This window comes from Bradyrhizobium sp. Ghvi, assembly GCF_900115265.1.
GTDB lineage: Bacteria > Pseudomonadota > Alphaproteobacteria > Rhizobiales > Xanthobacteraceae > Bradyrhizobium.
Map to the genome: position 1 here is coordinate 172,839 of NZ_FOVU01000006.1, position 57,671 is coordinate 230,509.

Sequence of the window (57,671 nt, forward strand, 5' to 3'; positions counted from 1 at the left end):
CCGAGGTACACCGGCAGATCACCGGGGACGAAATCGCCCATACCTTCGAGGAGGAGGGAACGCCGAAGATCGATCTCGGCGTCTACGCTTTCGAGGATTGGGTGGCGCTGGCGATCTTCTGGGTGATGGCGCTCGCCGTCTTCCTGCAGTTCTTCACCCGCTATGTGCTCAACGACAGCTATGCCTGGACCGAGGAGATCGCGACCTACTGCCTGATCGGCGTGGTCTTCATCGGCGCCTCCATGTGCGTGCGGCTGTCGCGTCACATCCAGGTCGACCTGATCTACCGCTATCTGCCTGGTGCCGTCGCGCGGACGCTGTCTACGGTGATCGACCTGATCCGGATCGTCTTCTTCGGCTACGCCATCAAGCTGGTCTGGGTTTACATCCAGATCATCGGCGACGAGGCCATGACCACGATCAACTTTCCCAAGAACTACGTCTATTACGCGGTGCTGGCAGGTTTCGTGCTGATGTTCGCGCGCTCGTTGCAGGTCGCTCTGCAGCATTTGCGACAGGGCTATTCGATCCTCGAACGTCCCGGTGCCTACGACGGTTTTGAAGGGTAGTCTCATGCTGCTGTTGCTTGGCGGTTTTCTCGTCCTGATGTTGCTCGGCGTTCCCGTGGCGATTGCCATGGCCGCCTCGTCGCTGCTCTACATCCTCGTCAGCGGTGTAACGCCCGACGTCACACTGGCGCAGCGCATGATCGCGGGCGTCGAGAGCTTTCCGCTGCTCGCCGTGCCGTTCTTCATCCTGGCCGGCAATCTCATGAACATCGCGGGCGTTACGGGGCGTATCTACAAATTCGCGGTCGCGCTGGTGGGGTGGATGCGCGGCGGCCTCGGTCACGTCAACATCATCGGCTCGGTGATCTTCTCCGGCATGTCGGGCACCGCCATCGCGGATGCCGCCGGTCTCGGTACCATCGAGATCAAGGCGATGAAGGACCACGGCTACACCACCGAGTTCTCGGTCGGCGTCACCGCGGCCTCCGCGACGCTTGGGCCCATCATTCCGCCATCGCTGCCCTTCGTCATCTACGGCATGATGGCGAACGTCTCGATCGGCGCGCTGTTCCTGGGCGGCGTCATTCCCGGTGTCGTCCTGACGCTGCTGATGATGGCGACCGTCACCTACTTCGCGTACCGGAACAAATGGGGCAGCGACACGCCGTTCTCCTGGCCGCAGCTCGGCTCGGCCGGGCTCGAGATCGTCGTGGTGCTCGCATTCCCGCTCGCGATCTGGCTGATGGTGATGGCCGGCCTGTCGACCAATCTTGCGGTCGTCATCGGTCTCGGCACGCTGCTCGCGATCGACTGGTACTTCGACTTCTCGGCGGTGATGGCGCTGATGGCGCCCGTGATCCTGATCGGCGGCATGACGCTGGGCTGGTTCACGCCGACCGAAGCCGCCGTTGCCGCGGTGATCTGGTCGCTGTTCCTCGGCCTCGTGCGCTATCGCACCATGACCCTGAAGACGGTGGCGAAGGCGACTTTCGACACCATCGAGACCACGGCCTCGGTGCTGTTCATCGTCACGGCAGCCTCGATCTTCGCCTGGCTGCTGACGGTGTCGCAGGCTGCCCAGCTGCTCTCGGACTGGATGCTCAGCATCACCCACAACAAATGGGCATTCCTGGCGCTCGCCAACGTCCTGATCCTGTTCGTCGGCTGCTTCATCGACACCACGGCGGCGATCACCATCCTGGTGCCGATCCTGCTGCCGATCGTGCTCAAGCTGGGGATCGACCCGATTCATTTCGGCCTGATCATGACGCTGAACCTGATGATCGGCCTGTTGCATCCGCCGCTCGGCATGGTGCTGTTCGTGCTCGCCCGCGTCGCCAAGCTCTCGGTCGAGCGCACGACTGTGGCGATCCTGCCCTGGCTGGTGCCGTTGCTGCTCGCGTTGATCGCGATCACCTACATTCCTGAACTGACCCTCTGGCTGCCGAAATACATGGGACTCTCCAAATGACCTCGACCTCTCTCGCTGCGACACTGTTCGGACCCGAAGACCTGCGCATGATCGAGCATCCGCTCGGCAACCTTGCCGAGGGCATGGTGCGCATCCGCTTCGGCGCCGGCGGCATCTGCGGCTCGGACATGCATTACTTCCGCCACGCCCGGACCGGCGATTTCGTGGTGACGTCGCCGCTGGTGCTCGGTCACGAGATCTCCGGCGAGATCGTGGAGATCGCGGGCGCGGCGGCCAATCTGAAGGTCGGCGACCGCGTCGCGGTCAACCCCTCGCGCTGGTGCGGCCATTGCGGCGCCTGCCGCGAGGGCCGACAGAACCTCTGCGAGAACATCTACTTCATGGGCTCGGCGTCGAAGACGCCGCACATGCAGGGCGGCTTCGCCAATTACTTCGACGCGGTCCCCGCGCAGTGCGTGAAGATCCCTGACCACGTCTCCTATCAGGCGGCGGTGCTGGCCGAGCCGCTGGCGGTCTGCCTGCACGCCGTCGCGCGCGCCGGCAACATCCAGGGAAAGCGCGGCATCATCTTCGGCGCGGGCCCGATCGGGCTTCTGACCATGCTCGCCGCGCGCCGCGCCGGCCTGGCCGACGTCACCGTGGCCGATATCGCACCGGCGCCGCTGGCCTTCGCGACCAAGCTCGGTGCATCCCACGTCGAGAACGTCTCGGGCGGGGAAGAAGGCCTGAAGGCGCAGGCGGCATCGCGTCCCTATGACGTCGCGTTCGAAGTCTCCGGCACGGCCGCAGGGCTTGCCAGCGCGATCGGCATCATCAGGCGCGGCGGCGTGGTGGTGCAGATCGGCAATCTGCCGGGCGGCCAGATCCCGACGCCGTCGAATGCGGTGATGGCCAAGGAAATCGACCTGCGCGGCTCGTTCCGCTTCGGGCTCGAATTCATGACCGCGGTGGAACTGATCGGGGACGGCAGCGTCGACGTGCTGTCGCTGGTCACCGCCGAGCGGCCGCTCTCGACCGCGCCCGACGCGCTGCGCCTGGCGCTCGATCGCTCGCAGAGCGTCAAGGTCGTGCTGACCGCGAACTGATCGGAGAGGACCATGCTCGAGGGATGGCGCTGGTACGGGCCGGATGATCCGGTCTCGCTCGATGATGTCAGGCAGGCCGGGGCGAGCGATATCGTCTCGGCGCTGCATCAGGTCCCGATTGGGGAGGCCTGGACGCGCAAGGCGGTGGAGGAGCGCAAGAATTTCATCGAGAACGGCCAGCCGGGTCGCTCGCAGCTGACCTGGTCGGTCGTGGAATCGATTCCGATCCCCGACGACGTCAAGCGGCTCGGAGCCAAGGCGACCAAATCCATCGACGCCTGGATCGCGAGCCTGGAAGCCGTCGCAGCCTCGGGCATCAAGATCATCTGCTACAATTTCATGCCCGTGGTCGACTGGTGCCGCACCGATCTGGAATGGGAGCTGCCGAACGGCGCTCGCGCCATGCGCTTCGACCAGGATCGCTTTGCCGCCTTCGAGCTGCATATCCTGAAGCGGCCCGCCGCCGTCCAGGAGTATTCGCCGCAAGCGCAGGCGCGCGCCAAAGCGCTGTTCGAGAAGATGAGCGAGGCCGACATCGACTATCTCGTCAAGGTCATCGCCAGCGCGCTGCCCGGCTCGACCACCGAGCCGATGACCATCCCGCAATTCCGTGACCGGCTGGAGACCTATCGCGACATCACGCCAGGGGGGCTGCGGCAGCATCTCGCCGAGTTCCTCGCGCGCGTCACGCCGGTCGCCGAGCAGCTTGGCGTGTCGCTGACGCTGCATCCGGATGACCCGCCGCGGCCACTGTTCGGCCTGCCGCGCATTGCCTCTTCCGCCGATGACTATCAGGCGCTGTTCGATGCCGTGCCGTCGAAGGCGAACGGCATCTGCCTGTGCACGGGCTCGCTGGGGGTGCGGCCCGAGAACAATCTGCCTGAAATGGCCGAACGGTTCGGCCCGCGCATCGCCTTTGCCCATCTGCGCGCCACCAAGCGCGAGGCCGACGGCCTGTCGTTCTACGAATCCGATCATCTCGACGGCGACGTCGATATGGTCGCGGTGCTCAAGGCGTTGTTGAAGGAGAACGCGCGGCGGTCGCCGGACAAACAAATCGTGTTTCGTCCCGATCACGGCCACCGCATGCTCGACGATCTCGCCGCCACCAAGCGCACCAATCCCGGCTACACCGCAATCGGCCGCCTGCGCGGCCTCGCCGAGCTGCGCGGCGCGATCCGTGCGATCGGACATCGGTAGAGGACGAAGCTCGATCAACTGGTCTTTGCGAGCGCAGCGAAGCAATCCAGAATCCCTCCGCGGAACGACTCTGGATTGCTTCGCTACGCTCGCAACGACGGTGTGTGGAGATGTGATCCGGTCGACCGACGGCCAGCCGCACCTGTAATCTGCTTCACAGGCGGACGCGCCGATCTGCGTTAGATGAAGTCAGGCCCCGCGACTGCGCGGGCGGCTTCGGAGCTGGCGATGATTGCTGCACTGGCAAGAGCAATATCCCGCGCGACGGGAACCAACGTCGATATCGAGACCCTGAAGATCCTCGTGATCTTCTCTGGCGCTGGCCTCCTGGTCTCGCTCGTCGCCGCGATGATCTACGGACAGGCCCTCAACGCGGCTCTGTTCTGAGCTCGTTGGATCGGTCAGGCCACCGGATCCCTGGAACGGCTCCGCTCACGCGGCGCCAGCGGCGGTGCTTGCTTCAGGGGAGCGGCTTCCCGTGGTGCGGCATCGCCGCTCGATGCGTGCTCGGCCAGCGCGGGGCCGGTGTCGCGATAGGCGACGATCCAGATCAGAAAGCCCAGGACTGCCAGAGCAGCGCCGACCGGACCGGTGGAGGTCCAGCCCAGCCCCTGGCGAATGGCGAGGCCGCCGAGGAAGGGGCCGAGCGCATTGGCGGTGTTGAACGCCGAATGGTTGAGCGCGGCCGCGAGCGCCTGTGCATCTCCCGCAACGTCCATCAGCCGCGTTTGCAAGATGGCGCCGAGCGCGACGCTGGCGCCGATGGCGAAGATATCGATCGCGAGCAGCCAGGGATTGCCGGCAACGAGCGGAAAGACCAGCAGCGCCACGGCGGCAAAGATCAGGATGCCACCCGCCGTCGGCATCAGTGCCCGGTCGGCGAAGGGCGGCACGAACAGATTGCCGAGCGTGGCGCCGATGCCGAAGATTGCCAGGAAGAACGGGATGACCCCGGTGCTGACCTTGGTCACCTCGATCAATGTCGTCGCCAGATAGGTGTAGACGGCGAACATGCCGCCGAAGCCGATGGCGCTGATCGCGAGCGTCGTCCAGACGCGGCGGCTTCTGAGTGCACCGAGCTCGCGCAGCGGATTCGACCGGCCGGCCTGGTCGCGCGGCGCGAACAGCGCACAGAGCAGGACGGTGAGCAAGGCGAGCAGCGACACGAGGCCAAAGCTCGCGCGCCAGCCGACCATTTGGCCGATCAGGTTGGCCAGCGGCACGCCGATGATGGTGGCGACGGTCAGGCCCAGCATGACCTGACCGACCGCCTGTGAGCGCCGATGTTGCGGAACGAGCGAGGCCGCAACCAGCGCGGCGATGCCGAAATAGGCGCCGTGAGGCAGGCCTGAGAGGAAGCGGGCCGCGACCATCGAGCCAAAGCCGGGTGCCAGCGCGGTGAGGGCGTTGCCGATCGCGAACACGGCCATCAGCGCCAGCAGCTGGGTGCGCCGGGCGAACTTTGCGCCGAGCACGGCAATCAGCGGTGCGCCGAGCACCACGCCGAGGGCGTAGGCGCTGATCGCATATCCGGCGGTCGGCTCGTCGATATGAAGATCGGCCGCGAAGAACGGCAGCAGGCTCATTGATGCGAATTCGGTGGTTCCGATCGCAAAGCCGCCCATCGCGAGCGAGAACAGGACGATGGCGAGATGAGGGGGCGCTGAAGCCGATTTCGATGTCGTGCTTGGCGAAGTCGCGTGAGGCGAGGGCGTCATGGGTCCTGCATGGGGCAAGGGAAGTCAGCCCAGCGAACGTCGCCACCCCCTGCATTATCTGTCTCACCTACTTAAACCGGCGTCGGTCTGCGTCAACGGCGGAAGCGCTGCAAAGGCCAGCTGCATATCAGCGTCCCGGTTTGGTCAGGGCATGCGAAGCCTGCAACCGCATGGACGCCGTGCAGAACGATGCGGGGCAGCCGTGCAGCTGTTTCGGCTTGCACCTTATTTCCGCTTGTCTTACGCCACCTCGGAACAAATTTGCGCGAGGCCCTCGAGCGCATCGCCAAGCCTGCAGGGAGCTGTCATGACCATCAGAAACACCCGCACCGGGGGCCAGATCCTGATCGACCAGCTCGTCGCGCAGGGCGTCGAACGCGTCACCTGCGTGCCGGGCGAAAGCTATCTGGCGGCACTCGATGCGCTGCATGACAGCCCGATCGATGTGGTGATCTGCCGCGCCGAAGGCGGCGCCGCGATGATGGCGGAGGCCTATGGCAAGCTCACGGGACGGCCCGGCGTCTGCTTCGTCACGCGCGGTCCCGGCGCCACCAATGCCAGCCATGGCGTTCACATCGCAATGCAGGATTCCACCCCGATGATCCTGTTCGTCGGCCAGGTCGATACCGGCATGCGCGAGCGCGAAGCGTTCCAGGAGCTCGACTACAAGGCCGTGTTCGGCTCGATGGCGAAATGGGCCGTGGAGATCGATCGTCCCGATCGTATTCCGGAGCTGGTTGCGCGTGCCTTCCGCGTCGCCATGCAGGGCCGTCCGGGCCCTGTCGTGATCGCGTTGCCGGAGAACATGCTGACCGAGACCGCTGCTGTTGCCGACGCCATGCGTATCGAGCCTGCGGTGAGCTGGCCCGCACCTGCCGATATCGAGCGCCTCACTGCGATGCTTGCGAGCGCCAAGGCGCCGCTCGTCATCCTCGGGGGCTCGCGCTGGACCGATGACGCCACCAAGGGCATCGCGCGCTTTGCCGAGCGCTTCGACCTGCCGGTCGCCACCTCGTTCCGCCGGGCCTCGCTGATCGACGCCGATCATTCGCATTACGCCGGCGATCTCGGCATCGGACCGAGCCCCGGCCTGAAGGCGCGCGTCGAGGGCGCCGATGTCATTCTCCTCATCGGCGGCCGCATGTCGGAGATGCCGTCCTCGTCCTACACGCTGTTCGACATTCCCTCGCCGAAGCAGAAGCTGATCCACGTGCATCCGGGCTCGGAAGAACTCGGCCGCGTCTATCAGCCTGAGCTCGCGATCCAGGCGACGCCGGCCGCGTTCGCCGCCGCGGTCGAGACGCTGAAACCCTCTGGCGCCGTCGCCTGGAAGGGCGAAGCGGCCAAGGCGCATGCGGACTACCTCGCCTGGACCGACAAGGCGCGCGAGCTGCCGGGCACGTTCCAGTATGGCCAGGTCATGACCTGGCTGCGTGACCGCCTGCCGAAGGATGCGATCGTCTGCAACGGCGCCGGCAATTATGCCGGCTGGATCCATCGCCATCACCGCTTCCACAGTTTTGCCTCGCAGCTCGCGCCGACCTCGGGCTCGATGGGCTACGGCGTGCCGGCGGGCGTGCTGGCCAAGCGGCAATTTCCGGATCGAGTCGTGGTGGCTTTCGCCGGTGATGGCTGCTTCCTGATGAACGGCCAGGAGTTCGCGACCGCCGTGCAATACGACGCGCCGCTGATCGTCATCGTCGTCGACAATTCGCAATACGGCACCATCCGGATGCACCAGGAGCGTGATTATCCCGGCCGCGTCGTCGGCACCCAGCTCAAGAATCCAGATTTCGCGATGTATGCGAAGGCGTTCGGCGGCCATGGCGAGCGCGTCGAGCGCACCGAGGAATTCGCGCCGGCGTTCGAGCGTGCGCTCGCCTCCGGCAAGCCGTCGATCCTCCACTGCATCATCGATCCCAGAGCGATCTCGGTCGGTAAGGATTTTACGCCGGCGGCAAAGGCGTAAGCGATGTCGGGGGGCCGCCACGTCGCCATCATCGGAGCCGGCGCGATCGGCGTGATCAGCGCCATCGAGGCGCTGCGCGAGGGACATCGTGTCACGCTGATCGATGCGGGCGAGCCCGGTGGCGAACAGGCGGCGAGCTACGGCAATGCCGGCTGGCTGTCATCGCACTCGGTGATCCCGCCGGCGGAGCCGGGCGTCTGGAAGAAGGTGCCGGGCTATCTGATGGACCCGCTCGGCCCGCTGGCGATCCGCTGGTCGTACTTGCCGAAAGCGCTGCCCTGGCTGGTCAAGTACCTGCTCTCCGGCTGGACCGCGGCGCGGGTCGAGAAGACCGCGTTCGCGCTGCGCGACCTGCTCAAGGACGCACCGCTCTTGCATCGGAAGCTTGCGGAAGAAGCCGGCGTGCCCGAGCTGATCGAGCGCAACGGCGTCATGCACGTGTTCACCTCGCGCGGCAATTTCGACACCGATCTCGGCTGGCGCCTGCGCAGGAAGGTCGGCGTCGAGTGGCTCGAGCTTTCCGCCGACGAGATGCGCCAGCGCGAGCCGGAGCTGCATCCGCGCTATACCTTTGGCGTGGTGGTGGAGGAGGCCGGCCGCTGCCGCGATCCCGGCGCTTATGTCACTGCGCTTGCCCGGCATGCGCAGGCGAGCGGTGCAAAGCTCGTACGCGCCAAGGCGACGGGCCTGAAGCTGTCCGGCAACAAGCTCGTCGCCGTTCTCACCGAGACCGGCGAGATTGCTTGCGACGCCGCGGTGGTGGCCGCCGGCGCGCGATCGAGGCAGCTGACAGCATCGGTCGGCGATCCACTGCCGCTCGAGACCGAGCGCGGCTATCACGTCATGATCGAGAACCCTGAAACAGGTCCGCGCAGCTCGATGATGGCGTCCGACGCCAAGATGGTGGTGAACTGGACCGACAAGGGCCTGCGCGCCGCAGGCACGGTCGAGATCGCCGGCCTCGAGGCCGCGCCGAACTGGAAGCGCGCCGAGATCCTGCGCAACCACCTGCTCAGCATGTTTCCGAAACTGCCGAAGGACATTCCGGCCTCGCGGGTCAAGACATGGTTTGGGCATCGGCCGAGCATGCCGGACGGACGTCCCTGCATCGGCTATGCGCGCGCCTCGCGCGACATCGTCTATGCTTTCGGTCACGGCCATGTCGGCCTGGTCGGCTCGGCCCGCACCGGCCGGCTCGTCGCGCAGCTTTTGAGCGGCAAGGAGCCTGAAATTCCGCTCGCGCCGTTTTCGCCCAACCGCTTTCTCTGAGATCGCACCATGAGCAACGCAGCCAACTCGACCTCTCGCATCGCCCGCGGCGGCAAGGCGATCTACGGCGCGCCGCTCGGCATTTTGATGCTGGAAGCGCGCTTCCCCCGTATCCCCGGCGACATGGGCAACGGCACGACCTGGCCATTCCCCGTGCTCTATCGCGTGGTGAGCGGCGCCTCGCCGGAGAAGGTGGTGCTGAAAGGCGCGGCGGGCCTGCTGCCCGACTTCATCGACGCGGCGAAGGATCTGGTGCGGCTCGGGGCCGAGGCCATCACCACCAATTGCGGCTTCCTCTCGCTGTTTCAGAAGGAGATCGCCTCCGCGGTCGGCGTTCCCGTCGCGACCTCGTCGCTGATGCAGGTGCCGTGGGTGCAGGCAACCTTGCCTCCGGGCAAGCGCGTCGGTCTCGTCACAGTATCAGGATCGACCCTGACGCCGGCCCATCTCGAAGGCGCCGGCGTGCCGCTCGATACGCCTGTCGCCGGCACCGAGCACGGCAAGGAATTCTTTCGCGTCCTGATCAAGGCCGAGAAGGAAGACATGGACGTCGCGCAGGCCGAGCGTGATGTGGTCGAGGCCGGCAAGGAGCTCGTCGCTAAAAATCCTGACGTCGGTGCGATTGTGCTCGAATGCACCAACATGCCGCCGTATGCAGCGGCCTTGCAGGCCGAGGTCGGCTTGCCCGTCTACGACATCTATTCCATGATCACCTGGTTTCACGCCGGACTGCGCCCGCGCGTGTTTGGCTGATGCGAATTGACGTCCGGCAGGGCGTACTTGTTGTGAGGCGACCGGTTCGCGCTTCACTCCGCCGCCACCGTGATCCCGTGGCCCAGCCGCTTCGAAATCCCGCCGGCGCAATCCCGCAAGGCATGCGCGATCGGGCTGTCCCAGCGCGCGTCAAAAGTGCCTTCCGGTCCCATCGCGGTGATGACCAGCGCGACGTGGCCGGCATGGTCGAACACGGGTGCGGAGAATGCGTTGACGCCGGGCAGGGGATCGCCGAGGGCGCGGGCGAGACCGTGCTTGCGGACTTCGGTGAGCATCTCGGCGACCTTTGGGCCTTTCACGGCGCGCTTCGGATTGTAACCGACGCCCTGGCGATCGAGCCCGCTTTCGAGTGCGGCGTTGATGGTCTGCTCCGGCAAGAACGCCGCGAAGGCGCGCCCGGTGGCCGTCTCCAGCAACGCCATCACCGAGCCCGGTCGCATCACGATGTGGACGGGCTGGGCCGGCTCTTCGATCTGCACCACGGTCGGTCCATGCGTGCCCCAGACCGCGAGCGAGACCGCATGTCCGATCTGGCTCGCGAGCGCGGCGATTTTCGGTCCGGCGATGCGCACGCCCGAGAGACGACGCAGGCTGATCAGGCCGAGTTCGAGCGCCAGCGCGCCGATCTCGTAGCGGCCGGTGGTCTCGTCCTGCTCGATCAGGCCGATGCGGGAGAAGCTGGCGAGATAAGGATGCGCCTTGGCCGGCGTCATGCCGGCCTCGCGGGCGAGATCGCGCAGCATCATCGGCTCGCCGCATCTGGCGAGCGCACGGAGCAATTCTCCGCCGACCTCGATCGACTGGATGCCGCGGCTTTCTCTCTTCATGCGCCTCCGATGCGCTCGAGTTCTCGCTTGAGCATGATCTTTTCGGAAAACCGCCGCACACTTTGCGCTAACGCGGCCCTTCGGGTCCGGATCATGCCCTACGCCGCGTCGCGCTTGGCGGCGCTGTCGGCGAGATGACGGCCGGCAATGTAGCCGAAGGTCAGCGCCGGCCCAAGCGTGATGCCGGCGCCGGGATAATTGCCGCCCATGATGCTCGCCATGTCGTTGCCGGCGGCATAGAGCCCCGGAATCACCCGGCCCTCGGCGTCGAGCGCGCGGGCGTTCTCGTCGGTGACGATGCCGGCATAGGTGCCGAGATCGCCGATCACCATCTTGATGGCGTAGAATGGCCCATTCTCGATCGGCGCAACGCAGGGGTTGGGCCCGTGCAGCGCATCGCCCTGGTAGCGGTTATAGGCTTTCGAGCCCTTGCCGAAGGCGGCATCAAAGCCCAGCGGCGCGGTCGCATTGAATTGCCTGACGGTCTCGACGAAGGCCTTGGCATCGATGCCCGCCTTCGCGGCGAGCGCCTCCAGCGTATCTCCGCGCATGAGATAACCGGTATCGAGGTGATGACCCAGCGGCATCGGAAAGGGCGGCACGCAGCCGAGGCCGTATTTCCGCAGCGTCTTGTGATCGCAAACGAGGTAGGCCGCGATCTCCTCGCCGGGCTTGGAGGCCTTGACCATGGCCTGGACGAAGTCGTGATAGGAATTGCCTTCATTGGCAAAGCGCTTGCCGTCGCGCATCACTGCGATCACACCGGGCTTGGCGCGGTCGATGAAATGCGGCATCACGCCCTTCGAGCCGTCCTTGCGCGTGGTCAGCGACACCGGCACCCACGCCGCCGCGTTCGGCAGCCGATTCTCGATGCGTCCGCCGGCGCTCTCGGCGAGGCGCAAGCCGTCCCCGGTATTGCCGGTCGGCCCAGGCGAAAAATGCTCGTTTCCGGTCGGCGCATGCGGGAACATCTTCTTGCGCCGCGCGACATCATGCGGGAAGCCGCCGCAGGCGAGCACGACGCCTTGCCGTGCGCGGACGCGCACGTCGCGTCCCTCGCGCGAGACGATCGCACCGGTGACCGCGCCATTCTCGACCGTGAGCTCGCGCAGCGGCGAGGACAGCCACATGGGTATGTTCAGATCCTGCGCGGATTTCGCGAGGCGCCCGGCCAGCGCGTTGCCGTTGGTGAGCGTCATGCCGCGGCCGTAACGCAGCACGTCCATCAAATGCCGCGACAATCGCTTGGCGACGTACACCGCTGATGTCAGCGACTTCGTCACCCGCATGAAGTGGATGATCTCCTTGCCTGACCCCAGCATCATGCCGAACACGGTGAGCTCGGGCAGCGGCATGCCGAGCGACTTGATGAGCTCGCCGAGCTCGCGACCGTCGAATGGACGGGTCACCATGGAGCGGCCGCCCTGCGCGCCGCCGGGCGCTTCCGCGTGGTAGTCCGGAAACACCAGCGGCATGTCGAAGCGGAGCGCCGTCTTGGTGGTGAAGAAATCGACGGCCTCGGGGCCGGCGGACAGAAACGCATCGACGCGCGCGGCGTCGAAATTGTTGCCGGCCTCGTGCCGCAGGTAGGTGCGGGCCTGCTCCGGCGTCTCCTCGATGCCATAGGCCTTCGCCAGCGACGTGCCGGGAATCCAGAGCCAGCCGCCGGAGCGGGCGGTGGTGCCGCCGAACCGCGGCTCCTTCTCGGCGATCAGCACGTCGAGGCCGCGATATCTCGCAGTGATCGCGGCCGACATGCCGGAGCAGCCCGATCCGGCGACGAGCACGTCGCATTCGTAAGTCTCAATTGCGCTCTGCTCGCTGCCGCTCATGTCTCACCTCACTTCTTCAAGAGTGGGCATTTGGATTCGGAGACCGGGCGGAAGGCGTCCTCGCCCTTCACGGACTTGATGATCTCCAGATAGTCCCAGGGCTCCTTGGACTGCTCGGGCGCCTTCACCCTGGCCAGATACATGTCGCGGATGACACGGCCGTCTTCGCGCAACTTGCCGCCATGGACGAATGTATCCTCGATCGGCAGCTCGCGCATCTTCGCCATCACCTTGGCCGGATCGTCGGTGCCGGCTGCCTTGATGGCCTTGAGATAATGCAGCACCGAGCCGTAGACGCCGGTGTGGATCATGGTCGGCATCACGTTGGTGCGCGCGAAGAATTTTTTCGACCAAGCGCGGGTTGCCTCGTCCATGTTCCAGTAGGAGGCGGTGGTCATGTAGGTGCCCTGCGCGGCCTTCAGCCCGATCGCATGTACGTCGGTGTCGAACATCAGGAGGCCGACGAGCTTCTGGCCGCCCTGGACCAGGCCAAACTCGCCCGACTGCTTGATCGCATTATCGGTGTCCTGGCCGGCATTGGCGAAGGCGACGACGTCGGCTTTGGAGCTCTGTGCCTGCAGTGCAAAGGAGGAGAAGTCGGCGGTGTTGGTCGGATGCTTCACGCCGCCGAGCACCTTGCCGCCCATCTCGTTGATGAAGCGCGTGGCGTCCTTCTCGAGCTGCTGGCCGAAGGCGTAGTCCGCCGTGACGAAGTACCAGGATTTACCGCCCTCCTTGATTACCGCGGAGGCCGTCACCTTCGACAGCGCGTAGGTGTCGTAGGTGAAGTGCACAGTGTTCGGGCTGCACAGCTCGTCGGTCAGCGAGCTTGCACCGGGGCCGGAGAGCAGGGCGATCTTGTTGCGCTCGCGCACCATGTTGTGCACGGCGATGGCGATGCCGGAATTGGGGATGTCGACGACGGCGTCGACCTTGCCGTTGTCGAACCAGCCACGCACGATATTTACGCCGACGTCGGTCTTCATCTGATGGTCGGCGCTGATGATCTCGATCGGCTTGCCGAGCACGGTCGGCCCGAACTCCTCCACCGCCATCTTGGCGGCCTCGACCGAGCCCGGCCCGGAGTTGTCGCGCCCCCAGCTCGACAGATCCGTCAGCACACCGATCCGCACCGCGTCGTCGGAGACTTGCGCGGTGGCGGCCGTGGTCGTGGCAGCCGAAATCATCGCCGCGAGCATGGCGCAGGCCAAAAGCCCTCTCATCGTCGTTCCCTCTTCTTGGGCCGCTTGGACGCGGCCGGTTGTTTCTGGAGCCAAATTAGATAATGGCGAATGAGTTTGTCAATGGTGAATGGGCGCTCGGAAGCGGTGGTACTCGATGCTCTTGTGTCCCGGACGCGCCGCAACGCCTCTTAGCGTTGCGGCGCAGAGCCCCATGCCGGCACCGAGTGCTCGTGAAGTATGGGCCCGGCTCTGCAGCGCATCACCATAGCGCGTCAAAGACGCGCGTAACCGCGCTTGTGGTGCTGCTCAGCGTCCGGGGCACGAGAGCGAACACAACACCTCCGCAGGTTGCAACCCTCACTGCGATTGGCCATGATGCCCGCGGAATTAGGGGCGGATGTCATGACAGCAGCAACGGGGGTCTCCGCTGCGGCGGAGAGGTCGACGACGGCGCATGTGGTGTGGGCGAGCGCGCTCGGCACTGCGATCGAGTGGTACGACTTCCTGATCTACGGCACCGCCGCCGCACTCGTGCTCAACAAGCTGTTCTTTCCGAGTTTCGATCCCTTTGTCGGCACGCTGGCGGCGTTCTCGACCTATGCGGTCGGCTTCGTGGCGCGGCCGATCGGCGGCGCGATCATCGGGCATTATGGCGACCGGCTCGGCCGCAAGACCATGCTGGTCGCGACCATGATCGCGATGGGGCTCGGCACCTTCCTGATCGGCTGCCTGCCGACCTACAGCCAGATCGGCGTGTGGGCGCCGATCCTGCTGGTGATCCTGCGCTTCGTGCAGGGCATCGGTCTCGGCGGCGAATGGAGCGGCGCGGTGGTCATGGTGGTCGAGCATGCCGGCGTCAGGCGCGGCTTTTACGGCAGCTTGGTACAGATTGGCTTTCCCGTCGGTGTTGCCGCCTCCACCGGCATTTTCGGGCTGATGACGCAGCTACCCGAGGCTGACTTCCTGAGTTGGGGCTGGCGCGTGCCGTTCTGGATCAGCATTGTGCTGGTCGGCGTCGGTTTCATCGTGCGGATGAGGCTGGCGGAAACGCCGCATTTCAAGGAGGTGGTCGAGCGCAAGGAAGTGCTGGCGCAGCCGGTCTGGGACGTTCTGCGCCGCGACTGGCGCAGTTTTCTGCTCGCGATCGGCATCACGGTGTCGGAAGTCGGGCTCGCTTATCTCCTCACCGTCTTCACCGTGGTCTATGCCACGACGAAGCTCGGCCTGTCGCGCCAGGTGATCCTGAATGCGGTGGTCTATGCCGCAATCGTCGAACTCGCGACGCTGCCGCTGGCGGGGTGGCTCTCCGATATCTTCGGCCGCAAGGCGCTCTATCTTGCCGGCGGCGTGTTCTCGGTGGCGCTGGCGTTTCCGCTGTTCTGGTTTCTCGACACCAAAGAGCCGGCGCTGATCACGCTGGCGCTCATCGTCACGATGACGCTGACGCATGCGCTGCTGTTCGGGCCCAAGGCCGCCTTCATGCCGGAGTTGTTCCGCACCCAGGTGCGCTACAGCGGCGCCTCGCTCGGCGCAAATGTCGCAGCCGCCTTGAGCGGCGGCCTCTCGCCGCTGATCGCGGCCGCGCTGCTGGCCTGGGCCGGCACCTACTGGCCGGTGTCGATCTACATCATCGCGCTCTCGATCATCACCATTGTCGCGACACTGATAACGCCGGAGACGGCGCGCGACGGCTTGAAATAGCGGCTTGCGTCAGCGACAGACAGCAGCGTCCCGCATCACCAGGAAGGTGATGCTGGCGGGCGGTAGCCGGAGCAGACCGGCCGGCGCGGTGCGCGCCGCAAGGCGCGGCAGGTCGTCATGGGCGCCCAATTCCAGCGGTTCGCCATTCAGCCGGACGGTCGAACTTTGCAGGCGATCGGCCTGCAGCGTGTAGTGCTCGGCAGGGCCTTCCAGCGTCAGGAGGCGCGTTGCGTTCAGCGACGTGCTGATGAGGAGCACGGAGATGGCTCCCTTCGTCGCAGGATGACAATGCGCGTAGATGTGAAGGCCTGGCATCGCGGCCGTTCCCGCCTCGAGCACGGTCGTGCCCATCAGGCGTCGCCAGAGTAATGCGGCCCAATAATTCGGCCGCGGACGAAACGAGCGCTCGTCGAGCAGCCCGTAATCACTGGCCGCGAGCGTGTTGTGCATCACCACCTGCACGCCTGATTTCGCCAGACGGCCGAGTTGATCAAGATAGCGAAACGTATCGAGGAACGTCGCATCCCAGGGATTGCCGCCGCAGGCCGCATCCGCCGTTTCCGTCAACCAGATCGGCTTGCCCGGCGCGAATGCGTCGCGCAGCGCGCGGTAGATGGCGAGACTGGCGTCGCTGCGCGTCAGCCAGTCTTCTGACAACGCCTGCGACGGATCGTCATGCAGGCCACAGCGGGGCGAGAGCGTGTTGTAGTGATGATAGGAGAAGCGATCGAGACCCGGCCCCGACGCAGCGAGCAAATCGCGCGTGTGGATGGCGGTCGTGCCCGGAGCTGGAGAGTCGCCGATCGAGGCCGGGCCGACGACCAATGTCTCCGGAGACGAACGCCGGATCCACGCACGGAATGTCCCGAAGTCGCGGCCATACGCATCCGCGTTGTATCCGGACGGCGCACCATTGTTCGCCGCCAGCGTAGGCTCGTTCATGAATTCAGCGGCGGCGATGCGGCCGCCCAACGCGCGGGTCATGTCGACGAGGCGCTGCGCCTGATCCGGCATCCACGCGCCATTTGCGTCGCGGCTGCCGGGGCTGACCGCAAAGGACGTCACGATCTCCGCATCGACCGCGCGGGCGAAGTCGATGACGCCGCGCCATTGGGCGCGGTTGAGCACGGTGTTGAAGCCGGCAGGCGGAGCGGCCGGTGCCTTTTCGGTGTCCGCAACGTAGGTGGCGTTCGCCCAGCTGCCACTGATGCGCACATAAGCTGGCGACAGCGCTGCTGCGAGCATGCGAAGGCGGGGGCTGGCGAGATCGATCGGTGGCCTGTTGCTGTAGCGATCGCGCTGCATCCGGTCCTGCGCGTAAGGTTTCCAGAAGCGGCCGCCGGTCACTTCCACCATCTCGACATTGTAGGATTGGAAGCGCGCATCGATCGTGCCGATCGCCTTCATGCGCGAAGGCGCGATAGCAATGTCGCCGGCGTGCGCCGCGCATGCTGCCAAGGCGACGAGCAGGACGCTCGTCATCGCGCCTGCTGCTTGACCGGCCTGGCGCGCTCGGAATCGCGGCCCGCCGTGTACGGCCCAGTGCCTCGTCATGCGTTGCCGGTCCACATGCACCAGAGCCAACCGTGAGCTTGCCCAGATCGACCACCGTATCTCCATTTTGCTTCGCCCCGGCAGGGGGGAGCTTGCCGGGGGGGCCGCTACGGTCCCGGGCAGCCGGCTTTCGCAAGCGCGAAAGGAGATGTCCCGGCGCGTGACCATCGATCAAAAAAAATTCGACAGCCCTCTTGAATCCGATTTGCGATTTTCTAAGTCGTCTTTCGCCGCGAGAGCGGTGTGTCGGATGCCAGATCGGGTCCGGCACGGGCGCCGGGCCGGTCTTCGGACCCTGTCTGATACCCTGTCCTGCGCTCCTTCGTATCCATCTTGCTCTTAGGAGGACTTGGTTATGAGGACCAGTTTCGACTTTGCGCCCCTGTGGCGTTCCACCATCGGCTTCGATCACCTGGCCGACCTCGTCGACAGCACGCTGCGCCAGGCGACCGAGGACAATTATCCCCCCTACAACATCGAACGCTCCGGTGAAGATCACTACCGGATCAGCCTTGCCGTGGCAGGTTTCAGCCCTAGCGATATCACCGTGACGGCTGAGCAGAATGCGCTCACCATCGAGGGCAGGAAGCCCGAGACCGCTGCGCGCGAATACCTGTACCAGGGCATCGCTGCGCGCCCGTTCCGGCGCGTGTTCAACCTCGCCGACTACGTCCAGGTGAAGCAGGCTTCCTTCCAGGACGGTCTGCTGATCATCGAGCTCGTCCGCGAGGTTCCGGAAGCCATGAAGCCGCGACGGATTCCGATCGCGGGTGGCACTCCTGCGGCATCGCAGATCGAGCAGAAGAAAGCAGCCTGAGCGTTCGATCGGTCGAGTAGCGGAACGCGGCGTGCGGATGCGCGCCGCGCTCCCCGATGCATCAAGGAGAGAAAAATGGCTTTTCGTGACCTCATTCCCTGGTCAGGGAAACAGGAGCTTGCGCCTGCGCGCGACAGTTTCGATCCATTCCTGACGCTTCATCGCGAAATGAACCGTCTGTTCGACGACGTCTTTCGCGGCTTCGGCGGGACCGGCCTGTCGCCGCTGATGGAAGGCCGCTTCGGCTGGCCGAAGCTCGAGCTCAGCGAGACCGACAAGATGTTGACTGTCTCGGCCGAGCTGCCCGGCCTGAACGAGAAGGACGTCCAGGTCGAGATCGCCAATGGCATCCTGACCGTGCGCGGCGAGAAAAAGGCAGAGCGCAACGGCGAAGGCAGATACTTCACCGAGCGCTATTACGGCGCCTTCGAGCGGCAGATCCCGTTGGAGGGCGTCGAGGAGGACAAGGCCGAGGCGTCGTTCAAGGACGGCGTCCTGACCGTGTCGCTGCCGAAATCCGAGAAGGCGCGCGAGGGCGTCAAGCGCATCGCGATCAACACGCATTAACATGAAACCGGACGGCGGCCATGCGCCGCCGTCCTCGTCAACAAACCCGTCCCTTTGAAAGGAGCATGAGGGAGGCACTGTCAATGACCAACGTGAATGCCAACGCCAGCACTCTCAATCCGCTGTTTCATCCCGCTGCCCATTACGACTCGCCTGCCGAGGTCCTGAATGCGCAGGAGCTCTCCACGCCGGAGAAGCGTATCATCCTGTCGTCCTGGGCGTCCGACATGTATGCGGTGGAATCCTGTCCTGCCCTGCGCGAGATTCCTGGCATGAGCCATACGGTCCGGCTCGCCGATATCCTGGCTGCCCTGCGCAAGCTCGACGGGGACAACGACAATGACGACCCGCCGCGCGGCGGCGGCGTCCCGATGCGGCTGCGGCGGCCATGGGCCGCCGTAGAGGGGCGAAGCGCATGATGCTGACGCAGACCGTTCTCGCACTTGCGCTGCTCGGCCAGGTCTCGGCGGCCTGGGCTGTTCCATTTCTGGCTCTGCAAGGCCTTGTCGCCGCGTCACGTGGCGAGAGCTGAGGCCGGAGTCTTCCATTCCGATCCGAGGTTAGGTGGCAGGTGATGACGATGCGTGCTGTGCGTCCGTTCTTGCTGGCGATGCTGGTGCTGACGCTCACGGCGTCACAGCCTGCCGCCGGCCAAATCCCCGATTTCAAGACCGGCGGCTCGGTGCCGACCCTGGCGCCGCTGGTGCGTCAGGTGACGCCGGCCGTCGTCAACATCTCCGTTCACGGCCGGGTGCGCGAGGACAATCCACTCTATCGCGATCCGGTGTTTCGCGAGTTCTTCGACGTACCCCGGCAGATCGAGAAGGAGGTCAGCGCGACCGGCTCCGGTGTCATTGTCGATGCCCAGCGCGGCTACGTGTTGACCAATAATCACGTGGTCGAAGGTACCTCCGCGGTGCAGGTCACGACCAAGGACGGCAGGCAGTTTTCCGCTAAGGTCATCGGCCGTGATCCGCCCACGGACATCGCGGTGCTCCAGCTCCAGAGTCCGGTCGGTCTCAAGGCGCTCGCCTTCGGCGACAGCGACGCGCTGGAGGTCGGCGACTTCGTGCTCGCGATCGGCAATCCCTTCGGCCTTGGTCAGACGGTCACGTCCGGTCTCGTCAGCGCGCTCGGCCGGACCGGCCTCGGCAAGCAGGGTTATGAGGATTTCATCCAGACGGATGCCGCGATCAATCCCGGCAATTCCGGCGGGGCGCTGGTCAGCCTGCGCGGCGAGCTCGTCGGCATCAACTCCGCGATCATCTCGCCCGCCGGCGGCAATGTGGGCATCGGCTTTGCCATTCCCGTCAATATGGCGCGCAAGGTGATGGAGCAGATCATTGCCAATGGCCGCGTCGAGCGCGGCCGCATCGGTGTCTCGCTCAGGGATCCGCATCCATCGGTCAACAGGCGGCTGATGAAAGGTGCCGTCATCGCCGAGATCGCCGCGGACTCGCCCGCCGAGCAAGCAGGCTTGCGGAAGGGCGACATCATCACCAGGGCAGATGATCGTCCGATCCACACCGCCACCCAGCTCCGCAACACGATCGGCCTTGCGCGCATCGGCGAGGATGTGAAGCTCGCTGGGCTGCGCAACGGTGTGCCGTTCGCGGTTGTGGTCAGAGTGGCGCCCGCGACGGAATCGAGCAGCGCGCTCGCAGGCCCCGGTCGCTTTCTGCGCTGAAGCGCGATGAGATCAGGTTCGATCGGCGCCCGGGTTCACCTCTCCCTCCGGGAGAGGTGAGCCCGAGCCGACCGAGCCCAATCAGCCGCTCAAGCCGCGCGGTGATCCAGCCCGTCCTGCAGGTCCCGGATCAACCGGCGCTCGCGTTCGATGCGTTGCTGGAAGAGCTCGCGCTCGTGCTCGCTTTTGGCGCTTGCAAGCAGAAGCTCGTAATGACCGATGACCTTCTCGCTGCCCCGAATGAGCAGGTCTCGCTGACTGATCATTGCACCGCTCCCCTCGCATCGATCGGGGCATAGGGGGCAGAGAAAGCCACGGGGAAGGTCGCTGCGGTCAGGCCCTCGAGCGCCGACCGCTCCTCTGCGAGACGTCTCTCGATGAAATGGCGCTCCAGCTCCGACAGTCTGGTCTTCAGCAGTCGGCGGTAGCGGTGGATGTTGTTGCGGTGCGCACGAATGCGGGCCAGATTCTCATCGAGCATCGTCGTCTCTCCAGACGGTCGCGTTTGATCCTTTGATTTTCGAGAGTGAGAAAGCGTGCTTTCTCAGCGGAAAAAATTAGGCAGCCGGAATCGCGTGTCAAGAGGTTCGCGACGGCACCGTGCGGCAGAGCTCGGATTTCGGCAAGATGATCTGGAGCGTCGCCGAGCAGATCGCAAAGCTTCGGAGGCGTTCGAGCTCAACGGAGAATGTCGGCCCGGTGGTGAAGGGCGACGTGCTCTTGTGCAAGCTCGAAGGCCTGCCTGATATGTCGATCGAAGATCGTCTAGCGCGCAGGGGCCGGAACTCAACTGGAACCGCGGCGCAGGCCTGGGTTCCATCGGCGATTGCCCCCTCTTGGGCCACAAACAAACCCGCTGCGGCCATATTTGGGTAAGAGTGATCTCCCGTATGGGAGACGCTTCGATGAAAAAGGCTCTGATCATTGCCATCCTGCTGCTGGCCGGCGTGCCGGCAAGCGCCATTGCGCAGGAACGCGCCGGTTCTGCCGCGTTGGGCGCGGTGTCCGGTGCCGTCGTGCTCGGTCCGGTCGGGGCCGTTGCGGGCGCGGTGATCGGCTATACCGCCGGGCCTTCGATCGCGAGGTCCTGGGGCTTGAGAGGGTCGTCACGGTCGGCAAGACATCGGCAGCCGTCACGCCGCGAAGCATCCCCCGTCGCCGCGACCAACGCTCCACCGCGCACGCGCCAGGCGATGGAAGCCAGCGGTCAGATGGGAGCTGCGAGCAATCCGCCGGTCCAAGCCGCCCCCGCGGTGCAACCGGTTCAAGCCGCGCCTGCGGAGACCACGATGCCGCCGGTTCAGGGATTCGAGTAGAGCGAGGCCCAGCGCTAGCTCCGGCCGAGCATTTTCTGCGCGGCGCGAAGATGCGGCTTGTCGATCATCTGGCCGTCGAGCCGCAGCGTGCCGGCGTTCGGATTGCTCGCGAACGCCGCGATCACCTTCTCCGCCCAGATGCGCTCGGCGTCGGTTGGCTCGAACGCCGCATTGACGATGTCGACGTGCTTGGGATGGATCAGCGCTTTCGCCGAAAACCCGTCGCGCCGTGCCGCGCGTGTTTCCTGTTCGAGACCTGCGAGATTGTCGATGTCGGTATAGACGGTGTCGATCGGTGCGACCTCCGCCGCGGCCGCCGCCATCAGGCAGAGATCGCGCGCCAGCCGGTAGGGGCTATGGAATACGCCGCCCGAGGCCTTTTCGGTGGCGCCGAGCGAGGCTGAGAGATCTTCCGCGCCCCACATCAATCCGGCGAGGCGAGGGGAGCAGCCCTTGTAGCTGCCGAGTCCGAAGATCGAGCTGGCGGTTTCCGTGGCGACGCAGACGATCCGCGTCGCGCCGACCGTCATGCCGGCCGCAGCTTCCAGGGCTTCGAGCCAGGCCGCGACCTGCCGCACGTCGTCGCCGCCTTGCGCTTTCGGCAGGACGATGCCGTCGGGCCTGCCGGGCATCACCGCGGCGAGATCGGCCAGCGTCATGCCGGTGTCGAGCGCGTTGACGCGGACATAGAGCTGGTGCGGGCCCGGGCGGCTCTCCAGCATCGCCAGCGTCAGGCTGCGCGCCTCCGGCTTCTTGTCGGCGACGACGGAATCCTCGAGATCGATGATCAGTGCGTCGGCTTTGCCTTCGCTCGCCTTCTCGAATTTGCGCGGGGAATCGCCCGGCACGAAGAGCATGGAGCGCATCAGGCCGGCCTCTTGTGCAGCATCGCCATGCGGCGGCATTTGAAAAGTCCTCGAAACAAAGCCCCGCCCATCGCGCTTTCCTCCCTGCGAAATAACGGCGCGACCGTTGCTTCGCGCCGCATGAGGCTTTGCATCATACACGCACTTGACAGGCAAATTCACGTCTATCTACTCAGTCTCCGAAACCCGGGACATGCAAGCGAGGGCGGGACTAAGAACATGGATTTCGCGCTCACCGATCAGCAGGAAGCCATTCGCGACGCCATCGCCAAGATCTGTGAAGGTTTCCCCGACGCCTATTGGCTGAAGAAGGACCACGACGGCGGCTTCCCGCATGATTTTCACAAGGCGCTGGCCGATGCCGGTTGGCTCGGCATCTGCGTGCCGGAAGAGTATGGTGGTTCGGGTCTCGGCATCACAGAGGCCGCGATCATGATGCGCACCATCGCCGAATCCGGTGCCGGCATGTCCGGCGCCTCCGCGGTGCATATCAACGTGTTCGGTCTCAATCCTGTGGTCGTGTTCGGCACCGAGGAGCAGCGCAGGCGCATGCTGCCGCCGATGGTCGAGGGCCGCGAGAAGGCCTGCTTCGCCGTGACCGAGCCCAACACCGGCCTCAACACGACTCAGCTCAAGACCCGCGCAGTCGCCAAGAACGATCGCTACATCGTCAACGGCCAGAAGGTGTGGATCTCCACCGCACAGGTCGCGCACAAGATCCTGCTGTTGGCGCGCACCACTCCGCTGGAGGAGGTACGTTCGCCGACCCACGGCCTCAGCCTGTTCTACACTGATTTCGATCGCAACAGGATCAAGGTGCACGAGATCGAAAAGATGGGCCGCAAGATCGTCGATTCCAACGAGCTGTTCTTCGAGGATTTCGAGATCCCGATGGAGGACCGCATCGGCGAAGAAGGCAAGGGCTTCCAGTACATCCTGGAAGGCATGAATCCGGAGCGCATCCTGATCGCGGCGGAAGCGGTCGGCCTCGGCAAGCTGGCGCTCTCGCGTGCGACCGAATATGCCAAGACGCGCACCGTGTTCAACCGCCCGATCGGCAAGAACCAAGGCATCCAGCATCCCCTCGCAGTGAACTGGGTCGAGCTCGAAGCGGCCTGGCTGATGGTGATGTCGGCGGCCTGGCAATACGACAAGGGCATGCCCTGCGGCGCGGCGGCCAATGCCGCGAAGTACCTGGCGGGCGAAGCCGGCTTCTCGGCTTGCGAGCAGGCCGTGATGACCCATGGCGGCTTCGGCTACGCCAAGGAATTCCATGTCGAGCGGTATCTGCGCGAGGTGCTGATCCCGCGCATTGCGCCGGTCAGCCCGCAGCTCGCACTCAGCTTCATCGCGGAAAAGGTGCTGGGCCTCGCCAAGTCGTACTAGACAGGGTGCAGGCCTATTCGGCGGCGATCCGCTCCATCGCCATGGCGCGGAGCTTTGCGCGCTGGATCTTGACGCCGTTGGCGCTGTCGGTGACGGGGAAGGCGTCCACGATGTAAATCCGTGCGGGGACCTTGTAGCCGGCGAGCCGCTCGCGCAGGCGTGCGATTAACGTTTCCTGTTGCGGTGGCGGGCCGGCCGGGATGACGAAGGCGACGCAGCGGGCCTGGCCGTTGAGATCGACGGCGACGGCTTGCGCATCGGCGACGCCCGCGCAGGACTTGAGCTCGTCCTCGATCTCGCCGGGCGCGACCAGGAAGCCGCCGAGGCGCATGGCATCGCCGGCGCGGGTTTCATACACGAAGGAGCCGTCGCCACGGAGCCGGCCGATATCGCCGGTGCGGAAGAAGCCGTCTGCGGTGATCGCATTTCGCGTTGCTTCCGGATTGTTGAAATAGCCGAGGAAGCGCGAGGGCGCGCTGATTTCGATTTCGCCGGAGACGCCGGGAGCGGCAAGCTCGCCGGTCTCCGTGTTGCGCACGCGGACCTCGGCGTCTGCCGACATCGGCCAGCCGCCGCCCTCGATGCGATCGGCGAAGGCGTCGTTGCTGCGGCCGATCGAGAACAACGCCTGCACCTCGCTGGAGCCGTAGAGGCCGAACAGCGGCAGGCCGCGCGCTTCGGCCTCCGCAGCCAGCTCACGCCAGCCGGGCTGGAACGCCGCAAAGCCGCAGACCTCGAGATGCGGGAATGGCCGCGCCCCGTCGGTCAACGCAAGGATGCGCCGGAACATCTCATCGGAGCCGAAGGTGTGGGTGATGCCATGCTCGCTCAGGATCTTCAGCGCCGGCCTCGCCTCGAACGCATCGAGCACATGGACGGTCGCGCCGGCCGCGACAAAGCCGAGCAGGCTGGTCATGCCGAAGGTGCCGCAGAACGGCAGCATGGCCAGCAGCGAATGACGCTGCGGAGAGAGCTGGAGCGCCCTGGCCACGGCGTTGGCGTGGTTTGCCAGCGTTCGCTGCGAATGCGCGACCAGCTTTGGTCCTTTGGTCGTGCCCGACGTGGTGTAGAGCAGCACGGGCAGGTCGGCGTCATCCTGGGCAGGAACCGGCGGATAGGGCTTGTCGAACGCATCGAACCGCACGCAAGGCCATTGCGCCGGGATCGGATCCGCGCCGATCACCGCGAGCCTCTGCAGCGCAGGCACCTCGTCCCTGGAGATGTCAGCGATGATCGCGGCGAAATCGATCGAGCGGAACGCCGTCTCCACCACCATCAGCTTGGCGCCGGACGATTTGAGGAGATGCGTGACTTCGCCGCTGCGGTATCGGGTGTTGACCGCGGCGACGATCGCGCCAAGCCGGGCGGCGGCAAACAGCAGCGCGATCCATTCGACCCGATTGACCAGCCAGACCGCGACCACGTCGCCCTTGCCGATATCCTGCGCGGCCAGCCAGGCCGTGGTCTGCTCGATCTTCGCTGAGAATTCCGTGCGCGAGACGGGGATGCCGTCGAACACGAAGGCCGGCTCGGCGGCGGTCTCCGACCTCATCAGCGAATGCAGTGAAACGTCGTCGGCGTGCATGGCAACCGGAGTAGCCCGATCGTGCCGACCTGTCTACTTGGTGCCGAACATCCGGTCGCCGGCATCGCCAAGACCCGGCACGATGTAGCCGTGATCGTTGAGTCGCTCGTCGATCGCGGCGGTCCAGATCGGCACGTCGGGATGCTCGCTCTGGAATTGCGCGATGCCCTCAGGCGCCGCCAGCAGGCAGACGAAGCGGATGTCGCGGGCGCCGCGGTCCTTCAGCAGGGATGCGCCGGCGCACGCCGAATTGCCGGTCGCCAGCATCGGGTCCATCAGGATCACGGTGCGGTCGGACAGGTCTTGCGGGGCCTTGAAGTAATATTCCACGGCTTGCAATGTCTCGGGGTCGCGATAGAGCCCGATATGGGCGATGCGGGCCGAGGGCATCAGCGCCAGCATGCCATCGAGGAAGCCTACGCCGGCACGCAGGATCGGCGCCAGCGTGAGCTTCTTGCCGGCAATCTTCGGCGCCTGCATCGGGGAAATCGGCGTCTCGATCTCGACCAGCTCGAGCGGCAGATCGCGCGTCACCTCGTAGCCGAGCAGCATCCCGACTTCGTTCAGGATCTCGCGAAAGCTCTTGGTCGAGCGGTCCTTCTCCCGCATCAGGGAAAGCTTGTGCTGGACCAGGGGGTGGGCGACGACATTCACGCGGCTTGTGCTCATGGGGCCGATCTAACACGGTTCCGTGAAACTGCGCCAGATCGGGGAGGGGTTTTCCGCAAGGAGCGGGGCGGCCTGGTCGGGCTGTGCGACTGCCGTTCGTGCCAAGTTGCTCGCCGCGTAGGCAGCCATGGTCAATTCGCGGTCGATCGCGCGGGAGGTTCTAGACGCCGAGCCCGCGCGCCGCGAGCATGATCACGATCGCCAGGATGCTGCCCCAGACCAAGCTCAATGTCACGGCCAGGATGGTCGTCGTGACCGCGTGCTCGATATGTCCTCTGAAGAGTTTCATGTCAGGCGGGATGCTCAGCTGAAATTCTCGCAGGACGCCGGCTCATAGAGCGAATCCGCAGCGAGGCGCACGTTGGGAACGCTCGGCCGGGGCATTTCGATCGCCCGCGCCTGGACTTCTGCGAAAGCCGAGAGCAGCGCGGTCGCGAGGTCGCCGTGACACCCTTCGACGGCCGCATCGAGCCAGTCCGGCAGCTCGCGTTCGCGCGAGAGCGAACAATGCCATTCGCCTTGGTCGTACGCGATGCGGCGGATGCGCCACAGCGGCAGCTCGAGCTCCATCAGCGCCAGCGCCGCGTCGGCCCACGCCTCCACCTCGATCAGGCGCATGACGCGCGCGGTGCGCTCGGACCGTCCGAGCGAGGGAAAGCGGCGGCAGGCCTTGTCGATGATCTCGAGCATCAACGGTCGGTTCATGCCTTGCGCATGACGCAGGCGCTCGCCGAGGGACGTCGGATCGTAGTGTGGGGCAGCGGCGGTCATGCAGCCTCCTGGAACGGGCGTCGGCAGTCGCCGGCCTCTTCAGGGTGGCGGAAACGCTGTTTGAAAACGAGATGAGAAGGGGATGGGAGATATAGGAATCTCATAAAGGCCGAGGGCCGCGATGCGTCGCGGGCTGCCCGCCCTTTATGAGATTCCTATAACTTCGCGATAGCGCTCGTCTCGAAAACCTATGCCCGCGATGGCACTTCAGCGCGGTCAAAAGTCCCGCCTGGTCTTGCGGAAAAGCGTTGCTTTCCTTCCGCCAGCTTCGCCGGGTCCCCGAGAAAGAAGTTGCTCCCGACGTAAGGGCGCAACGAGGAGCACCTCCATGATAGACATTCTGATGTTGGCGCTGGGCTTCGGCTTCTTCGCGCTTGCGATCGGCTACACCTACGTCTGCGAACGGCTGTAACGGAGCAGACCATGATCTTCGACTACGTGCTCGCCGGCGCCGTCTCGTTCGGCCTCCTGATCTACCTCACCTATGCGCTGCTGCGGCCCGAGCGGTTCTGAGCCGTGCTGCTGCCGCTGTAGTGCCGGGCATCCTGACTGAAGGGTTGATTTCATGACTGTGACCGGTTGGCTCCAGATCATCCTCTATTGTGCGATCATCGTTGCGCTCACGAAGCCGCTCGGCTGGTACATGACGCGCGTGTTCAACGGCGAGAAGACATTCCTCTCACCGGTGCTGCGTCCCATCGAGGCCGGCATCTACTGGATATCAGGCGTCGACGACAAGCGCGAGCAGCACTGGCTGACCTACACGGTCGCCATGCTGCTGTTCCATGTCGGGGGCTTTCTGATCGTCTACGGCGTGATGCGATTGCAGGCCGTGCTGCCGTTCAATCCGGCCGGGCAGGGGGCGGTCGCCGAAGATCTCTCCTTCAACACCGCGATCTCCTTCATCACCAACACCAACTGGCAGAACTACGGCGGCGAGAGCACGATCTCCTACCTCGTTCAGATGCTCGGCCTGACCCACCAGAATTTCCTGTCGGCCGCGACCGGCATCGCGCTGGCGATGGCGCTGATCCGCGGCTTCTCGCGCGCCTCGATGCGCACCGTCGGAAACTTCTGGGTCGATGTCACGCGCTGCACGCTCTACGTGCTGCTGCCGATCTGCATCGTCTACACGCTGTTCCTGGTCTGGCAAGGCATGCCGCAGACGCTCGGCGACTACGTCGAGGCCACGACGCTCGAAGGTGCCAAGCAGACCATCGCGATCGGCCCGGTGGCCTCGCAGGTCGCGATCAAGATGCTGGGCACCAATGGCGGCGGCTTCTTCAATGCCAATGCCGCGCACCCCTTCGAGAACCCGACCGCGCTGTCGAACTTCGTGCAGATGATCTCGATCTTCGCGCTCGGCGCCGCGCTGACCAACGTATTCGGCCGCATGGTCGGCAACCAGCGGCAGGGCTGGGCGATCCTCGCCGTCATGGGCGTGCTGTTCGTCGCCGGTGTGGCCATCACCTATTGGGCGGAAGCGGGCGGCACCTCGATGCTCCATGCGCTCGGGCTGACAGGCGGCAACATGGAGGGCAAGGAGGTCCGTTTCGGCATCGTTGCCTCCTCGCTGTTCGCCGTCATCACCACGGCAGCCTCGTGCGGCGCGGTCAACGCCATGCATGACAGCTTCACCGCGCTCGGCGGCATGATCCCGCTGATCAATATCGAGCTCGGCGAAATCATCGTCGGCGGCGTCGGCGCCGGCATGTACGGCATGCTGCTGTTCGTCATTCTCGCGATCTTCATCGCGGGGCTGATGGTCGGCCGCACCCCGGAATATGTCGGCAAGAAGATCGAGGCGCGGGAGGTCAAGATGGCGATGTTGGCCATTCTGGTGCTGCCGCTGATGATCCTGGGCTGGACCGCGGTCGGCGTGGTCTATCCGGCGGCCGTTGCCTCCATGGCGAATGCCGGCCCGCACGGCTTCACCGAAGTGCTCTACGCCTATACCTCGGGCGCCGGCAACAACGGCTCGGCCTTCGCCGGTCTCGGCGGCAACACCTTCTTCTACAACCTCACGCTGGCAAGCGCGATGTTCGTCGGCCGCTTCTTCATGATCATCCCGGCCATGGCGATCGCGGGCTCGCTTGCCGAGAAGAAATCGATTCCCCCGTCCATGGGCACGTTCCCGACCACCGGCGGCCTGTTCGTCGGCCTCGTCATCGGCGTCATCCTGATCATGGGTGGCCTCACCTTCTTCCCGGCTCTCGCGCTCGGCCCCATCGTCGAGCATCTCGCGATGAACGCCGGCAACCTCTTCTGATTGTCTGGAGCGATCTCCATGGATACGACAAAACTGCAGAAACGCGCGCCGATGTCGGCGATGCTCGACCCAAAAATAGTAGTGCCCGCGATCCGCAGCTCCTTTGCCAAGCTCGATCCGCGGTTGATGATCAAGAACCCCGTGATGTTCGTGGTCGAGATCGTGGCCGTCCTGACCACCGTGATCTTCCTGCGCGACCTCGTCACGGGCGGGTCAAATCTCGGCTTCACCTTCCAGATCATCGCCTGGCTCTGGTTCACGGTGCTGTTCGCCAACTTCGCCGAAGCGGTCGCCGAAGGGCGCGGCAAGGCACAGGCGGAGTCGCTGCGCAAGACCCGCACCGAGAGCCAGGCCAAGCTCCTGACCGGCGCGGGCCAGGACTTCAAGCTGGTGCCGGGCACGAGCCTGAAGGTCGGCGACATCGTGCTGGTCGAGGCCGGCGATATCATCCCCTCCGATGGTGAGGTGATCGAGGGCGTCGCCTCGGTCAACGAAGCTGCGATTACTGGCGAGTCGGCGCCGGTCATTCGCGAATCCGGCGGCGACCGTTCGGCGGTCACAGGGGGCACCCAGGTGCTGTCCGACTGGATCCGCGTCCGCATCACCGCGGCGCAAGGCTCGACCTTCATCGACCGCATGATCAAGCTGGTCGAGGGCGCCGAGCGCGCCAAGACGCCGAACGAGATCGCGCTCAACATCCTGCTCGCCGGCCTCACCATCATCTTCGTGTTCGCCACCGTCACTATCCCGAGCTATGCCGCCTATGCCGGCGGCTCCATCTCGGTGATCGTGCTGGTCGCGCTGTTCGTGACGTTGATCCCGACCACGATCGGTGCGTTGCTGTCGGCGATCGGCATCGCCGGCATGGACCGTCTGGTGCGCTTCAACGTGCTGGCAATGTCCGGCCGCGCGGTCGAGGCGGCGGGCGACGTCGACACGCTGCTGCTCGACAAGACCGGCACGATCACCCTCGGGAACCGGCAGGCGACCGCCTTCCGGCCGGTGCGCGGCGTGACCGAGCAGGAGCTGGCGGACGCGGCCCAGCTGGCTTCCCTCGCCGACGAGACGCCGGAGGGGCGCTCCATCGTCGTGCTCGCCAAGGAAAAGTACGGCATTCGCGGTCGCGACATGGCCGAGCTTGGCGCGACTTTCATTCCGTTCACGGCGCAGACCCGCATGAGCGGCGTCGATGCCGGCGGTTCCTCGGTTCGCAAGGGCGCGGTCGATGCGATGCTGAATTATGTCGGCGGTGGCGCACCGGCCGCGATCGCGTCCGGCAACACGGCGCGTGCGATACAGCCTGCCGCACTGTCCGAGCTCGGCCGCGAGATCCAGGCGATTGCCGATGAGGTGTCGAAGTCCGGCGGCACGCCGCTGGCCGTCGCCAAGGACGGACGGCTGCTCGGGATCGTCCAGCTCAAGGACATCGTCAAGGGCGGCATCCGCGAGCGCTTCGCCGAGCTGCGTCGCATGGGCATCCGTACCGTCATGATCACCGGCGACAACCCGATGACCGCGGCTGCGATCGCGGCGGAAGCCGGTGTCGACGACTTCCTGGCGCAGGCAACGCCCGAGGACAAGCTCAAGCTGATCCGCGACGAGCAGGCCAAGGGCAAGCTGGTCGCGATGTGCGGCGACGGCACCAACGACGCGCCGGCGCTCGCGCAGGCCGATGTCGGTGTCGCCATGAACACCGGCACGCAGGCCGCGCGCGAGGCCGGCAACATGGTCGACCTCGACTCCAACCCGACCAAGCTGATCGAAGTGGTCGAGATCGGCAAGCAGCTGTTGATGACGCGCGGTGCGCTGACGACGTTCTCGATCGCCAACGACGTCGCCAAGTATTTCGCGATCATCCCGGCGATGTTTCTGGCATTCTACCCGCAGCTCAATGTGCTCAACGTCATGAGCCTGTCGAGCCCGCAGAGCGCCATCCTGTCGGCGATCATCTTCAACGCGCTCATCATCATCGGCTTGATCCCGCTGGCACTCAAGGGCGTGGCCTATCGTGCGGTCGGTGCCGGCGCGCTGCTTCGCCGCAACCTCCTGATCTACGGCCTTGGCGGCATCGTCATTCCCTTCATCGGCATCAAGGCGATCGACCTCGTGGTTGTTGCCTTGCACCTCGCCTAACCCCGTCATTGCGAGCGAAGCGAAGCAATCCAGAAATGTCCCCGCGGTTGACAGCCTGGATTGCTTCGTCGCTTCGCTCCTCGCAATGACGAAAGAAAATGGAGACCCAACATGCTCAGAGAAATCCGACCTGCCATGGTCCTGCTCGTGGTGCTGACCGCCATCACTGGCCTGGCCTATCCGCTCGCCATGACCGGCATTGCCGGCGCAATCTTCCCTGCCAAGGCGCAAGGCAGCCTGATCGAGAAGGACGGCAAGGTGATCGGCTCCGCCCTGATCGGGCAGGAGTTCAAAGACGACAAATACTTCCACGGCCGCCCGTCGGCGACGCTGGCGCCGGATCCCAATGATTCGACCAAGTCGATCCCCGCGCCCTACAACGCCGCCAATTCGGGTGGCTCCAATCTCGGCCCGACCAGCAAGGCGCTGGCCGACCGGCTGAAGCAGGATGTGGACAAGCTGAAAGCCGAGAACCCGAACGCCCCGGTGCCTGTCGATCTGGTCACGACTTCGGCCAGCGGTCTCGACCCCGATATTTCGCCGGAAGCGGCGCATTTCCAGGTGCCGCGTGTGGCCAAGGCGCGGAATATGTCGGAGGACCAGCTCAATCAGCTGGTTGCCTCCAATACCCTGGGCCGTCTGGTCGGCCTGCTCGGCGAACCCAGGGTTAACGTTCTTGCGCTGAACCTCGCGCTGGATCGGGCAGCCGCGAAGTAGCGCTCTAGGCTCGGAATATCAGGACGATTATATTCGGCTGATGGTTCAACAGCGTCGCGATCCCGAACAACGTCCGTCGCCGGAGGCGCTGCTGGAAGCCGCGCGCCGGGAGGAGAGCGCGAGCGGCAAGCTGAAGATCTTTGTCGGCGCCGCCCCCGGCGTCGGCAAGACCTACGAGATGCTGCAAAGCGCCCATGCCAGGCGCAACGCCGGCATCGACGTCGTGGTCGGCTTCGTCGAGACCCATGGCCGCGCCGAAACCGAAGCGCTGGTGCGAGGACTGGAAGTCGTCCCGCGCAAGCGGCTCGATTACCGCGGACAGATCGTCGAAGAGATGGACCTCGACGCCGTGATTGCGCGACGACCGAAGATCGCTCTGGTCGACGAACTCGCCCACACCAACGCTGCCGGCAGTCGTCACCCCAAGCGCTATCTCGACGTCGAGGAGCTGCTGTCCCACGGCATCGACGTCTACACCGCCGTCAACATCCAGCACATCGAGAGCCTGAACGACGTCGTCGCCCAGATCACGCATGTTCGCGTGCGCGAGACCGTGCCGGATTCGATCTTCGACCGCGCCGATGCGATCGAACTGATCGACCTCACGCCGGACGATCTGATCCAGCGCCTGCGCGAAGGCAAGGTCTATGTCCCCAAGCAGGCCGAGCGGGCGTTGGAGCATTACTTCTCGCCGGGCAATCTCACCGCGCTGCGCGAGCTTGCGCTGCGGCGTACGGCGGAACGGGTCGACGAGCAGCTGCTCACTCACATGCAGGCCAATGCCATCGCCGGTCCCTGGGCCGCGGGCGAGCGCATCCTGGTCTGTGTCAGTGAGGACCCGCGCGCAGCTGGGCTGGTCCGGTATACGAAGCGGCTGGCCGACCGGCTGCATGCGCCGTTCACCGCGCTCTCGATCGAGACGCGCCGCTCGCTTCAACTCTCGGACAGGGAGCGCGACCGGCTCGCCGATACGCTGCGGCTCGCCGAATTGCTCGGCGGCGAGGCGCTGACCATTCCGGCGGTCGGCCGGCGCATCGCTGACGACATCATCAATTTCGCGCAAGGCAACAACGTCACCCAGATCGTGATCGGCAAGTCGTCCCGCTCGCGCTGGTTCGAGATGACGCGCGGCTCGGTCGTGCACGACCTGGTGCGTCGCGCCGGCAACATCACCGTGCATGTCATCGCCGGTAACGAGCTGCCCGACGAGGCCGCGGCCGGGAACGCGGTGCAAACCGCAGTGCGGCCCGAACCGTTCGATCCGCTGCCCTATCTGAAGGCGCTCGGAATTGTGCTGATCGGTCTCGGCGCCGCCGAACTGATCCAGCCCCATTTCGGCATCGAGAACGTCGATCTCGTGCTGCTGACGTCGGTCGTTGCGGTTGCCGTGCGTTACGGCTTGTGGCCGTCGCTGCTGGCGACGGTGGCGGCGTCGCTCTGCTACAATTTCTTCTTCATCCCGCCGATCTACACCTTCACGATCACCGATCCGACCAACGTCGCCGCCTTCGTCCTGTTCACGGTGGTGGCGATGCTCGTCTCCAACGTCGCAGCCCGCGTGCGCACGCAGGCCGACACCGCGATCGGCCGGATCAGGATGACCGAGCAGCTCTATGCCTTCAGCCGCAAGCTCGCCGGCACCGCGACGCTGGACGACGTGTTGTGGGCGACAGCCTATCAGATCGCGTTGATGCTGAAGGTCCGCGTGGTGCTGCTGCTGCCGGAGGACGGGCTCTTGACGGTGAAATCCGGCTATCCGCCGGAAGATCAGCTCGACCAGGCCGACCTCGCCGCCGCCAACTGGGCCTGGAGCAATGATCGCTCCGCCGGCCGCGGTGCCGATACGCTGCCGGGCGCAAAGCGGCTGTTCCTGCCGATGCGCACCGGGCGCGGGCCGATCGGGGTGATCGGCATCGACAACGATCGCACCGGCCCGCTGCTGACGCCGGACCAGCGCCGGCTGCTGGACGCGCTGGTCGACCAGGGCGCGCTCGCGATCGAGCGCGTGCTGCTGGTCGAGGACATGGACCGCGTCAAGCGCACCGTCGAATCCGAGCGGCTGCGTTCCGCACTGTTGACCTCGATCTCGCACGATCTGAAGACGCCGCTGGCCTCGGTGCTGGGCGCGGCCTCGACCATGCGCGATCTCGCCGGCGCGCTGTCCGACACCGAGAAGCGCGACCTCCTCGCCACCGTGATCGACGAATCCGAGCGGCTCAACCGCTTCATCGCCAATCTGCTCGACATGACCAAACTCGAGTCCGGCGCCATCGTGCCCAACACGGCACTGCACGATCTCGGCGAGATCGTCGGCAGCGCGCTGCGGCGGGCATCCAAGATCCTGACTGCTCACAAGGTGGAGCTGGTCCTCGCCGCGGATCTGCCGATGCTCGAGCTCGATGCCGTGCTGTTCGAGCAGGTGCTGTTCAACCTGCTCGATAACGCCGCGAAATATTCGCCGCTCGACACCACTGTCGCGATCAGGAGCCGGCGCGAGCGCGACCAGGTGGTGCTTGATATCGTCGACGAAGGCGCCGGCATCCCGCCCGACGAGCTCGAAAGCGTGTTCGACAAGTTCTATCGCGTGCAGAAGGGCGATCACATCCGTCCCGGCACCGGGCTCGGGCTCGCCATCTCCCGCGGCTTCGTCGAGGCGATGGGCGGCACGATCTCGGCCGCCAATCGCAACGACCGGAGCGGCGCGATCCTCACCATCCGTCTGCCGGTCCCGGTTCAGACCCAGGCATTGGATACCGCCGCATGAGCGCCGCCCCGATCAAGGTCCTGGTCATCGACGACGAGCCGCCGATCCGCAAATTGCTGCGGATGGGGCTGTCGACGCAAGGCTATGAGATATTGGAGGCGTCGAACGGCAGAGGCGCGCTGGAGAAGCTCGCCGAGCAGCCGGCGGTGATCATCCTGGATCTCGGCCTGCCCGACATCCAGGGCCACGAGCTGCTACGTACCATCCGCGCGCGCAACGAGAGCGTGCCGATCGTGGTGCTGTCGAGCCGCGGCGATGAGGCCGGCAAGGTGCAGGCGCTCGATCTCGGCGCCGATGATTATCTGACAAAGCCATTCGGCATGAACGAGCTGCTGGCGCGCCTGCGCGCCGCGCTGCGGCACCAGCTCCAGGTGCAGGGCGAACGCCCGGTGTTTCGCAGCGGCGATCTCTCGGTCGATCTCGTCCGCCGCATCGTCAAGCTCGGCGAGCGCGAGATAAAACTGTCGCCGAAGGAATACGACCTGCTGCGCGTGCTGGTGCAGCATGCCGGCAAGGTGCTGACCCACAGATTTCTGCTCAAGGAGCTCTGGGACGAGCTGACCGACGCACAATACTTGCGCGTCTACGTCCGCCAGCTGCGGCAGAAGATCGAAGCCGATCCGGAACGGCCGCAATATGTTTTGACCGAGACGGGGATCGGGTATCGGCTGAAGGCGGGGGATTAGCTCGTTGTGCCGGCAGCGTCGAGCGCTTTCTTGAGGCACACTCGTCATGGCCGGGCTTGACCCGGCCATCCACGCGCCTCAACACGCGGGATAGACGTGGATGCCCGGCTCAAGCCCGGGCATGACGAGAGAGGGTTGTGGCGCGATCCCGCATCGCATTGACGGCGTAAATCAGCCAGCCTTCCGATGCCGCGCCGTCGAACGATGGGCCTTCCTCGCAGCTTGCCGTCGCCCTGTCGCCCGTCTTGCATGGGACTTCGTCGCCGTCTTCTTTCCGCCGCGACCCTTCAGGCTCTGCTTCAGCGCATCCATCAGGCTGACGACGTTGCTCGGGCGCTCCTCCGGTTCGGGCAGCTCGATGGTCTTGCCGCTCGCCTTGCGTTTCACCAGGGCTTTCAGCGCGGTCTCGTATTCGTCCTTGAACTTGCTCGGATCGAAATGCGCCGCCTTGGTGTGCAGGATGTGGCCGGCGAGATCGACCATGTCCCTCGTGATCTTCGGGCTCTTGATGTCGTCGAAGAACTGGTCCTCGTCGCGCAGCTCGTAAGGGAAGCGCAAGGTGGTGCCGAGCAGGCCCTTGCCGAGCGGCTCGATCGCAATGATGTGCTCGCGGTTGGTGAGCACGATCTTGGCGAGCGCGACGCGGTCCTGGTCCTTCATGGCGTCGCGGATCACCGCGAAGGCATCGACGGCCGCCTTGCCGTCGGGCGCGATGTAATAGGGATGGTTGAGATAGCGCTGGTCGATCTCCTCGCTCGGCACGAAGCTCTCGATGTCGATGGTGTGGTTGCTCTCGATCTGGACAGCCTCGAGCTCCTCCGGCTCGATCTCGACATATTTGCCCTTGCGCAGCTCGTAGCCGCGGCCCTTCTGGTCGCTCTCGACCACGTCGCCGGTCTCCGAATCGATCATCTGCTGCTTGAGCCGGTTCCCGGTCTCACGGTTGATCAGGTGAAACCGCGTCTTCTCGGCGGCGGTGGTCGCGGGATAGAGCACGACCGGGCAACTGACCAGCGACAGCTTCAACGTTCCCTTCCAATAAGCACGCGGGGCCATTCCATTCTCCAGTGATTTCAAGGCGTTTTGGAACCCCAACCGTTCGCCGGGGTTTTGGTTCCGGGCGGGACTTTGGCCGTGATAGGCTGAATGTCGAAAGAGAAGCGGGACTGGTCGTGCTGCAGAAACTCTCCACTTACCGAAAGAAGCGTGATTTCGAGAAGACGCCCGAGCCGTCGGGCAAGACCGCCGTGGCGCCTTCGAAGCAGCGGCGCTTTGTGATCCAGAAGCATGATGCGACCCGGCTGCATTACGATCTCCGTCTCGAATTCGACGGCGTATTCAAGTCGTGGGCCGTGACGAAAGGGCCCTCGCTCGATCCGCACGACAAGCGGCTGGCGGTCGAGGTCGAGGATCACCCGCTCGACTATGGCGATTTCGAAGGCACGATTCCGGAAGGGCAGTATGGCGGCGGCACCGTGATGCTGTGGGACCGCGGCACCTGGGAGTGCGATGATCCGGAAGCCGGCTTCAAGAAAGGCGACCTCAAGTTCACGCTGCACGGCGAGAAGCTGCATGGCAGCTGGGTGCTGGTGCGCATGCGCAACCGCGGCGGCGAGAAGCGCACCAATTGGCTGCTGATCAAGCATCGCGACGAATATGTCCGCGAGGGCTCGGATAATGACGTTCTCGAGGAGGACAAGTCCGTCGCCTCCGGCCGGGCGATGGAGCAGATCGCCGAAGGAAAGGGGCGCGCGCCCAAGCCGTTCATGTTGGCGAAGGGCAAGGGCAAGGCCGATGCGGTCTGGCAGTCCGATCGCAAGGAGGAGACCAAAGGCAGGACCGTGCAGCCGGCGCCGCGCACAGCGTTGAAGGCGCGAAAGACGGCCAAGAAGACGACGACGGCCGCGAACGCCAAAAAGGTCTCGGAGATGCCGGATTTCGTCGCACCGCAGCTCTGCACCTCGGTCGAGCGTCCGCCGGCGGGCGACGGCTGGTGCCACGAGATCAAGTTCGACGGTTATCGCGTGCAGCTCCGGGTCGAGGATGGCGAGGCGACCCTGAAGACGCGCAAGGGCCTCGATTGGACGGATAAGTTTGCGAGCATCGCGAAGGAGGCCGGCACGCTGCCGGACGTGATGATCGACGGCGAAATCGTCGCGCTCGATCACACCGGCGCGCCGAATTTTTCCTCGCTTCAGGCCGCGCTGTCGGATGGCAAGACCGAGGACCTCATCTTCTTTGCCTTCGATCTGTTGTTTGCCGAGGGACAAGATTATCGCCGGCTGCCGCTCGGCGAACGCAAGGCACGACTCAAGGAATTGCTGGAGGCGCGCAAGCGGAAGTCGGCGCAGATCCGCTATGTCGAGCATTTCGAGAGCGGCGGCGATGCGGTGCTGCAATCGGCCTGCAAGCTCGAGCTCGAAGGCGTGGTCTCCAAGAAGCTGGACGCGCCCTACCGCTCCGGCCGCACCGAGAGCTGGACGAAATCAAAATGCCGCGCCGGCCATGAGGTCGTGATCGGCGGCTACAAGACCACCAATGGCAAATTCCGCTCCTTGATGGCCGGCGTGCATCGCGGCGACCATCTCGTCTTCGTCGGCATGGTCGGGACCGGCTTTGGCGCCGACAAGATCAAGCGTCTCATGCCGTCGCTGAAGGCCATGGAAGCCAAGGAGAGTCCCTTCGGCGGCAAGAATGCACCGAAGAAAACCCGCGACGTGCATTGGCTGAAGCCCGAGCTCGTCGCCGAGATCGAATTCGCCGGCTTCACCGCCGACGGCAATATCCGCCAGGCTGCGTTCAAGGGTCTGCGTCAGGACAAGCCAGCCGAGGAGGTCGAGGCCGAGACACCTGTGGATACCGAGCTCGCCGAGCCTTCGACCAGGGGACGGGCGAAGTCCTCCGCAAATGCGAAATCCGTTCGCTCCGCGAAGCAGGCAGCTGGCACCGCGGAGGTGATGGGTGTCGTCATCTCCAAGCCCGACAAGGAGCTGTGGCCCGATGATGGAGAAGGTGCTCCGGTCACCAAGCTCGATCTCGCACGCTATCTCGAGGCCGTCGGCGAATGGATGATCGTGCACCTCAAGGGGCGGCCGTGCTCGTTGATTCGCGCCCCTGATGGCATCAAGGGCGAATGCTTCTTCCAGCGCCATGCCATGCAAGGCACGTCGAACCTGCTGGAGCTCGCAAGAGTCTCGGGCGATCGCAAGCCCTATTTGCAGATCGACCGCATCGAGGGGCTCGCTGCCGTTGCGCAGATCGGCGGTGTCGAGCTGCATCCCTGGAACTGCGCGCCCAATGCCTACGACACGCCGGGGCGGCTGGTGTTCGATCTCGACCCCGCGCCTGAGGTCGACTTCGCCGACGTCGTCCAGGCGGCGAAGGAGATGCGGCAGCGTCTGACCGATCTCGGCATGGAGAGCTTCTGCAAGACCACCGGCGGCAAGGGCCTCCACGTCGTGGTGCCGCTGCTTCACGGCGCGCGCGACAAGGTGGACTGGAAGGAGGCCAAGGCGTTTGCGCAGGGCGTCTGCCAGTGGATGGCGGATGACGATCCCGAGCGCTATCTGCTCAACATGTCGAAGAAGCTGCGCAAGGGAAAGATCTTCCTCGATTATCTGCGCAATGACCGCATGTCGACCGCGGTGGCTCCGCTGTCGCCGCGCGCGCGTGCCGGCGCCACGGTGTCGATGCCGCTGACTTGGGCGCAGGTGAAGGGTGATCTCGATCCGAAGAAGTATACGCTGCGTACGGTGCCCGGCCTGTTGTCGCGCTCGAAGGCCTGGGACGGCTATGACGACGCGGCCACCTCGATCAAGGCGGCGATGAAAAAGTTGGCGGGGAAAAAGAAATAGGGTGGGTTAACCCTGCGATTGCGCAAAGCGCAATCGCTCGGCGTAACCCACCCCTTGTGTCTGCGCGTGGAAACCAAAGAGGTGGGTTACGCCGAACAAATGAGCTTCGTTCGCGCATTTGCGGGGCCAACCGACCCTACCAGATCGTCGCAGTGTCGCTAGATCCTTCCCATCAGCACCAGGATCAGCAGAATGATGATGACGAGCCCGAGGCCGCCGCCGCCGTAATAGCCGGTGCCATAGAACGGGCCGCCGCCAATGCCGCTGAAGCCGCCGAGCAGTGCGATGATCAGGATGATCAGAACGATCAGGCCAATAGACATGCGAATCTCCTCCAGCCCTTTTTTCAAAGGGTCGTTTGCACCTGTCCCCTGTGGTGCGGAGGCAACTTGCCCCCGGTTTTAAAGTTCCGGCCTTGCAACGGGGCGGCAGGTCTAACTTGCATGGAACCTTTGTTCGTCGGGCTGGCATGATTAAGTGAGGATCAGTCATTACGGGGCAAAGCCATGTCAGCACCGCTTGTCGTTTCCATTCCGCATCGCCTCGGTCGCGAAGAGGCGGTCCGTCGGCTCAAGACCGGCCTCGGCCGCGCCGCGGCGAGCATTCCGGTGATGCAGGTCGAGGAGGAGCGCTGGAACGGCGACTCTCTGGCCTTTCGCGTTCGCGCGCTCGGCCAGATCGCGAGCGGTCAGGTCGATGTCGCCGACGATCACGTCAAGGTGCAGGTGGTGCTGCCGTGGCTGCTACAGCGCTTTGCCGAGATGGCGCAGGCGACGATCAAGAAGCGCGGGCAGCTGCTGCTGACCAAGGACGAGGGCAAGTAGGCTTCAGGCGCTGAGGCGCTGCCGCGAAGGCCTGGTGGCGCTTGCCGCACGGGCTTCGATGATTGCGGCGGGAAAATCACGGAAGGCCGGCGCGACCGGGATGTGATTGCTCGCAAGGTGAGGCGCGGTATAGCCGGTGATGTCGACGGTTGCGTCAAACCCTTCGAAGGCGGGCCATTCGCGGCCGGCTTGCGTGAAGGGAGCGAACTGGCGTGCGACCACGACGATCGCCGCGGTGCGGCCGCGGCGGCGAGCGAAGGCGATGACATGATCGGCGTGCGCGCCTTGGACGTCGAGCGGCTGGTAGTCCCCCTGTGCAAAGATGTCGGGCAATCCGTTACGCAGCTTGAGCAGGTGCCGCGTCCAGGCCAGCTTGAGGCGGCCGTCGGTCCGGGTCCTGGTCAGGGCGTGCCAATCCGGATTGTCCACCGCGCCCAGCGCCGCCTCTCGCGCGGCAAAATCCACCGGCCGGCGGTTGTCGGGATCGACCAGCGACAAGTCCCAGAATTCGGTGCCTTGGTAGAAATCGGGCACGCCCGGCAGTGTCGCCTTCAGCGTGAGCTGGCTCAGCGAATTCAGGGCGCCAAGCAGCGCGACGCGCCGGGCGAGGGTCTGGAGCGCTTCCAGGAATTCGCCTGACAGTGCCGGATCGAGGATCCTGGCGATGAAGTCCTTGATGCCGCCCTCATATGCCTCGTGCGGATTGAGCCAGCTCGTCTCCTCCTTGCCTTCGCGTGCGGCTTTCAGCGCATAGGCCTGGATGCGCTCGACGAAGCTGGCGTCCGGTCCCTCGAGCGGCCAGGCGCCGAGCAGGGTCTGGTAGAGCATGTATTCGAAGGTTGCCGATGGCGCGCGCAGATGGCCGTGAAGCGCGAGATGCGGCGCGTTCAGCACCTTCCAGCGCGCCACCGCGCTGGTCCATTCGCCGGGGATCTCGCTGAGCGCGGCGATGCGCGCGCGGGCGTCCTCGCCGCGCTTGGTGTCGTGGGTCGCGGTCGCGGTCATCCCTTGCGGCCATTCCTTGGCGCGGGCGCGCATGGCCGCGTGGAAAGCGGGGATCGTGAGGCCCCTGCTCGCGGGGTCGCCGCCGACCTCGTTCAGCGCGAGCAGCCGATGGAATTGATAGAACGCGGTGTCCTCCAGCGACTTCGCCATGACAGGCCCGGTGAACTGCTGCACCTTCAGCGCGAAGCGGCGCACGCGCGGTGCACTGTGCGGCGGACGGCCGGGCTTGAGCAGGTCCATGGTCAGGGCATCGCGCAGGAAGTCGAAAATGCCTTCGTCGGCGGCGAACCATTCGGCACGGGCACGCGCGATGGTGTCGTCGATCAGCTTGCGATCGAGGGCGGTCGGGCCGCTATGCGTCAGATAGGTGCGGTAGACCGGGAAGTGCAGCACGTACAATTCGAGCGCCTGCCGCAGGCTGTCGGCGGAGAAATCACGGGTCGAATAGTGTCCGTTGGCGATGCGTGCGAGCAGGCGCGTCAGCACGATGAATTCGCTGGTCAAGAGCGTTTCCAGCACGCGCCTTTTGGCCTCCTTGACGTAGGGCGCGAGTCGCGGCGGCCGGTTGCTGATCTGCCGCCAGGTTTCGTCCAGCGCATCCAGCCCCCTGGCATCGACCAGAACCTGAGTGATGGCGTTCATCCATTCATAGCCGGTGGTGCCTTGAACGCCGGCGAAGTGCGGCAGCGTTTCGTGCTCGCAAAGAATCTTTTCGATCGCGGTGTAGAAGGGTTTTGCGTTGCCCTGCGCGTCGCGCACCAGCCGGCGCAGCCGCTGGCAATATTGCGCGGGATCGCGCAGGCCGTCGATGTGATCGAGACGGATACCCTGCAGCTTGCCCTCGGTGACGAGCTGCTTCACCAGCCGGTGCGTTGCTGCAAAGGTGCTCGCGTCCTCGACGCGCAGGCCGGCAAGGCCGTTGACGTCGAAGAAACGGCGATAGTTGATGTCGCTCGACGCAAGCCGCCAATGCCCGAGCTTGTAGTTCTGCCGTTCCAGCAGGTGATGCAGCGCCAGCGTCTGCGCCGGGCGATCCTTGGCGGCCCGGTAAGCGGCGAGGCCACGACTGATGATGTCGGCAGCGCCCGCGATGTCCTTCAGCTCGGCCTTGAAGCCGGGGGCTTCCTTGCGGTTGGGGCGGCGCAAGCCGGTATAACGCGCAGCGAGTGAGAGCAGGCGCCTGCCGGCTTCGGTCCCGGCAGCGTCTGCCTCCTTGACGATCATCCGCAGGATCTCGCCATAGCGCTCCGGCGCGATCGGCAGCCGATGTTCGAAATACCAGGCGGAAAAGCTGCCTTCGCCGGGATCGTAGCGCAATTCGATGTCACCGCGCTCCAGAGCCTCGCCGTAGGACGACCCGAGGATCGGCAGCAGCACGCCGCCCCGGGCGCGGTAGGGCAATTGATCCCAGTCGATATCAAAGGAGACCGCATGCGGCGAGGCCTGGCCCCATTCCAGCACGTCCAGCCACCAGGGATTGTCGGAAAAATGCACGCCGACATGGTTGGGCACGAAATCGATGATGAGCCCGAGATCGTGACGTGCCAGCGCTTCGCTCAGCCGCGCAAAACCGGCTTCGCCGCCAAGCTCGGGATTGAACTGGCTGTGATCGACCGTGTCGTAGCCGTGGGTCGAGCCCTTGCGCGCTTTCATCACCGGGGAAGCATAGAGATGGGTGATTCCCAGCGCCTTCAGATAGGGCACCACCGCGGCGGCCTTGTCGAAATCGAAATCCGAGGTGAGCTGCAGCCGATAGGTCGCAAGAGGAATCGCCGAAGGCATATCAACCTCCGAGGAGCCAGATCACCGACCAGGGTTGTAGCCGGTCGCGGGGTGCGCCGCCCCAGATCGGCGCGCCCGTCATGCTGCTGGAGTGTGCAACATCCTTGTCCGAAAGGTTGGCCACCAGACGCAGCGTCGCGCCGTCACCCATGCGCCAATGCGCGGTGAGTACGCCGTTGTCCGTTGCCTCGGCATTGCCGAAGCGCGCCCCTTTCAGCCGTGGCATGATCTCGTCGCGGCGAACTGCGAGCAGCTCGCGCACCAGCGCGAGCCGGGCATCCTGCTCCCGCGAGCGCCCCGTCCAGTCGAGCACGGCGGATTGACGCGTGGCCGGGTCGAGCGGATCGGGCACCTCGTCGCCATACTTCGCGTAGGCCCAGGCATATTCCTGCTTGCGGCCCTTGCGCACGGCGTCGGCGAGCCCGCCCTGGAAATCGCAGAAGAACGGGAAGGGGACTTTCGAGCCCCATTCCTCGCCCTGAAACAGCATCGGCACCATCGGGGCGAGTAACGTCACCGCGAGTGCGGCCTCGATCTGCTCGGGCGATGCGAGGCTCTCGAGCCGCTCGCCGAGCGGCCGGTTGCCAATCTGGTCGTGGTTCTGCAGGAAATTGACGAAGGTCGCCGGCGGTAGTTCGCCGCTCGGCTCGCCGCGGGGCTTCTTGCCCCAGAATTCGGAGATCTCGCCCTGGTAGACGAAGCCCGAAGCGAGCGCGCGCGCCAGATCCATGCGCGGCGTCTGATAGTCCGCGTAATAGCCGCCGTGCTCGCCGGTCAGCATCACGTGCCAGACGTGGTGGTAGTCGTCGTTCCACTGCGCGCGGTATTTGCCGTTCGGCGGCTCCTGCGCGGCGTCGAGCAGGCTGGCGCGGTTGTCGCCGTTCTCCAGCACGAGATGGATGTGCCGGCCCGTGGCCTTGGCGAGCTCGCCGGCGGCGACGCTGAGGTCTTGCAGCATCGACTGCTCGCCGGGGACAGCCATGATGTGGTTGGCGGCATCGAGCCTCAAGCCATCGAAGCGGTAGTCGGTGAGCCAGGACAACGCGTTCTCGACCGCGAAGGCCCGCACCTGCGGCACGCGATAATCGATCGTGCTGCCCCATGGCGTGTGCGCATCGGTGAAGAAATCAGGCGCGTAGCGGCCGAGATAGTTTCCTTCCGGGCCGAAGTGATTGTAGACGACGTCAAGAAACACCATCAGCCCGCGCAGATGCGCTGCGTCGATCAGCGTCTTCAGCTCTTCGGGCCGGCCATAGGCACTCTCGGGCGCGTACCACAGCACGCCGTCATAACCCCAGCCGCGGCGGCCGGCGAAATCGGCCAGCGGCATCAGCTCCAGCGCGGTAATCCCGGTCGCGACGAGATGATCGAGCTTGTCGATCATGGCGCGGTAGCTTCCTTCCGCCGTGAAGGTGCCGACATGGGTCTCGATCAGCACCGTCTCTTCCCAAGGGCGGCCACGCCAATCCTTCGCGCGCCACGCGAAGGCATCGTGATCGATCACCTCGCTCGGGCCGAACACGTCCTCGGGCTGGAATGCCGAGGCGGGATCAGGCACGTCGATCTCGTCATCGATCCTGAACTTATAGGGACTGCCGACGGGCAGGCCGGCAATCTCGGCGACATACCATCCGTCCTGCCGGCGCTGCATCGCGTGTCGGCGCTCGAGCAGGAGATCGACCCGACGCGCACCGGGCGCCCACAAACGGAACGATACGCCGTCCTTGGTCGGCTTCGCCCCGAACGATGGCCTCATAGCGCCCCCGCGAAGGCGAGCACGGAGCGCGGCGGCGCCTTGCTGTCGCTTCCGGGCAGGAAATCAACGCTGTTCAGCTTGGTATCCGTCGTGTTCAGGATCTGCTGCCAGCTTTTGTATTCGGGCATTTTGGGCAATTTGAATGCGATCTCTTCGGGGGCGGCGTTCAGTACGATAAAGATCGCCGCGCTGCCGGGTTCCATCGGCCCCATCACATAAGAGAGGAACCGCCCGTCCGGGAATGTCCAGTCGCTCTCCGTCATCTCGTTACCTTCGGGCGTCAGCCACAGCGCGCCGTAGGAGATGCCATCCTTCGGCCGGCCGTCGAGCCAGCGATGGCTGCGCAGCTGCGAGAAGCGGCGGCGGATGTCGGCGAGCTCGGCGACGAAATCGACCATGTCCTCGCCGTCCTTGCCAAGATTGTCCCAGCCGACCCAGCCAACCTCGTTATCCTGGCAATAGGCATTGTTGTTGCCGGACTGCGTGTTGCCGACCTCGTCGCCGGCAAGGATCAGGGGAATACCCTGCGCCAGCATCAGACAGGCCAGCGCATTCTTGCGCAGCTGCCGGCGCAGCGCGAGGATTTCGGGATCGTCGGTCGGCCCCTCGACACCGCAATTGTTGCTGTGATTGTCGTTGGACCCGTCGCGATTATCCTCGCCGTTGGCTTCGTTGTGCTTCTCGTTGTAGCTGAAGAGGTCGGCAAGCGTGAATCCGTCATGCACGGTGATGTGGTTGATGCTGGCGCGCGGGCGCCGTCCGTCATGATTGAACAGATCGGAGGAGGCCGTCATGCGGCTGGAGATATCGCCGATCAGGCTGCCCTCGCCGCTCCAGTAGCGGCGCATGGCGCTGCGATAGCGGTCGTTCCACTCCGACCATTGCGAGGGGAAAGCGCCGACCTGATAGCCGCCGAGCCCAAGATCCCAGGGCTCCGCGACGAGCTTGACGGTGGCGAGCACCGGATCTTGCCTGATCGCGGTGAGAAACGCGATGCCACGATCGAAACCGTTCGGGCCGCGCGCAAGCGTTGTGGCGAGATCGAAGCGGAAGCCATCGACGTGACAGACCTCGACCCAGTAGCGCAAGCTATCCATCACCATCTGGAGCACGCGCGGATGGGTCAGGTTCACCGACGAGCCGCAGCCGGTGAAGTCGTCGTAGTAGCGCGGGTTCTCGCGGTTCAGCCAGTAATAGGAGGCGTTGTCGATGCCGCGATAGCACAGCGTCGGTCCGAGATGGTTACCTTCGGCCGTGTGATTGTAGACGACATCCAACATCACCTCGATACCGGCGTCGTGCAGGCGCGCGACCGTGGTACGAAAGGAATCGAGTGCATTGTCCTGGGCGTAGCGAGGCTCGGGCGCGAAGAAGGACAGGGTGTTGTAGCCCCAATAATTGGCAAGCTTCTTCTCGACCAGGATGCGGTCGTCGACGAAGCTGTGGATCGGCAGCAGCTCGATCGTGGTGACGCCGAGCTTCTTCAAATGCTCGATCATCGCGGGCGACGACAGGCCGCCATAGGTGCCGCGCAAATTCGGCGGCACGTCGTCGCGCTTCTGCGTCAGGCCCTTGACGTGGGCCTCGTAGATGATGGTGTCTTCCCAGGGGATGTTGGGACGAATCTCGCGCCGGCCCCAGTTGAAGGTCTCGTCGACCACGACCGCCTTGGGCATGCCGCGCGCATTGTCGCGCCGGTCGAACGACAAGTCCTCGCGCGCCGAGCCGGTGCGGTAGGCGAAATGCGCGTCGCTCCAGACGAGACGTCCGGCAAGGCGCTTCGCGTAGGGATCGAGCAGCAGCTTGTTGGCATTGAAGCGGTGGCCGTGCTCGGGCTCATAGGGGCCGTGCACCCGATAGCCGAAGAGCTGGCCCGGTGAGACGTCGTTGAGATAGCCATGCCAGACGTCCTCGGTGCGCTCCGGCAACTCGATGCGCTCGAGCTCGCGGCGTCCTTGGGTGTCGAACAGGCACAGCTCGACCTTTTGCGCATTGGCAGAGAACAGCGCGAAGTTGGTACCGCGGCCGTCCCAGCTTGCACCGAGGCGTGCGGGCGATCCAGCAGTCAGGCGCATCGGTCAGCTTTCCGGAACGAGGAAGATCGCAGCGAGCGGTGGAACCGTGAGGCGGAGCTCGGGCGCCTTACCGGCAACGGTCTGGACCTCGCCGATGTTCCCGACATTGGTTCCGCCATAATGGGCGGAGTCCGAATTGAACACCTCTTTCCACTTGCCGGCAAAGGGCACGGGGACGCGGTAGTTGCGATAGACATTGGGCGAGAAGTTGACCACCACCAGACACCGCGCGTGCTCGTCAAATCCCTTGCGCAGCCACGCGAACACGTTGCGGTTGGCATCATCGGTGATCAGCCATTCGAAGCCGGCCTGGTCGCAATCCATCTGGTGCAGTGCGGGCACCGCGCGATAGAGCCGGTTGAGGTCGCGGACCAGCGCCTGGATGCCCTGATGGTACTTGTATTCGAGCAGGTGCCAGTCGAGCGACTGGTCGTGATTCCATTCGCGGCTCTGCGCGATCTCGCCGCCCATGAACAGCAGCTTCTTGCCGGGATGGCCGAACATGAAGCTGTAATAGGCACGCAAATTTGCGAAGCGCTGCCATTCGTCGCCCGGCATGCGGCCGAAGATCGAGCGTTTGCCGTGCACGACCTCGTCATGCGACAGCGGCAGGATGAAATTTTCCGAGAAGGCGTAGTGCAGGCCAAACAGGATCTCGCCGTGATGGTATTTGCGGTGGATCGGATCCTTGCTGATGTAGTTCAGCGTGTCGTGCATCCAGCCCATGTTCCACTTGTAGCCGAAGCCGAGCCCGCCGAATTCCACGGGACGCGAGACCTGCGGCCAGGCAGTCGATTCCTCGGCCGCCGTGGTCGCCTGCGGAAAACGCGCGAACAGCTCGGTGTTGAAGCGGCGCAGGAAGTTGATTGCCTCGATGTTCTCGCGGCCGCCATACTGGTTCGGAATCCAGGCGCCGGGCGGGCGGCTGTAGTCGAGGTACAGCATGGACGCGACCGCATCGACCCGCAGGCCGTCGATGGCGTAGCGCTCCAGCCAGAACAGCGCATTCGAGACCAGGAAGTTGGTCACTTCGGTGCGGCCGTAATTGTAGATCAGCGTGCCCCAATCGAGGTGGCGGCCCTGGAGCGGGTTGGCGTGCTCGTAGAGCGAGGTGCCGTCAAAGTGGCCGAGCCCGTGCGGATCGTCGGGGAAATGGCCGGGCACCCAGTCGAGCAGCACGCCGATGCCTTCGCGATGGCAGGCGTCGATCAATGCGGCAAAATCCTCGGGCGAGCCGAAGCGGCTGGTCGGGGCGTAGAGGCCGGTCGGCTGATAGCCCCAGGAGCCGTCGAACGGATGCTCGCTCACGGGCAGGAATTCGAGATGGGTGAAGCCCATGTCGCGCGCATAGGCCGGCAGCTGCTCGGCGAGCTCGCGATAGGTCAGCCATTCATTGCCGTCCTTGCGCCGCCACGAGCCGAGATGGACCTCGTAGATCGACATCGGCGCCGACAGCGCGTTGATGCCGTCGGGCGCGGGACGCGGCCGCGGCAGGTGCGCTTCGTCGAACACGATGGAGGCCGTCTTCGGCCGCAGCTCGGTCGCAAATGCCAGCGGGTCGGATTTCAGCGGCAACAGATGGCCGTGCGGCCCGATGATTTCGAACTTGTAGTGGTCTCCGGGCTTGGCGTTCGGGACGAACAATTCCCAATAGCCGGCGCCGCGCACCCGCATCGGGTGACGCCGCCCGTCCCAGAAATTGAAATCGCCGACTACCGACACGCGCCGCGCATTCGGCGCCAGTACGACGAAGCCGATTCCGTCGACGCCTTCGAGCCGCATCGGATGCGCGCCGAGCTTGTCGTAGATGCGCTGATGGGTGCCTTCGCCGAGCAAATAGAGGTCGAAATCGGACAGGATCGTCGGAAACCGGTAGGCGTCCTCGAACTCGACGACGTTGTCCCCGAACTTTGCGCGGAGCTGATAGTGCTTCGAGCCATTCGGCAGCGCGCCGATGAACAGGCCGGAATCGTGAACACGGTCGAGCTTGGCGACCTCGCCATGCTCGCCGACCGCTTCGACGTTGGTCGCTTCGGGCAGGAACGCGCGCACCACGCTCTTGCCTCCCTCGGGATGCAGCCCGAGATAGTGGAAGGGGTCGGAGTGGCGCCCCTCGATGATCGCATAGGCTTCGGCAGGCAGTTTAGGCATGGGCTTCGCTCACGGCACTGGACAGAATGCGAAGCAGGCCGGTCAGCGGCGCATGGAGCCCCTCAGGCCGGTGGGACAGCTCGTACTCTACCTCGTCGAACGCTTGATCAAGCAGGAAAAACCTTAACATGCTTTCCGCGGAAAGGTTCTCTTCCGGCCAGAGCCGTCGGTCGGTCATGGCCTCGCGGTAGGCGGACAGGAAGGTCGCGGTGGCATGTTTGCGCCATTCGTCGAGCGCGGTGGCAATCCGGTCCTGTTCGTCACTCCCGCCCGACAGCGCCCGGGTAAGCGCCGCGTTAACCGAAAGATCAATCGAGCGGACCAGGCCCGCGACGTCGCGCGCGGCCGGTAGCCTGCGCCACTTGTCGGCCAGCGCCAAATGTGGATCGCCGTCGAAGTCGATGATGAAGATGTCATCCTTCACGATCAGAGTTTGCCCGAGACGGAAGTCGCCATGATGACGGATGTTCAACCCGCCAACGTCGGATGGCAAGAGCGCGCTGATATGGTCCGGCAAGGTCGTACGCAATGCGACGAGTTGATCGATCAGCGGACGGTCGGCTTCGCGCAGGCCGTCCCGGCTGTTGGCGAGCTGGTCGAGAACACGTTCCGCGCGTGTCTTGAGATCGATCGTCCAGCGCTTGACGTCCGCAGGACCGATCGGTTCGGGAGCAAGGTCGGCGGATCCTGCGGCGGCGAGCGCCATGTGCAGCTCGGCGAGCCGGCGGCCGATCTGGGCCATGAAGTGCAGATAGGGTGCCTGCTCCTGGGTCTCGCGGTGGGTTTCACCCGCTGGCAACACCCGTTGCTCGTCGATATAGCGGTCGAGATAGCCCGTGGTGACGGTCCAGCCATCCCCCTGGTTCTCGACATAGGCATGCAGCACGCCGAGCGCGCTGCTTCTGTCGCCCTCGACCAGCTCGACGCTGCCGAGCAGCGCCGGCGTGTTGGGAAAGCGCGCGACCTCCGTGAGATAGCGGCCGATCTCGATCTCCGGGTTGGCACCGCTTTCGAGCCGGCGATAGATCTTGGCGACATATTGGTTGTCGACCAGCGCAGTGCTGTTCGACTGCTCGACCGCCCGGATGCGCGCGGGCTCCTTCACGATGTAATCGGCGAAGCGGCTGGTCGGCTTGAACTCCAGCCGCAGATTGTTCTCTTCCACCACCAGGTTCTGCGACAAGCCGCGCAGGAAAAGCCCGATGAAGATCTGGTCGGTAGCGACATCGAGCAGCGTGCCTTCGCGTGCGCCCTGGCGCACCGCGGCGAGTGCCTTCGGGTTGAAGCGCTCGCGGTCGAAACGTACCCACTCGATCTGCATCGGCAGCACGTAACGCGTTGTGACGTCGTCCTGCCCCGTCTCGAAAAAGGCGATCCAGGGCCTGTTGTCGCCGATGTCGCTGAAGGGCACCGCTGATGTCAGTGTAGCCTTGATGTGCTTGGGATTGTGCTCGGGATACCACCGCGTCCGTGACAGGAAGCCCGGCAGCACCTCGCGCTCGAACACGCCGCGCTCGCGAGCGAGCGAGACCCAGTTCGAATTCACCGGCACGACCAGCGTCTCGAATTCCGGCACCGCGCGCGGCACGACCGGCTCGGACTTGTCGCGCTCCTGGAGCTGGAACCAGTAGAAGCCGTAAGGCCCCAGCGTGATCATATAGGGCAGTTCGCCGATCGCCGGAAAACGGGTACGTCCCAGCATCTCCTGCGGGATGCGGTCCTTCCACGGCGACAGATCGAGCTCGGTCGCCTGCGCCGCGCGGGAGAGGTTGGCGACGCAGAGGATCACTTCGTCGCGGTATTGGCGGACATAGGCGAGCACGGCGCGGTTGGCCGGGCGGATGAAGGTCATGGTGCCGCGGCCGAAGGCCAGCGTCGACTTGCGCACCGAGATCAGCCGCTTGGTCGCGTTGAGCAGCGACGACAGGCTGCGCGACTGCGCCTCCACATTGACCGAATCGTAGCCGTAGACCGGATCCATGATAGGCGGGGCGTAGAGGCGGGCGGGATCGGCGCGGGAGAAGCCGCCGTTGCGGTCCGGGCTCCACTGCATCGGCGTGCGCACGCCATTGCGATCGCCGAGATAGATGTTGTCGCCCATGCCGATCTCGTCGCCGTAATAGATGATCGGCGTGCCCGGGAATGACAGCAGCAGCGAGTTCATCAACTCGATCTTGCGTCGGTCATTGTCCATCAGCGGCGCAAGCCGCCGGCGGATGCCGACATTGATGCGGGCGCGTGGATCGTTGGCATAGGTGGTCCAGAGATAGTCGCGCTCGACGTCGGTGACCATCTCCAGCGTCAGCTCGTCATGGTTGCGCAGGAACAGCGCCCATTGGCAACTCGCAGGGATATCGGGCGTCTGGCGCAGGATGTCGGTGATCGGAAAGCGGTCCTCCTGCGCGATTGCCATGTAGATGCGCGGCATCAGCGGGAAGTGGTAGGCCATGTGGCATTCGTCGCCGCGGCCGAAATATTCCTGAACGTCCTCGGGCCATTGATTGGCCTCGGCCAGCAGCAGCTTGCCCTTCGAGTAGGCGTCCAACTCCTGGCGCAGCCGCTTGATGATCGCGTGCGTCTCGGGGAGGTTCTCGTTCGAGGTGCCCTCGCGCTCGCAGAGATACGGAATGGCATCCAGCCGGAAGCCGTCGACACCGGCATCCAGCCAACGCTTCATCACCTGGATGATGGCGCTGACGACGCGCGGATTGTCGAAATTGAGGTCCGGCTGGTGCGAGAAGAAGCGGTGCCAGTAGAACGCGCCGGCCTCGGGATCCCAGGTCCAGTTCGACTTCTCGGTGTCGGTGAAGATGATCCGCGTGCCCTGGTATTTCTGGTCGGTGTCGCTCCAGACATACCAATTGCGAGCACTCGAGCCCGGATGGCTGCGGCGCGCGCGCTTGAACCATTTGTGCTGGTCCGACGTGTGGTTGACCACCAGTTCGGTGATGACGCGCAAGCCCCGCTTCTGCGCCTCCTGGATGAAGCGCTTGAAATCCTTCATGGTCCCGAAGTCGGGATTGATCGAACCGTAGTCCGCGATGTCGTAGCCGTCGTCGCGGCCGGGCGAGGGATAGAACGGCAGCAGCCAAAGTGCGGTGACGCCCAGATCCTGCAGATAGGGCAGCTTCTCGGTCAGCCCGGCAAAATCGCCGATTCCGTCATTGTTGCTGTCGGCGAAGGCCTTGACGTGGAGCTGGTAGATGATGGCGTCCTTGTACCAGAGCTCATCCACGATCTCGGCAGCCTCAGCCTTCTTGGTGTCGACGGAAGACAGAACATTCATGGCGTGACCCCTTACGCCAGGCAGCGGAACACGAGCGCCGGATCGCGGTCGGGATCGATACGCAACCTGATCCCGCCCCATTCGATGCGGGACTGTTCGCCTGTCATGAGATTCTCGAGTGTCGTGACGTGGCGGCGTTCGCCGCCGACTTCGATGGTGAGGTCGCCGAGCGGCAACCAGAATTCGCGTACGTGGCGCGACAGGGCGATGGCTGCGACGACCGTGTTGGCCGGTTCGGCTGCCTCCTTCACGAAGGCGATAGTCTCGCCGTCCTCGATGCCCAGGAAGCGCAGGTTGACGGTCTGCTGCAGCGCCGCGTTGTCGTTGCGGATGCGGTTGAGCGCCGCGATGTAGGCCTTGATGTTGCCGGGTTTGTCCCAGTCGCGCTGGCGGATCTGGTACTTCTCGGAATCCAGATATTCTTCGTGGCCCGCGACGGCCTCGTGCTCGAGCAGCTCGAACCCGCTGTAAAGGCCGTAATTGCCGGACAACATGGCGGCCAGCGCGACGCGCGACTTGAACATCCAGCTTTCACCGCTCTGGAGATGATAAGGCAAGAGGTCCGCGGTGTTGACGAACAGATGCGGGCGATAGAAGTCGCGCTCCGGATAGCCGGTCATTTCGCCGAGATATTGCTCCAGCTCCCACTTTCCGGTGCGCCAGGGGAAATAGCTGAAGGACTGCGAGAAGCCGAGCTTGGCGAGGCCCTTCATCAGCTTCGGCCGCGCAAACGTCTTGGAGAACAGGATCACCTCCGGATGCCGCGAGCGGATGTCGCGGATCAGCCACTCCCAGAACGGAAGCGGCGCGGTGTCGTGGTTGTCGATCGCGAAGATGGTGACGCCATGATCGATCCAGAACAGCATGGCATCGCGGAATGCATTCCACAGCCCAGCCCGGTCGACCGAGGCGAAATCGGGGATCACGATATCCGAATACGGACCATCCGCCGTCCGCACCGAACGGTCCGGCCGCCATTTGAACCATTCCGGATGCTGCGTCAGCCAGGGGTGGTCCGGCGAGCATTGCACGGCGAAATCGAGCGCGAGCTCGACCCCGTATTCGAGGCACGTGGCGACCAGCGCGCGGAAATCCTCGATGGTGCCGAGCTCGGGATGCAGGCCGTCGTGGCCTCCCTCGGCCGCGCCAATGGCGTAGGGCGAGCCCGGCTCGCCTTCGGTCGCGACAGGCGCATTGTTGCGGCCCTTGCGCCTGGTGCGGCCGATCGGATGGATCGGCGTGAAATACAGGACGTCAAAGCCCATCGCCGCGATATCGGGCACGCGCGCGATGCAGTCGCGGAGCGTGCCGTGCCGGCCGGCGACTTGGCTCTGACTGCGCGGCATCATCTGATACCAGGCGCCGAAGCGCGCTCTGTCGCGGTCGATGACAAGCGGGAAATTCCGTGAGCGGGTCAGGTCGGGGCGCGCCTGGCTCTCGGCCATGGCTTCGCTGAGATCAGCGGCAAGCAGCGGCGCAACGTCGCCGCTGCCGAGATAGTCCTCGCATTGCCTCGCTATCACGGCCGCGGCGTCCTGTCGCGCGCCGTGCGCCTTGGTCAGCAGGCCCGCGCCCTCGATGGCATCGAGCGTGACATCGCCGCCGGCCAGCTGCTTGCGTTCGAGCCCGTGACGCCAGGTGGCGAATTCGTCGGTCCAGGCTTCGATGGCATAGACATATTGGCCTGCTTCGGTCGGCACGAACGCACCGGACCAGCGGTCATCGCCGTGATGGGTCATGGTCTCGCGCCGCCATTCCCGCTCCTGCTCGCCACGCCAGACCAGCGCGGCGCTGATGGTGGCATCGCCGTCGCGATAGATATCGGCCCATACCTCGACCCGATCGCCCGCGATCCGCTTCACGGCGAAGCGGCCGCCGTCGATCGAGGGATAGACGTCTTCGATCAGGAAAGCGCTGCCGGCAGCGGCACTCTCGACAGTTTGAATTGTCTTGTTCACGGTGATGCCATTGACAAGAAAGCAGGGGCCCGTTTCCCTTGCCGGGAACCTACGCTTGATACCACTATAGAAAGCCGCTTGTGTGTCATTGGTTCCCTTGGGAACAGCAGGCGCAGTTTGTGAGTTAAGACCGACTAACCTCTTCCTCGACCTCGTTAAAATCAATGCCACCGGCCGATTGAAGGCCTGCAAGCTGCGTGCCGAATGGACCTTTTAGCTCAAGCCCGGATGAAGGGCGTCCAGTCCGAATTCGTCGATGCGCTCGGAAAGCTGCGGGTCACCGCGCCCGAGGCACTCAAATCCATCCTCGACGCCCTGCCCGAGAAGCGGGTCTATCGCTTCGCCAGCGGGCCGGTCGTGGTGCGCGCGCTGGGTAATCCGCGCACCGAGCTTGCGGCCATCGGCACAGCGCCGCTGCGGTGGAAAATCGCCGGCAATGGCCACCTGATTGCACAGGGCGAGACGCGTGAGCCCGTGATCGCATGGCCCGCCGGCCTGCCGCTCGGCTATCACCGGCTGACGCTGACCGATGCCGGTGGCGCGTCGGAAGAGGTGCCGATGATCGTCGCACCCGAACGGGCCTTCGGCGGCGATTTCGACCGCGGCTGGCTGCTCGCCGTGCAGCTCTACAGTGTCCGCTCGAACCGCAATTGGGGCATCGGCGATTTCACCGATCTGGCCGGCCTCGTCAGGCTGGCAAAACAACTGGGCGCCGATGGCGTCGGCCTCAATCCGCTGCATGTCCTGTTCGACGACCAGCCGGGCGATTGCAGTCCTTACTCGCCGAACAGCCGGCTGTTTCTCAACCCGCTCTACATCGACGTCGAGGCCATCCCCGAATTTTCGGCAGACCTCATTCCGGACGCGGCTGCGACCGCCGCGCGGCTGCGCGAAGGCGACCGCGTCCCCTATGCCGATATGGCGGCGCTGAAATGGCTGGGCCTGCGTGCCGCCTTTGACAGTTTCGTGAAAAGCGCGAGCGGCGTCCGCCGCAACAGGTTCGATGCTTTCCGCGCCGACCGGGGACCCCTGTTGTCGCGCTTTGCCTGTTTCGAGGTGCTGCGGCATCGCTTCAATAGACCATGGTGGGAATGGCCGGCCGAATGGCAGCAGCCGGACGATGCCAAATGCGCTGCCTTGCGCAACGGCCCCGACAAGCGCGAGGTCGAGTTCGTCGAATTCGTGCAATGGACCGCTGACGCGCAACTGCACGCGGCCAAGCAGCTCTCGGCCGAGCTCGGCATGCGCGTCGGGCTCTATCTCGACGTCGCCGTCGGCGTACAGTCCAACGGCTTCGATGCCTGGAACGAGCAGACGGCGATCTCCCGCCACCTTGCGGTCGGAGCGCCACCCGACGTGCTCAACACCGTCGGGCAGGACTGGGGCCTGGCCGGCTTCAACGCGGGCGGCCTGGAGGCTCAATCTTTTGTACCCTTCGCCGACATGGTGGCCGCCTCGATGCGCCATGCCGGTGCCATCAGGCTCGATCACGTGCTGGGCCTGAAGCGGCTGTATCTGGTGCCGCGCGGCTTCAAGCCCGACAACGGCGCCTATGTGCAGATGCCGCTGGAGGCATTGCTCGCCGCGGTGGTGCGCGAGAGCGTCGCGCACAAATGCATCGTGATCGGCGAGGACCTCGGCACGGTTCCGGAAGGGTTTCGCGAGACCATGCAGGATTTCGGCATCTGGTCGTACCTCGTCATGATGTTCGAGCGCGACGATGCCGGCCATTTCCGCAATGTCGATCATTACCGGCCGAACGCGCTGGTGACGCTGAACACGCATGATCTCTGCACCTATGCGGGCTGGCGCTCGTTCGGCGATCTCAGGATGAAGCGGTCGCTCGGTCTCGATCCCGGCGAGGACGACCAGGCCCGCTGGAATGCGCTCGGCGGGCTCGACGAGATCCTGCGGCAGAATGGCATCAACGCCAACGATCTCTATTCGGTGCTGACCTTCCTGTCGCGCACGCCGTCGCGGCTGCTGGCGGTCTCGATGGAGGATCTGCTCGGGGTGGTCGACCAGCCCAACATTCCCGGCACGATCGACGAGCACCCGAACTGGCGCCAGCGCCTGCCTGTCGCGCTCGACAAGATCGCGACCAAGATCGATCTCGCGGCTTTGAAGGCCGCGACGCGGGAACGTTCGCTGCACGGTGGGAGTTGATTCGCCGGGATTTCCAGGGCTCGGAAAACATTGTCACGGATCGAGGACTACGCGTTGATTGGCGACTGCGAGACCGCAGCGCTGGTGGGGCGCAACGGCTCGATCGACTGGCTGTGCTGGCCCGCCTTCGATTCCGACGCCTGCTTTGCCGCGATCCTCGGCACGCACAGGAACGGCCGCTGGCTGGTCGCGCCGAGCGAGGACGCGACTGCGATCTCGCGCCGCTATCTCGGCGACACCCTCATCCTGGAAACACGCTTTGAAACGAAGAGCGGCGCCGTTGCGCTGATCGATTTCATGCCGCCGCGCGGCAAGGCGTCCGACATCGTGCGGCTGGTACGCGGCCTCGAGGGCGCCGTGAAAATGCGGATGGAGCTCGTGCTCCGCTTCGGCTTCGGCGTTGATATTCCCTGGGTGCGGCGGATCGACCATTCGCTGCAGGCGATCGCCGGGCAGGACATGACGGTGCTGCGCACGCCGGTGAAGACGCGCGGCGAGGACCTGACCACGGTCTCCGAGTTCGAGGTGAAAGCCGGCGAGACCGTGCCATTCGTGCTGACCTACGGTCCCTCCCACCTCAACCCGCCCGAGTCGATCGACCCGGAGACCGCCCTTCGGGAGACCGAGAAGTTCTGGGAGGAGTGGTGCAGCCATTGCACCCGCGACGGTCCGTATCACGACTTGATCGTGCGCTCGCTGATCACGCTGAAGGCGCTGACGTTCGGTCCGACCGGCGGCATCGTCGCCGCGCCCACCACCTCGCTGCCGGAAAAACTCGGCGGCAGCAGGAACTGGGATTACCGCTTCTGCTGGCTGCGCGATGCCACCTTCACGCTGCTGGCGCTGATGAACTCCGGCTACACCGAGGAGGCCTCGGCCTGGCACAATTGGCTGCTGCGCGCCGCAGCCGGCTCGCCCGCCAACATGCAGATCATGTACGGCATCTGGGGACAACGGCGGCTGCTGGAATGGGAGGCGGGCTGGCTCGATGGCTATGAGGGCGCGCAGCCGGTGCGCGTCGGCAATGCCGCGCATGCGCAGCTTCAGCTCGACGTCTACGGTGAGTTGATCGACGCCTTCCACCAGTCGCGCATGGCCAAGCTCAGGCTGGACGAGGAGAGCTGGGCGCTGGAATGCGCCGTGCTCGACCATCTCGCCGAGGTCTGGGATCATCCCGACCACGGCATCTGGGAGCGCCGCGGCGAGCCGAAGCACTACGTCTTCTCCAAGGTGATGACCTGGGTTGCCTTCGACCGGGCGATCAAGAGCGCCGAGACGTTTGGCTTCAAGGCGCCGCTGTTGCACTGGCGCACCTTGCGCGAGGCCATTCATCGCGACGTCTGCAACAGGGGATTTGACGCGGAGGAGAATACGTTCGTTGAGTCCTACGGCTCGAAACTGCTCGATGCCAGCCTGCTGCTGTTGCCGGGCGTCGGCTTTCTTCCGCCGGAGGACCCGCGGATCCGCGGTACCATCGCGGCCGTCGAAAAGCACATGATGCGCGACGGTTTCGTGCTGCGGCATGAT

Annotated in this window: 45 protein-coding genes and 1 pseudogene (2 of these 46 cut by a window edge); 26 read left to right on the forward strand and 20 right to left on the reverse strand. The window is 64.8% G+C overall.

Annotated features, from left to right (window positions below; translation table 11 throughout):
• From BM374_RS23730 to BM374_RS38710, 5 genes are all read left to right on the forward strand, one after another.
• A protein-coding gene (locus BM374_RS23730; RefSeq protein ID WP_092297413.1) for a TRAP transporter small permease crosses the window boundary here: on the forward strand, positions 1-569 show its 3' portion. 10 nt of this gene lie to the left of the window's left edge; the window shows 569 of its 579 coding nt (coding positions 11-579); its start codon lies off the left edge, out of view; it ends in the stop codon at positions 567-569.
• A 4-nt stretch (positions 570-573) separates the two neighbouring features.
• A complete protein-coding gene (locus BM374_RS23735; RefSeq protein WP_092297416.1) occupies positions 574-1,980 on the forward strand; it encodes a TRAP transporter large permease in 1,407 nt (468 codons plus the stop codon).
• Complete coding sequence (locus tag BM374_RS23740) at positions 1,977-3,026, forward strand: L-idonate 5-dehydrogenase (protein WP_092297419.1); 1,050 nt, start codon at positions 1,977-1,979, stop codon at positions 3,024-3,026. Before BM374_RS23735 ends, BM374_RS23740 begins: the two co-directional genes overlap by 4 nt.
• A 12-nt stretch (positions 3,027-3,038) precedes the next feature.
• A complete protein-coding gene (gene uxuA, locus BM374_RS23745; protein ID WP_092297422.1) occupies positions 3,039-4,226 on the forward strand; it encodes a mannonate dehydratase in 1,188 nt (395 codons plus the stop codon).
• Between the two features lie 228 nt (positions 4,227-4,454).
• A complete protein-coding gene (locus BM374_RS38710; protein ID WP_164934211.1) occupies positions 4,455-4,613 on the forward strand; it encodes a hypothetical protein in 159 nt (52 codons plus the stop codon).
• A 14-nt stretch (positions 4,614-4,627) separates the two neighbouring features.
• On the opposite strand, the gene BM374_RS23755 is transcribed toward BM374_RS38710, so the two are convergent.
• On the reverse strand, positions 4,628-5,944 hold the full coding sequence (locus tag BM374_RS23755) for an MFS transporter (RefSeq protein WP_244552677.1): 1,317 nt from the start codon (positions 5,942-5,944) through the stop codon (positions 4,628-4,630).
• Between the two features lie 307 nt (positions 5,945-6,251).
• Here BM374_RS23755 and BM374_RS23760 point away from each other — a divergent pair, with 307 nt between their 5' ends.
• Genes BM374_RS23760 through BM374_RS23770 form a run of 3 tightly spaced genes read left to right on the forward strand, consistent with a single transcriptional unit; the run spans position 6,252 to position 9,935 of the window.
• Complete coding sequence (locus BM374_RS23760) at positions 6,252-7,913, forward strand: thiamine pyrophosphate-binding protein (protein ID WP_092297428.1); 1,662 nt, start codon at positions 6,252-6,254, stop codon at positions 7,911-7,913.
• A gap of 3 nt (positions 7,914-7,916) precedes the next feature.
• Positions 7,917-9,182 (forward strand): NAD(P)/FAD-dependent oxidoreductase, encoded by a 1,266-nt coding sequence (locus tag BM374_RS23765; RefSeq protein WP_092297431.1) that lies wholly within the window; start codon positions 7,917-7,919, stop codon positions 9,180-9,182.
• A gap of 9 nt (positions 9,183-9,191) precedes the next feature.
• Positions 9,192-9,935, forward strand: a complete 744-nt coding sequence (locus BM374_RS23770; RefSeq protein WP_092297434.1) for an aspartate/glutamate racemase family protein — start codon at positions 9,192-9,194, stop codon at positions 9,933-9,935.
• Between the two features lie 53 nt (positions 9,936-9,988).
• Here BM374_RS23770 and BM374_RS23775 read toward each other — a convergent pair whose 3' ends face one another.
• The 3 genes from BM374_RS23775 to BM374_RS23785 all read right to left on the reverse strand — a co-directional run bounded on the left by BM374_RS23775 (position 9,989) and on the right by BM374_RS23785 (position 13,838).
• Complete coding sequence (locus tag BM374_RS23775) at positions 9,989-10,783, reverse strand: IclR family transcriptional regulator (protein WP_092297437.1); 795 nt, start codon at positions 10,781-10,783, stop codon at positions 9,989-9,991.
• Positions 10,784-10,881: 98 nt separating this feature from the next.
• A complete protein-coding gene (locus BM374_RS23780) occupies positions 10,882-12,615 on the reverse strand; it encodes an FAD-dependent oxidoreductase (protein ID WP_092297440.1) in 1,734 nt (577 codons plus the stop codon).
• An 8-nt stretch (positions 12,616-12,623) separates the two neighbouring features.
• A complete protein-coding gene (locus BM374_RS23785) occupies positions 12,624-13,838 on the reverse strand; it encodes an ABC transporter substrate-binding protein (RefSeq protein ID WP_092297443.1) in 1,215 nt (404 codons plus the stop codon).
• Between the two features lie 363 nt (positions 13,839-14,201).
• Here BM374_RS23785 and BM374_RS23790 point away from each other — a divergent pair, with 363 nt between their 5' ends.
• Positions 14,202-15,500, forward strand: a complete 1,299-nt coding sequence (locus tag BM374_RS23790) for an MFS transporter (protein WP_092297446.1) — start codon at positions 14,202-14,204, stop codon at positions 15,498-15,500.
• Positions 15,501-15,509: 9 nt separating this feature from the next.
• Here the strand turns inward: BM374_RS23790 and BM374_RS23795 are convergent, their stop codons facing one another.
• A complete protein-coding gene (locus tag BM374_RS23795; RefSeq protein WP_092297449.1) occupies positions 15,510-16,982 on the reverse strand; it encodes a glycosyl hydrolase family 79 N-terminal domain-containing protein in 1,473 nt (490 codons plus the stop codon).
• A 427-nt stretch (positions 16,983-17,409) separates the two neighbouring features.
• Here BM374_RS23795 and BM374_RS23800 point away from each other — a divergent pair, with 427 nt between their 5' ends.
• The 4 genes from BM374_RS23800 to BM374_RS23815 all read left to right on the forward strand — a co-directional run bounded on the left by BM374_RS23800 (position 17,410) and on the right by BM374_RS23815 (position 20,125).
• Positions 17,410-17,871: an Hsp20 family protein gene (locus BM374_RS23800; RefSeq protein WP_092297452.1), complete on the forward strand. Its 462-nt coding sequence runs from the start codon at positions 17,410-17,412 to the stop codon at positions 17,869-17,871.
• Between the two features lie 75 nt (positions 17,872-17,946).
• Positions 17,947-18,438 carry an Hsp20/alpha crystallin family protein gene (locus BM374_RS23805; protein WP_092297455.1) on the forward strand — a complete coding sequence of 164 codons (492 nt, stop codon included), beginning with the start codon at positions 17,947-17,949 and terminating at the stop codon, positions 18,436-18,438.
• An 83-nt stretch (positions 18,439-18,521) separates the two neighbouring features.
• Positions 18,522-18,857, forward strand: coding sequence for a hypothetical protein (locus tag BM374_RS23810; protein ID WP_092297458.1), 336 nt, complete (start codon positions 18,522-18,524; stop codon positions 18,855-18,857).
• A gap of 152 nt (positions 18,858-19,009) precedes the next feature.
• Complete coding sequence (locus tag BM374_RS23815; protein WP_244552678.1) at positions 19,010-20,125, forward strand: trypsin-like peptidase domain-containing protein; 1,116 nt, start codon at positions 19,010-19,012, stop codon at positions 20,123-20,125.
• Between the two features lie 89 nt (positions 20,126-20,214).
• On the opposite strand, the gene BM374_RS38715 is transcribed toward BM374_RS23815, so the two are convergent.
• Positions 20,215-20,391, reverse strand: coding sequence for a hypothetical protein (locus BM374_RS38715; RefSeq protein WP_177248492.1), 177 nt, complete (start codon positions 20,389-20,391; stop codon positions 20,215-20,217).
• On the reverse strand, positions 20,388-20,606 hold the full coding sequence (locus tag BM374_RS23820; RefSeq protein ID WP_092297464.1) for a hypothetical protein: 219 nt from the start codon (positions 20,604-20,606) through the stop codon (positions 20,388-20,390). Before BM374_RS23820 ends, BM374_RS38715 begins: the two co-directional genes overlap by 4 nt.
• Before the next feature lie 110 nt (positions 20,607-20,716).
• Here BM374_RS23820 and BM374_RS39500 point away from each other — a divergent pair.
• Positions 20,717-20,884, forward strand: a pseudogene (locus BM374_RS39500) (fumarylacetoacetate hydrolase family protein); the annotation flags it as partial.
• Positions 20,885-21,030: 146 nt separating this feature from the next.
• Entirely contained in the window at positions 21,031-21,441 is a 411-nt protein-coding gene (locus tag BM374_RS23830; protein ID WP_177248493.1) for a hypothetical protein, read from the forward strand.
• Positions 21,442-21,455: 14 nt separating this feature from the next.
• Here the strand turns inward: BM374_RS23830 and BM374_RS23835 are convergent, their stop codons facing one another.
• Positions 21,456-22,307: an HpcH/HpaI aldolase/citrate lyase family protein gene (locus BM374_RS23835; RefSeq protein WP_177248494.1), complete on the reverse strand. Its 852-nt coding sequence runs from the start codon at positions 22,305-22,307 to the stop codon at positions 21,456-21,458.
• Between the two features lie 219 nt (positions 22,308-22,526).
• Between BM374_RS23835 and BM374_RS23840 the strand changes: the two genes are divergently transcribed.
• Positions 22,527-23,693, forward strand: coding sequence for an acyl-CoA dehydrogenase family protein (locus BM374_RS23840; RefSeq protein WP_092297474.1), 1,167 nt, complete (start codon positions 22,527-22,529; stop codon positions 23,691-23,693).
• 13 nt (positions 23,694-23,706) lie between these two features.
• Here BM374_RS23840 and BM374_RS23845 read toward each other — a convergent pair whose 3' ends face one another.
• The 4 genes from BM374_RS23845 to BM374_RS23855 form a co-directional block, all read right to left on the reverse strand.
• On the reverse strand, positions 23,707-25,278 hold the full coding sequence (locus tag BM374_RS23845; RefSeq protein ID WP_092297477.1) for an AMP-binding protein: 1,572 nt from the start codon (positions 25,276-25,278) through the stop codon (positions 23,707-23,709).
• A 33-nt stretch (positions 25,279-25,311) separates the two neighbouring features.
• Positions 25,312-25,947 carry a uracil phosphoribosyltransferase gene (gene upp, locus BM374_RS23850; protein ID WP_092297480.1) on the reverse strand — a complete coding sequence of 212 codons (636 nt, stop codon included), beginning with the start codon at positions 25,945-25,947 and terminating at the stop codon, positions 25,312-25,314.
• A 160-nt stretch (positions 25,948-26,107) separates the two neighbouring features.
• The gene (locus BM374_RS39995; RefSeq protein ID WP_283807087.1) at positions 26,108-26,236 is read right to left on the reverse strand and encodes a hypothetical protein; all 129 of its coding nucleotides are present in this window, start codon (positions 26,234-26,236) and stop codon (positions 26,108-26,110) included.
• A 14-nt stretch (positions 26,237-26,250) separates the two neighbouring features.
• Entirely contained in the window at positions 26,251-26,718 is a 468-nt protein-coding gene (locus BM374_RS23855) for a hypothetical protein (RefSeq protein WP_092297482.1), read from the reverse strand.
• Positions 26,719-27,141: 423 nt separating this feature from the next.
• Between BM374_RS23855 and BM374_RS23860 the strand changes: the two genes are divergently transcribed.
• From BM374_RS23860 to BM374_RS23885, 6 genes are all read left to right on the forward strand, one after another.
• On the forward strand, positions 27,142-27,231 hold the full coding sequence (locus BM374_RS23860; RefSeq protein ID WP_092297485.1) for a K(+)-transporting ATPase subunit F: 90 nt from the start codon (positions 27,142-27,144) through the stop codon (positions 27,229-27,231).
• A 52-nt stretch (positions 27,232-27,283) separates the two neighbouring features.
• Positions 27,284-28,987, forward strand: a complete 1,704-nt coding sequence (gene kdpA, locus BM374_RS23865; RefSeq protein WP_092297488.1) for a potassium-transporting ATPase subunit KdpA — start codon at positions 27,284-27,286, stop codon at positions 28,985-28,987.
• 18 nt (positions 28,988-29,005) lie between these two features.
• Positions 29,006-31,120 carry a potassium-transporting ATPase subunit KdpB gene (kdpB, locus tag BM374_RS23870; protein WP_092297491.1) on the forward strand — a complete coding sequence of 705 codons (2,115 nt, stop codon included), beginning with the start codon at positions 29,006-29,008 and terminating at the stop codon, positions 31,118-31,120.
• A gap of 111 nt (positions 31,121-31,231) precedes the next feature.
• A complete protein-coding gene (locus tag BM374_RS23875; RefSeq protein WP_092297493.1) occupies positions 31,232-31,837 on the forward strand; it encodes a K(+)-transporting ATPase subunit C in 606 nt (201 codons plus the stop codon).
• 40 nt (positions 31,838-31,877) lie between these two features.
• On the forward strand, positions 31,878-34,601 hold the full coding sequence (locus tag BM374_RS23880; RefSeq protein ID WP_092297496.1) for a DUF4118 domain-containing protein: 2,724 nt from the start codon (positions 31,878-31,880) through the stop codon (positions 34,599-34,601).
• Positions 34,598-35,287 carry a response regulator gene (locus tag BM374_RS23885; RefSeq protein ID WP_092297499.1) on the forward strand — a complete coding sequence of 230 codons (690 nt, stop codon included), beginning with the start codon at positions 34,598-34,600 and terminating at the stop codon, positions 35,285-35,287. Before BM374_RS23880 ends, BM374_RS23885 begins: the two co-directional genes overlap by 4 nt.
• A gap of 171 nt (positions 35,288-35,458) precedes the next feature.
• Here BM374_RS23885 and ku read toward each other — a convergent pair whose 3' ends face one another.
• Entirely contained in the window at positions 35,459-36,343 is an 885-nt protein-coding gene (ku, locus tag BM374_RS23890) for a non-homologous end joining protein Ku (RefSeq protein ID WP_092297502.1), read from the reverse strand.
• A gap of 116 nt (positions 36,344-36,459) precedes the next feature.
• Between ku and ligD the strand changes: the two genes are divergently transcribed.
• Positions 36,460-39,141 carry a DNA ligase D gene (ligD, locus tag BM374_RS23895; RefSeq protein WP_092297505.1) on the forward strand — a complete coding sequence of 894 codons (2,682 nt, stop codon included), beginning with the start codon at positions 36,460-36,462 and terminating at the stop codon, positions 39,139-39,141.
• A 158-nt stretch (positions 39,142-39,299) separates the two neighbouring features.
• Here ligD and BM374_RS23900 read toward each other — a convergent pair whose 3' ends face one another.
• Complete coding sequence (locus tag BM374_RS23900; protein ID WP_092297508.1) at positions 39,300-39,464, reverse strand: DUF3309 family protein; 165 nt, start codon at positions 39,462-39,464, stop codon at positions 39,300-39,302.
• Positions 39,465-39,647: 183 nt separating this feature from the next.
• Here BM374_RS23900 and BM374_RS23905 point away from each other — a divergent pair, with 183 nt between their 5' ends.
• Positions 39,648-39,965 carry a polyhydroxyalkanoic acid system family protein gene (locus BM374_RS23905; RefSeq protein WP_092297511.1) on the forward strand — a complete coding sequence of 106 codons (318 nt, stop codon included), beginning with the start codon at positions 39,648-39,650 and terminating at the stop codon, positions 39,963-39,965.
• 3 nt (positions 39,966-39,968) lie between these two features.
• Here BM374_RS23905 and treY read toward each other — a convergent pair whose 3' ends face one another.
• Genes treY through BM374_RS23935 form a run of 6 tightly spaced genes read right to left on the reverse strand, consistent with a single transcriptional unit; the run spans position 39,969 to position 53,978 of the window.
• The gene (gene treY, locus BM374_RS23910) at positions 39,969-42,752 is read right to left on the reverse strand and encodes a malto-oligosyltrehalose synthase (RefSeq protein ID WP_092297514.1); all 2,784 of its coding nucleotides are present in this window, start codon (positions 42,750-42,752) and stop codon (positions 39,969-39,971) included.
• Between the two features lies 1 nt (position 42,753).
• Complete coding sequence (treZ, locus tag BM374_RS23915; protein WP_092297517.1) at positions 42,754-44,508, reverse strand: malto-oligosyltrehalose trehalohydrolase; 1,755 nt, start codon at positions 44,506-44,508, stop codon at positions 42,754-42,756.
• A complete protein-coding gene (glgX, locus tag BM374_RS23920) occupies positions 44,505-46,583 on the reverse strand; it encodes a glycogen debranching protein GlgX (protein ID WP_092297520.1) in 2,079 nt (692 codons plus the stop codon). The genes treZ and glgX overlap by 4 nt, the downstream gene beginning before the upstream one ends.
• 3 nt (positions 46,584-46,586) lie before the next feature.
• Positions 46,587-48,734, reverse strand: a complete 2,148-nt coding sequence (glgB, locus tag BM374_RS23925) for a 1,4-alpha-glucan branching protein GlgB (protein WP_092297523.1) — start codon at positions 48,732-48,734, stop codon at positions 46,587-46,589.
• A complete protein-coding gene (gene treS, locus BM374_RS23930) occupies positions 48,727-52,020 on the reverse strand; it encodes a maltose alpha-D-glucosyltransferase (RefSeq protein WP_092297526.1) in 3,294 nt (1,097 codons plus the stop codon). Before treS ends, glgB begins: the two co-directional genes overlap by 8 nt.
• A gap of 11 nt (positions 52,021-52,031) precedes the next feature.
• Positions 52,032-53,978, reverse strand: coding sequence for a maltotransferase domain-containing protein (locus tag BM374_RS23935; RefSeq protein WP_092297530.1), 1,947 nt, complete (start codon positions 53,976-53,978; stop codon positions 52,032-52,034).
• 204 nt (positions 53,979-54,182) lie between these two features.
• On the opposite strand from BM374_RS23935, the gene malQ reads away from it, so the two are divergent.
• Complete coding sequence (gene malQ / locus BM374_RS23940) at positions 54,183-56,144, forward strand: 4-alpha-glucanotransferase (protein WP_092297533.1); 1,962 nt, start codon at positions 54,183-54,185, stop codon at positions 56,142-56,144.
• A gap of 30 nt (positions 56,145-56,174) precedes the next feature.
• Positions 56,175-57,671: the 5' portion of a glycoside hydrolase family 15 protein gene (locus BM374_RS23945; RefSeq protein WP_092297536.1), read on the forward strand. 300 nt of this gene lie beyond the right edge of the window; only the first 1,497 of its 1,797 coding nucleotides appear in the window; it begins with the start codon at positions 56,175-56,177; its stop codon lies beyond the right edge, outside the window.

Excerpts from the sequence above, each read along its gene's own strand:
- BM374_RS23885 (WP_092297499.1), top strand. The coding sequence starts at position 34,598 with ATGAGCGCCGCCCCGATCAAGGTCCTGGTCATCGACGACGAGCCGCCG.
- BM374_RS23765 (WP_092297431.1), top strand. The coding sequence starts at position 7,917 with ATGTCGGGGGGCCGCCACGTCGCCATCATCGGAGCCGGCGCGATCGGC.
- kdpB (WP_092297491.1), top strand. The coding sequence starts at position 29,006 with ATGGATACGACAAAACTGCAGAAACGCGCGCCGATGTCGGCGATGCTC.
- BM374_RS23790 (WP_092297446.1), top strand. The coding sequence starts at position 14,202 with ATGACAGCAGCAACGGGGGTCTCCGCTGCGGCGGAGAGGTCGACGACG.
- upp (WP_092297480.1), bottom strand. The coding sequence starts at position 25,947 with ATGAGCACAAGCCGCGTGAATGTCGTCGCCCACCCCCTGGTCCAGCAC.
- BM374_RS23905 (WP_092297511.1), top strand. The coding sequence starts at position 39,648 with ATGTCAGCACCGCTTGTCGTTTCCATTCCGCATCGCCTCGGTCGCGAA.
- BM374_RS23785 (WP_092297443.1), bottom strand. The coding sequence starts at position 13,838 with ATGAGAGGGCTTTTGGCCTGCGCCATGCTCGCGGCGATGATTTCGGCT.
- glgB (WP_092297523.1), bottom strand. The coding sequence starts at position 48,734 with ATGCCTAAACTGCCTGCCGAAGCCTATGCGATCATCGAGGGGCGCCAC.
- BM374_RS23860 (WP_092297485.1), top strand. The coding sequence starts at position 27,142 with ATGATCTTCGACTACGTGCTCGCCGGCGCCGTCTCGTTCGGCCTCCTG.
- BM374_RS38715 (WP_177248492.1), bottom strand. The coding sequence starts at position 20,391 with ATGATCAGTCAGCGAGACCTGCTCATTCGGGGCAGCGAGAAGGTCATC.
- BM374_RS23875 (WP_092297493.1), top strand. The coding sequence starts at position 31,232 with ATGCTCAGAGAAATCCGACCTGCCATGGTCCTGCTCGTGGTGCTGACC.
- treY (WP_092297514.1), bottom strand. The coding sequence starts at position 42,752 with ATGCCTTCGGCGATTCCTCTTGCGACCTATCGGCTGCAGCTCACCTCG.
- glgX (WP_092297520.1), bottom strand. The coding sequence starts at position 46,583 with ATGCGCCTGACTGCTGGATCGCCCGCACGCCTCGGTGCAAGCTGGGAC.
- BM374_RS38710 (WP_164934211.1), top strand. The coding sequence starts at position 4,455 with ATGATTGCTGCACTGGCAAGAGCAATATCCCGCGCGACGGGAACCAAC.
- BM374_RS23760 (WP_092297428.1), top strand. The coding sequence starts at position 6,252 with ATGACCATCAGAAACACCCGCACCGGGGGCCAGATCCTGATCGACCAG.
- BM374_RS23900 (WP_092297508.1), bottom strand. The coding sequence starts at position 39,464 with ATGTCTATTGGCCTGATCGTTCTGATCATCCTGATCATCGCACTGCTC.
- BM374_RS39995 (WP_283807087.1), bottom strand. The coding sequence starts at position 26,236 with ATGAAACTCTTCAGAGGACATATCGAGCACGCGGTCACGACGACCATC.
- treS (WP_092297526.1), bottom strand. The coding sequence starts at position 52,020 with ATGAATGTTCTGTCTTCCGTCGACACCAAGAAGGCTGAGGCTGCCGAG.
- BM374_RS23835 (WP_177248494.1), bottom strand. The coding sequence starts at position 22,307 with ATGCGCTCCATGCTCTTCGTGCCGGGCGATTCCCCGCGCAAATTCGAG.
- ku (WP_092297502.1), bottom strand. The coding sequence starts at position 36,343 with ATGGCCCCGCGTGCTTATTGGAAGGGAACGTTGAAGCTGTCGCTGGTC.
- BM374_RS23855 (WP_092297482.1), bottom strand. The coding sequence starts at position 26,718 with ATGACCGCCGCTGCCCCACACTACGATCCGACGTCCCTCGGCGAGCGC.
- BM374_RS23780 (WP_092297440.1), bottom strand. The coding sequence starts at position 12,615 with ATGAGCGGCAGCGAGCAGAGCGCAATTGAGACTTACGAATGCGACGTG.
- BM374_RS23805 (WP_092297455.1), top strand. The coding sequence starts at position 17,947 with ATGGCTTTTCGTGACCTCATTCCCTGGTCAGGGAAACAGGAGCTTGCG.
- BM374_RS23770 (WP_092297434.1), top strand. The coding sequence starts at position 9,192 with ATGAGCAACGCAGCCAACTCGACCTCTCGCATCGCCCGCGGCGGCAAG.
- malQ (WP_092297533.1), top strand. The coding sequence starts at position 54,183 with ATGGACCTTTTAGCTCAAGCCCGGATGAAGGGCGTCCAGTCCGAATTC.
- BM374_RS23880 (WP_092297496.1), top strand. The coding sequence starts at position 31,878 with ATGGTTCAACAGCGTCGCGATCCCGAACAACGTCCGTCGCCGGAGGCG.
- BM374_RS23735 (WP_092297416.1), top strand. The coding sequence starts at position 574 with ATGCTGCTGTTGCTTGGCGGTTTTCTCGTCCTGATGTTGCTCGGCGTT.
- uxuA (WP_092297422.1), top strand. The coding sequence starts at position 3,039 with ATGCTCGAGGGATGGCGCTGGTACGGGCCGGATGATCCGGTCTCGCTC.
- BM374_RS23740 (WP_092297419.1), top strand. The coding sequence starts at position 1,977 with ATGACCTCGACCTCTCTCGCTGCGACACTGTTCGGACCCGAAGACCTG.
- BM374_RS23820 (WP_092297464.1), bottom strand. The coding sequence starts at position 20,606 with ATGCTCGATGAGAATCTGGCCCGCATTCGTGCGCACCGCAACAACATC.
- BM374_RS23810 (WP_092297458.1), top strand. The coding sequence starts at position 18,522 with ATGACCAACGTGAATGCCAACGCCAGCACTCTCAATCCGCTGTTTCAT.
- BM374_RS23755 (WP_244552677.1), bottom strand. The coding sequence starts at position 5,944 with ATGACGCCCTCGCCTCACGCGACTTCGCCAAGCACGACATCGAAATCG.
- BM374_RS23775 (WP_092297437.1), bottom strand. The coding sequence starts at position 10,783 with ATGAAGAGAGAAAGCCGCGGCATCCAGTCGATCGAGGTCGGCGGAGAA.
- BM374_RS23840 (WP_092297474.1), top strand. The coding sequence starts at position 22,527 with ATGGATTTCGCGCTCACCGATCAGCAGGAAGCCATTCGCGACGCCATC.
- BM374_RS23795 (WP_092297449.1), bottom strand. The coding sequence starts at position 16,982 with ATGACGAGCGTCCTGCTCGTCGCCTTGGCAGCATGCGCGGCGCACGCC.
- BM374_RS23800 (WP_092297452.1), top strand. The coding sequence starts at position 17,410 with ATGAGGACCAGTTTCGACTTTGCGCCCCTGTGGCGTTCCACCATCGGC.
- BM374_RS23845 (WP_092297477.1), bottom strand. The coding sequence starts at position 25,278 with ATGCACGCCGACGACGTTTCACTGCATTCGCTGATGAGGTCGGAGACC.
- BM374_RS23830 (WP_177248493.1), top strand. The coding sequence starts at position 21,031 with ATGAAAAAGGCTCTGATCATTGCCATCCTGCTGCTGGCCGGCGTGCCG.
- treZ (WP_092297517.1), bottom strand. The coding sequence starts at position 44,508 with ATGAGGCCATCGTTCGGGGCGAAGCCGACCAAGGACGGCGTATCGTTC.
- kdpA (WP_092297488.1), top strand. The coding sequence starts at position 27,284 with ATGACTGTGACCGGTTGGCTCCAGATCATCCTCTATTGTGCGATCATC.